The sequence below is a fragment of the Pseudonocardia sp. OZ21 genome (genome assembly GCF_059359135.1).
The window spans coordinates 112,546-168,889 of sequence record NZ_JCADBN010000012.1; the positions used below are offsets into that span (position 1 = coordinate 112,546).

A 56,344-nucleotide genomic window follows, 5' to 3' on the forward strand; every position below is an offset into this window, starting at 1 on the left:
CGCTGCTTCCGGCCTGTCGGTTCTGGTCTTCGACAACCGCGGCTGGGGTGACTCCGAAGCGGCGCCGGGGAAGCCGCGTCACGAGGTCGACCCGTGGGAACAGGTTCGCGACTACCAGCACGCCATCACCTGCGCACAGAACCGATCCGACGTCGATCCGGACCGGATCGGGGTGTGGGGCACGAGCTTCTCGGCCGCGCACGCCTTCGTGGTCGCCGCCATCGACCGCCGGGTCTCGGCGGTCAGCGGGCAAGCGCCGTTCATCAGCGGGCGCGCGACCTACGCGAACCTCGCCCGGGTCGACAACCACGTCGTCGGCCCGGCCGTGTTCACCGCCGACCGGCGGGCCCGGGCCATGGGCGAGCCGGCGACCACCGTGCCGGTCATCGGCAACGATCCCGGCGAGCTGGTCGGGCTACCGACGCAGGACTCCTACGAGTGGTTCACCCACGCCCGGGCGGAGCTCGACCCCAGCTGGCCGAACGAGGTGACGCTGCGCAGCCTGGACAACTTCTACGGCTACGAGCCGGCGAGGTACCTGCCGGACATCACGCCGACACCACTACTGATGATCGTCGGCCGCGACGACGGGCTGACCGGCGGAAACCTGGCGGCGTCGGCCTACCGGACGGCGGCCGAGCCGAAGAGGATCGTGTTCCTGCCCGGCGGGCACTTCGCCGCGTACACCGGTGACGGTTTCGTCGTGGCGTCCCAGGCGGCACGCGACTGGTTCCTGGAGCACCTCTCGCGCACGACCGGCGCGATGTGACCCGCGTGCCCTGTCAGCAGGGCTTCACCGACGTGACCGCATTGTCGAGGTTCACCGGGAACTGCTGGATCTGGGTGTGCGGGGGGAACTCGATCCGCTGCCCCTTGAAGTTCGCGTCGGTGAACAAGCACATCTTGGTGTTCGAGTTGTTGACGGCCGAGGAGATCTTGTCGTTGAGGTTGAGCGGGGTGAGATCGGGAATCGTCGAGTTGGTCAGGTCGGCGAACCCGCCCTCGAAGTCGGAGGCGTCGAAGATGTCGAACTCGCCGGCAACGCCTGCCGCCACCACCACGTTCGAAGCGTACTGGGTGGTTGCGGCGGTGGACATGGCTGCCGTCGGCTCCGCGGCGGACGCCGTGCCGGTCCCGAAGGTCAGCGCGGCGACCGCCGCCGCCCCGGCGACCGCGGCGACCAGGACCCGGCGAATCGAGCTTCGGGACATTTCGGGCCTCCTGTCGTGAGCCGCCGCCTGCTGCACCGGCCGACATATCCAGACACGGCCGAGCGGATGCAGGTGTTCAGCCCGGCCGCATGGCATACCTCATAACAGGCGGCCTGAACCATCGGGCGCTGCCGTGCGTTGTTTTTGCGCGACATGGCCACATAACGCGATCAGAACCCGCCACCGAGCCGCGATATGTGTCCAGATCGCGTCAGGAGATCGTCGCAGCGGCCACCGCCACCTGCCCGAGGCTGATCCCGCCGTCGTTGCACGGCACCCGGGAGTGCACGAGCACCCGCAGCCCGGCCTCGGTCAGCCGCCGGGACACCCCCTCCAGGAGCCTGATGTTCTGGAACACCCCGCCGGACAGGGCCACCGCGTCGAGACCGGTGTCCGCGGCGGCGCGCACGGCCGCCGCGACCAGCCCGTCGTGCAGGCCGGTGTGGAAGCGGGCGGCGATCACCGGGGCCGGGGTGCCTGCCCGCAGGTCCGCCACCACGGCGCGCACGAGGTCGCCCGCCCGGATCAGCTCGCCCTCGAGCCGCACGGGATAGCCGTCGCACTCCCCCACCGCCGACGCGGCCTGCTCCAGTTCGACGGCCGCCTGGCCCTCGTAGTTCACCCGGTCCCGGATCCCCACGAGAGCCGCGACGGCGTCGAACAGGCGACCGGCGCTCGTGGTGACCGGGACGTCCACATCGGAGCGCAGCAGCCGCTCCACCTGCGTCCACTGCGGAGCATTGCGGGCCGCGACGGCGAGACCCGCCGGGTCGGTACCGGTGGCGTGCAGCCAGGCCGCGGCCATCCGCCACGGCTGCCGGATCGCCGTGGCGCCGCCGGGCAGCGGTACCGGCTCCAGGTGCGCGAGCCGCCGGAACCCGGTGAGGGAGACCTCGAACACCTCGCCGCCCCACAGCACCCCGTCCGGGCCGTAGCCGAGGCCGTCGCACGCGACGCCGATCGCCGGCCCCGCCTCGCCGTTCTCCGCCAGGCACGCGGCCAGGTGGGCGTGGTGGTGCTGCACCCCGACCAGCCGCAGATCCGGCTCCGCCTCGGCCCTGGCGAGCGCGTACTTGGTGGACAGGTACTCCGGGTGCAGGTCGTGGGCGAGCACGGTGGGCGTCACGTCCAGCAGCCGTCCGAGGTGCTCGATGCCGTCGAGGTACGCCCTCAAGGTCTCAGCGTTCTCCAGGTCTCCGACGTGGTGCGACGGGAACGCCTCCCCGCCCCGCAGCACGCAGAACGTGTTCTTGAGCTCCGCGCCGCAACCGAGCACCGGCTCCCCCGCGACGACGCCGATCCGCAGGGGCTCCGGGGTGTAGCCGCGCGAACGGCGGATCGGGTAGGTGCGCCCGGCCACCACCCGCAGCACCGAGTCGTCGGCGCGGGTGCGGATCGGCCGGTCGTGGGTGAGGAAGGCGTCGGCGATGCCGGCGAGCCGGGCGACGGCGTCGTCATCGAGGTGGGCGATCGGCTCGTCGGAGACGTTTCCGCTGGTCAGCACGATCGGAGCGGCGAGCTCGTCGAGCAGCAGGTGATGCACGGGTGTGTAGGACAACAGCACGCCGATGTGGTCGTTGCCGGGGGCGACCGCGGTGGCCAGCGGCGCGCCGGGGCGCCTGCGCAGCAGCACGATGGGCGCGCGCCGGGAGGTCAGCTGCGCCGCCTCGGCCGCGCCGACCTCGCCGAGCGTCCCGGCAACGTCCAGGTCGGGGGCCAGCACCGCGAACGGCTTGTCCTCCCGGTGCTTGCGCGCCCGGAGCGCGGCGACGGCACGCTCGTGCCCGGCGGGCGCCGCCAGGTGGTAGCCGCCGAGCCCCTTCACGGCCAGCACCCCGCCCTCGGCGAGCAGCCGCGCCGCGGCGGTGATCGGTTCACCGGGGAGCTCGCGGCCTGCGGCGTCGACCAGCCGCAGGGTGGGCCCGCAGCCGGGGCAGCACACGGGCTGCGCGTGGAACCGCCGGTCGGCCGGGTCGTGGTACTCCGCGGCGCAGGCTGCGCACATCGGGAAACCGGCCATCGTGGTGGCGGCGCGGTCGTAGGGCACCCCGGTGACGATCGTGAACCGGGGCCCGCAGTTCGTGCAGGTGATGAACGGATGGCGGTAGCGGCGGTCGGCCGGGTCGCGAAGCTCGGCGACGCACGCGGCGCAGGTCGCGGTGTCGGGCGAGATGAGGGTGGCCCGGCGGCCGCCGGCGGAGCTGGCGGCGATGGCGAATGCGGTGTCCCCTCGCACCGGCATGTCCGTGGTGGCGACGTCGGTGACCAGCGCCAGCGCCGGCGGCCGGTCCCGCAGGGCGGCGAGCAGCGCGTCCAGGGCAGGTGCGGCGCCCTCCGCCTCGATGACCACACCGGACTCGTCGTTGCCCACGAACCCGGCCAGCCCGAGCTGCCCGGCGAGGCCGTGCACGAACGGCCGGAACCCCACTCCCTGCACGATCCCGCTGACCCGGATCCGGGCCCGCACCCGCTCCGCGGCCCGCGGCTCGACCTGCACGGGCGGTTCGGTCACGGACGGCCCAGCGCGCGCTGCACCAGCTCCCACAGCACGTGATAGGTGGTGGTCTGCGCCTCCTGGATGCGGTGCACCGACGCCGACGGCATCACGAAGAGGTGGTCGATCTCCCCGCGGGCGGCCGCCTCGGCCATCGAGCCACCCGAGTACCCGGCGAGCCCCACGGTGAGCAGGCCCCGCTCGTGCGCGACGGCCAGGCCGCGCAGCACGTTGGCCGAACCTCCGCTCGTGGACAGCGCCAGCGCGATGTCGTCCGGGCGGCCCGCCGCGGCCACCGGCCGGGCGAAGACGTTCTCGAAACCCACGTCGTTGGCGAGAGCCGTGAGCGTGGCGACGTCGGCCGCGAGCGCGAGGGCGGGCAGCGGCCGCCACGCCGGGCCGGGGTCGACACAGAGCGCGGCCACCGCTGCCGCGTCCGTGCTCGACCCTCCGTTGCCGAAGGCCAGCAGCCTGCCGCCACGCTCGAAGCGCTCCGCCATCGCGGTGGCGCAGGCCGCCATCCGGGCGTCGTCGGCGGCCACCACCTCCCGGCGCAGCCGCCCGATCTCGTCGACCTTCTCCGCCGTGGACCGCGCGACGTCGGCCAGCAGGGCGTCCAGGTCAGCGGCCCCGGCGTGCAGGAAGGGGTAGAGCGACTCGATGCTCATGACCATCGGCCTCCGTGCCGGGTCGGTTCCGCGGGCTCCACCCTGGCGATGGCCTCGCCGGCGTGCACGAGGACGGTGTCACCCACGACCGCGTCCACGAGCGCGACGCTGACCTCCTCCTCGGTGCCCGGACCCGCACCGGTGTCCACCATGGCGAGCCCGTCGCCGAGCAGGGCGGTGACCGTGACCGCCACGGCCGTGTCCGAGCAGGTGATGCACACCTCGCCGGGTTGCGGGTCGGGCGGCAGGCCGCCGGGGTCCGTGGCAGCCGGGTTCATGCCAGTACCTCCGGAGCGTCCAGGAAGACGTGCACGAGCTCCCACAACACGTGGTAGGCGGTGACCTGGCCCTCGCGCACGATGCGGGTGTCGTCGGAGCGCACCGCGATGACGTGGTCGAGACCCAGCGACGCGACGGGGCCGGCTGCGGCCCCGCCCAGCAGCGCGACGGTCAGGAGGCCACGGTCCCGCGCCGCGGCCAGGCCGTCGGCGAGAGCGGCGTCGCCGCCGTCGGGCGCGATGCCCAGCGCGATGTCCTCGGCCTCTCCGAACAGCCCGAGCTCGGCCCGGAAGCCGGTGGATCCCCCGGGCAGCGACAGCGCTGGCAGCGCACGTTTGCCGATGATCACCGGATGCACGAACTCCACCACCACGTGCGCGGCGTCGGCCGCGGAGCAGCCGGTGCCGAACGCGAGCAGGCGGCCCGCGCGGTGGAACCGCTGCGCCATGGCGTGGCAGGCGGCGGCGAGAGCGGGCGCGTCAGTGGCCAGCAGGCCGATCGGCCCGTCGCGCCGCGTGAACACCGTTCGTGTATCCGCAGCTGTCAGCTCGACGGTCAATTCGGCTCCCCTCGGGGCATCCCCGCTTGGCGGCGGCGACCACCCGGGCGTAGCGATCGAGGAAGACGTGCAGGGACTCGTGCGTCTGCTCGAGGCTGTCGGCGAGCGAGTCGAGGCAGGTCGCCCCGTCCGGGGTGACGTAGTAGGTGCGCCGGGCCGGGCCGACGTCGGACGTGTGCCACTCCGAGCGGACCAGTCCTTGCCGCTCCAGGCTGCGCAGCGCGCGGTAGACCCCACCGGCGTCACCGTCCCCGTCGTGCATGGGACGAAGACGCGCGGCGAGCTCATAGCCGTGGTCGGGCCGCTCCCGCAGGAGCAGCAGCAGGCAAGGCTGCAGGAAGTTGCGCGGTTCGAGCTCGGCCATGGTGGGCGTTGCCCTCCGGGTCGGCGGTGGTGGGCGCCTGACCTGGCTGATGTTCCCACTGTGTGACGCGAACCACAAGACAGGTCGGTCTCACGGGTGGACGACATCGGCACCCCGACCGGGTGTCGCGGCTATCACACCGGTCGATAACCGGCTAAGAACGGGAGAATCTGCCTGAATCGTGAACGCTCAGGTAAACGGGCGCCTCTCGTTGACCGTTCCTGCCGACCCGACTACGCTTTCCTCGCCCACGTGAGACAGACCTGTCTCCTGCTGCCGCGCCGCCTATTCCCTTGCCGTCGACGGGTGCCGGGCCGGATGTGCGTGATCATGCATTCGCCGGCAGCCGGTACCGCGTCCGTGGATCACGTCGATCCCGGCGTCCGCGTGTCCAGGACTCTCGAGGAGGAGATCCACAATGGCCTACGACCCGCGCACGGCCACCGGAGTTCCCACCGAGCCGGTGGGATCGCTTCCCCGGCCCGCGAAACTGCAGGAGGCCTACGCGAAGTACGACGCAGGCGAGATCAACAAAGACGACCTCGAGAAGCTGCAGGACGCCTCGGTGAAGGACTCGATCGAACGGTTCGAGGCCACCGGCTCGCCGATCATCTCCGACGGTGAGCAGCGCTGGTCGTCGTTCGCGACCTACCCGATCGCCGACACCTTGGCCGGCACCGGGCTGGCACCGGGACTCGGCCCCGGCGGGCAGTTCTTCGCGATCTTCGCCGATGGCCACGGACGCCAACTGCCGAAGCTCGAGCACGGACCGTTCCGCTACAACCAGCACGCCGCCGACACGCTGCGCAAGTCGATCCCGTACGCGAGCAGGCCGATGAAGCAGGCCGTGATCGCGCCGTCGATGCTGGCGCTGCTCTACCCGTTGACGGACCCGGTGGAGGGCTACAGCCGCGAGGAGTTCGAGGCGGCGCTGATCGACGAGTGCGAGAAGGACATCCGGGAGGCCTTCGCCGCAGGGGCCGAACGGGTGTCGGTGGACTTCACCGAGGGCAGGCTGGCCACCCGCGAGGATCCCCGCAACCCGTGGACGGGAGCGGGCCTCCTGCCGCACTTCATCGAGCTCAACAACCGGGTGATGGCCCGGTTCTCCGCCGAGGAGCGCCGCAACATCGGCATCCACACCTGCCCCGGCGGCGACCGCGACTCGGTGCACTCCGCCGACGTGCCCTACAACAACCTCCTCGGCACGATGTTCGACATCAACGCCGGGTACTTCCTGATCCAGCTCGCGTCGGAGCGGGAGAAGGACCCGGTGTACGAGACCATCGGCAAGAACCTGCGCGACGACGCCGACGGCGTCGCGCAGATGGCCTACATCGGCGTCACCAACCCCCAGAACCCGCGGGTGGAGAGCCCTCAGGAGATCGCCGACCAGCTCATCCGGGCGGCCAACTTCATCCCGAAGGATCAGCTCGGCTCCACCGACGACTGCGGGTTCTCACCCTTCTCCATCGACGAGAAGCCCAACCACGGCTCGCCCGACTACGCCAGGGACGTGGCCTTCCAGAAGATCACCTCCCGCGTGGAGGGCGCCCGCCTGGCCGCCGAGAAGCTGGGCCTCTGAGGTTCAGGAAAGCCACTTTGCCGCCCTCTGCGGGCAGGAAAGTGGCTTTCCTGAACCTCGGACGGGGGCGCGGCGCGGGTCAGTCCGGGACGCCGTTGGCGCGCAGCAGCAGTACGCCGAGCTCACGGGCGGCCGACGCCGCGCCGGCGTCGCCCTCGTGGGCCGCCATGATGGAGCCCTTCATCAGCACGTGCCACTGCCGGGCCACCTGCTCCGGGTCGGCCACGCCCGCGGCCTCGGCGAGCTCCCGGAGGTAGGCCCGGATGCGCGCGAGGTGGGCCACGCTCGCCTGGAACACCGGGCTGCCCTTGTCGTTGACCGCCATCATCGTGGTGAGGAAGGCGCAACCCTCGAAATCAGGGCGCCCGAACCATTCCGAGAACAGGTCGAAGATGGCCAGCAGCTGGTCCTGCGGGCGTTCGCCACGCAATCTGCTCTCGTGCTGGAGCCATTCCTCCGTCCACAGCCGCTCACGGCGGCGGAGGAAATCGAGGATCAGGTCGTCCTTCGACGGGAAGTTGCGGTACAACGTCATCTTCGCGGTGCCGGCGCGAGCGATCACGGCATCGACTCCGACGTCCCGCACGCCGTTGCGACTGAACAGCTCGTAGGCGGCGCGGCGTATCCGCTCGCCGCCACTCTCCGGCAAGCGTCGGGAACCGTCACTACCCGTTGTCGTCACCCGCATCCGTTCCGCCGAGGTTCGCCGAAACGATACCTCCCCGATCGGGCGGCAAACGGGTCGCGGCGTGGCGTTCCGGTGACGTGGCGCGGCAAGGACGGCACGCATGTCAGCGGTGACCGGACCGGCTGATCCGCACGACCGCGAAAGCCTGCACCGCCACGGCGGCGAGCAGCACGGCGATGGCAGGGGGGTAGCCGCCTGCCCCGTCAGGGCGGGGCGGGGGGCAGGCTCGGATCCGGCTCCACCGGATTGAGCTCCGGCGGCTGCGGCTGCCGCGGCGACGCATCTGCGGTCCGCAACGGAAACCACAGCACGAAGGTCGCGCCGGCACCGGGAACGCTGTGCACCGCGATGCTGCCGCCGTGGCTCTCCACCACCTGACGGACGATGGCCAGCCCGAGGCCGGTTCCGCGGTCGCGGCGCCCGTTCCCGTCGGGGCCTCGCCAGAAGCGGTCGAACACCCTCTCCTGGTGTTCGGCGGTGATACCCGGGCCGCGGTCGCGAACCGCCAGCCACGCCCAGCCGGCGCGCTGCCCCGTGGCGATCAGGATCTCCCGGCCCGGCGGCGAGGCGCGCAGTGCGTTGGACAACAGGTTGTCCGCGGCGCGACGCAGCGACTCGGCGTCGCCGATCAGCACCAGCTCTGGCTCGAAGCGGCGTACCAGCTCGTGGCCGTCGCTGTCGGCGAGCAGTGCGAACCCGTCCGCGGCCTCGCCGGCGACGAGTGTGAGGTCCACGTCGGTCTCGCTGAAGGCGGGCGCGGTCCGGCGCGCGGCGGCGAGCAGGTCCTCGATGAGGCTGCGCATCCGCTGGGTCGCCCGGGCGGCCACGGTGCTCGCGCGGCGCCGCTCGTCGGCGTCGACGTCGGCGCGCGACAGCACCGCGTCGAGGTTGACCTGGATGACGGCCAGCGGGTTGCGCAGCTCGTGGGACGCGTCGTCGATCATCTGCCGCTGGGCGGAGAAGGCCCGGTCGAGCCGGTCGAGCATGTCGTCGACGGTGTCGGCGAGGTCGCGCAGCTCGTCGCGCGGACCGTCGAGCGCGATGCGGCGCGACAGGTCCGTGGCCGTGATCTCCCGCGCCGCGGCCGTGACCTGCTGCACCGGACGCAGCACCCGGCCGGCCAGCCACCAGCCCACGCCGAAGCTCGCGACCAGCATCACGCCGAGCACCAGGGCCAGTGCGCCCCGCAGGGTCTCCAACGTCTCGAAGTTGACCGCCTCCTGGACGCTGGCGAGGTCCGCCGCCTGGAACTCCTCGCCCTCGCGCAGCTCGAGCCGGCCACCGACCTCCTTCACCTTCTGCACGGTGATCGGGTTCAGCGGCGCGGCGTCGACGCTGCGGTGCATCACCACGTAGACCGCCCCGAGGACCAGCACGACCAGCCCGAACAGCACCAGCGAATAGGTGGCGGCCAGCCGGAAGCGGATCGTGCGGGTCCACGGGGGACGCAGGCGCTGCGCCCACTGCCGCGCGGCCGTGGTCACGCCGGCTCCCGCAGCCGGTACCCGCGCCCGATCACGGTCTCGATCACCGGCCGCTCGCCCTCCCGGGTGAGCTTGCGACGCAGTGTCCCGACCGTCACCCGCACGGTCTGGGTGAACGGGTCGGCGTTCTCGTCCCACACGTGGTCGAGCAGTTCCTCGGCCGACACGACGTGACCCGGCCGGTTCATGAGGTAGCGCAGCACGGCGAACTCCTTGCGGGTCAGTGCGAGCTCATGGCTCCCCCGGCTGGCGATGTTGCGGCCGTCGTCGAGGGACAGCTCGCCGACGGTCAGCACGGACGTGCCGCCGCTGTTGTCGCGGCGCAGCAGCGCCCGCACCCTGGCCAGGAGCTCGGCCAACGCGAAGGGCTTCACGAGATAGTCGTCGGCGCCCTCGTCGAGGCCCCGGACGCGATCGGCCAGCTCGCCCCGGGCCGTGAGCATGAGGATCCGCAGCTCGGCCCCGCTGGGGCCGCCGATGCTGCCGTCCCGGACGTCACGGCACAGCGTGAAGCCGTCGACGTCGGGCAGGTTCAGGTCGAGCACCAGCAGGTCGTAGGTGTGCACGGCGAGCTTGGCGGCCGCGTCGCCGCCGGTCAGCGCGATGTCGACCGCGTAGCCCGCCCGCCCGAGTCCGACGCGCAGCGCACTCGCGAGGTCGTCGTCGTCCTCGACCACCAGCAGCCGCATGGCCCGACCGTAGCGAGGATGCCGCGCTCATCCCACGTGTTCTTTCGGTCCGTTTTCACTTCGGTTTCCGAGGGTTTTCGGGTTCAACTGTTGTGCTGGGCTAACCGATGACGGTTTCTGCCCCGCCCGCCGCTCCCCCACAGGTCCGGCCGCCGTCAGCCCACGGCGGCCGGACCGACTCCTCCGTGAGACGGACAGCAGCGTCGTTCGCTCGTGCGGGAACAACGCCCACGTCCGTCTCATGGCGCTCGCCGCGCGGTAACGGTCAGCCTCAGCACCTCCCCGTCGGCGGTGCGCACCTCCTCCCCACCTCGATCCGGACGCCAAGGTCGCGGCCGTGGGCGGCGAGTGCGACCGAGATCTCGTTGTGGTCGGTCACGAACACGACATCCACGCCGAGCTCGACGGCCCGCCGCGCCAGCTGTTCCACCCGCAGCACCGCGTCGCCGGACGCGACGGTGTGCACATGGCAGTCCACACGCACCCGGCCCACTCAGCCCGCCGCCGGGACGGGGATGCCCAGCTCGGTGAGGAGGTCCTGGGAGTAGGCGACCCGGCCGGTCAGGGGACCACTGCCGTTCGACGGCGGGCGGCACAGCGCGAGCGCGGCCGCCGCCATCACTGCCGGCGGTTCGGCGTCCGGGGCATCCTCGGTGGTGAGGTGGTGGAACACGGTGCCCGGGGTCGGCACCACCCGGTTCGGCGACAGCGCGTTCACGGCGATCCCGTCGGCGTGCAGCTCGGCCGCGAGCCCGGTGGAGAACCGCTCGAGCGCGGCCTTGCACATCCCGTAGACCGTGCCGCCGCGAGACACCCGGCCGGTCGGCGGGAGCTGCGGGTGGATGGCGGCGCGCGAGGAGATGTTGAGGATGGCGCCGCTGCCCCGCTCCCGCATGCCCGGCAGCACCAGCTGCGCCAGATGCATCGGCGCCTTCACCTGGACCTCCACCATCAGGTCGACGCGCTTCGCGGGGAAGTCCGCGACGGGACCGAACCAGGTGACCGCGGCATTGTTGACCAGGACGTCGATCGGCCCGTGCTCGGTCACGACGCGCCGCACGAGTGCGACCCGGTCCTCGGCGCGGGACACGTCGGCCGGTACGGCCTGCGCGCTGCCGCCCGCCGCCTCGATGCCGGCCACGGTGTCGGCGAGCGACCCGGCGAGGGCCGAGCCGCCCGGTTCTGCCGTGCGCGCAGAGGCGATCACCGTGGCGCCCTCCGCCGCGAACCGGCGGGCGATCTCGGCGCCGATACCCCGGCTGGCCCCGGTGACGAGTGCGATCCTGCCGTCGAGCATGCCCATTCCACTCACTCCTTGGTCATCGACCCCATGCTGGTCATCGACACGGTGCTGGCGAGGGTCCTGCTGGTGCGGTGCACATACCGTCCGACGGTCGACGCCACGAGGCACAGCACCGACATCACCGCCATCAGCCCGAAGGCCCACCGGTAGCCGGTGACCAGGTCCTCCAGCGCGTCCGGCGAGACCTGCGACAGCGACCCGTCGAAGAGCTGCGGGCGCAGGGCGACCGGCAACGGCGCGGCCACCAGCGTGAGCGCCACGGCCGTGCTGATCACCACCCCCGAGCTCTGCGCCATCAGCCGCACCGCGTTGGTGATCCCGAGCCGGTCGGGCGGCAGGTCCTGCAGCATCGCCGTGCTGTTCGCGGGGATGAATGCGCCCGATCCGATCCCGAGCACCACGACGGCGCCGATCAACACGGGATACGGGGTGTCGACGGAGATGGTGAACAGCAACAGGGTGACGCCCACCAGCGAGATCGCGCACGCGGCCACGGCCACCGTGCGCGGGGCGATGTGGCGCAGCAGCGCCCCCGCCAGCGGGGCGGCGATGATCGACGCAATGGCAACCGGCAGCACCTTCAGCCCCGCTTCGGCCGGGGTGTCGCCGGAGACGGCCTGGAAGTACAGGCCCATCAAGAGCACGACGGCGAAGCGCGACACCGTCGCGAGGAACCCCGCGAGCGTGCCGATGCCGACCACCGGGTCGCGGAACGTCCGCAGGTCCACCACGGGTTCGGCGACCCTGCGCTCGACGAGCAGGAACGCCGGCACCGCGAGCACGAAGACCCCGAGGCCACCGAGGACGAGCGGGTCGTCCCAGCCGGACGTCCCGACCTGGGACAGCGCGAGCAGCAGCCCGCCGAGCCCGAACAGGACGAGCAGGTTGCCCACCGGGTCGATCCGCAACCGCTGGTGGCGGCGCGGGACGCGCTCCATCACCCGCAGCCCCCAGAGCAGACACACGACACCGACCGGCACGTTCGACCAGAACGTCCACTGCCAGCCGACCTCTGTGGCCAGCAGCCCGCCGAGTGTCGGCCCGAGCAGCTGGGCCAGCGAGAAGGACGCCATGTAGATGCCGAGCCCCTGGCCCAGCAGCCGGCGCGGGAACGCCGCGGTGACCAGCGCGGCGCTGTTCGTGATGAGCATGGCGCTGCCGATCGCCTGGGCCACCCGGCAGGCGATCAGCAGGCCGACGGTCGGGGCGAACCCGGCGAGCAGGCTCGCGGTGGTGAACAGGGCGACACCCGTCATGTACATCGGACGCCTGCCGAAGAGGTCGGCCAGCCGCCCGAAGAACACCATCAAGGAGACGTTCGTGAGCTGGTAGGCCAGCAGGATCCAGGTGGCCTCGAACACGGTGGCGTCGAAGCTCCCGACGATCGCCGGGAGCGCGATCGTGAGCGAGCTGTTGTTGAGGCCGCTCATCAGCGACGCGAGGCAGACCACCGACAGCACGCGCCAGGCGTACCGGGTGCGCTCCCGCTCCTCGGCGGTCTCCTCCGTATCGCCGGGGGTGTCGACGCTGATCCCCCTGGAACCGTTCACAGGCCGATCGACACCGCCAGCCGTTCCCGGTGGAACGCCGGGTCGCCGAGGAACAGCTTCGTGGCCGCGGCGCGCTTGAAGTAGAGGTGGGCGTCGTGCTCCCACGTGAACCCGATGCCGCCGTGGATCTGGATGTTCTCAGCCGCCGCGGCGAAGAACGCGTCGGAGCAGTAGGCCTTGGCGAGGCTCGCCACCGCCGGGACCTCATCGGAGTCCCGCGCCACGGCCCACGTGGCGTAGTAGGCGGCCGCCCGCGCCGACTCCACCTGCAGGAGCACGTCGGCCGCCTTGTGCTTCAGTGCTTGGAAGCTGCCGATCGGGCGGTCGAACTGCGTGCGGACCTTCGCGTACTCCACGGCAATCTCCAGCGCGCGCTGGGCGCCGCCGACCTGCTCCAGGGCGAGCGCGACGGCGGCCCGGTCCAGCGTGCGGAGCAGCGTGGAGCCCGCGGCCCCGTCCGCACCGACCAGCCGCGCGGGCACGCCGTCGAACTCCAGCCGGACCAGCCGCGAGGTCTGGTCGAGGGTGGGCAGCACCGTCCGGACGAGGCCGGCCGCCGAACCGTCGACGGCGAAGAGCGACGGACCGGCGGAGGTCCGTGCCGACGCCAGGACCAGGCCGGCCAGGTGTCCGTCCGGCACCTGGCCGACGGTGCCGCGGAGCACCCAGCCGCCCGAGGCCGGTTCGGCTACGAGCGCAGGTGCCTCGGGGTCCCACCGACCGCCCTCGCCAGCGGCGGCGAGGGTGGCGATCGTCGACCCGTCGGCGATCCCGGGCAGCAGCTCCTCGGCCGCGGCCGGGTCGGCCGAGTCCAGGACGGCGTGCGCCGCGAGCACGACCGTGCTGGCGAACGGCCCGGGCAGCAGCGCCCGGCCCAGCTCCTCCTGCACGACGGCGAGCTCCACGAACCCGTAGCCGCTGCCGCCGAACTTCTCGGGGATGGCCAGGCCCTGCAGGCCGAGCTGCTCGGCCATCTGCCGCCAGACCGCGGGGTCGTACCCGGCCGGATCCTCCATCACCGCGCGGACCGCCGACATCGGCGACTTGTCGGCGAGGAAGCGCCGCACGGACGCGCGTAGCTGCTCCTGCTCGGAGCTGAACACCAGGTCCATCGCCGCTACCGCCCATTCCCCGTAACGGCGGGCTTGAACGTGCGCTCGACGAGGTCGGCCAGCCGGTCGGGCTCCCACGGACCGTCCGAGACGATGTGCCGGACGGGAGCCGGCTTGTTGTACAGGTGCACCTCGTAGCCGCGCGCGCCGACGATCTGCCCGGTGAGCCAGTCGGACGCCTCGCTCGCGATGTACGCGACGATCGGGGCGATGTTGTCGGGCGAACGCTCGTCGTCGTCGCGAGGAGCGCCGGACTTCCGCTCGCCGGGGATCGACGCGGTCATCCGGGTGGCGGCGCCCGGCGAGATCGCGTTGGCGGTGACCCCGTAGCGGCCCAGCGCGTTGGCGCAGGAGTAGGTCAGCCCGACGATGCCCATCTTCGCGGCGGCGTAGTTCGGCTGTCCCGGCGCTCCGTGCAGCCCGGACACCGACGTGAAGTTGATCAGCCGGTAGTGGCCGTCGGGGTTGCGCTGGTCGCGCCAGTACGCGGCCGCGGGTTTCGTGGTGTTGTAGTGGCCCTTGAGATGGACGCGGATGACGTCGTCCCACTCCTTCTCGCTGAGGTTGAAGATCATCCGGTCGCGCAGGATGCCGGCCACGTTCACCAGCGCGTCGAGCTTCCCGAACTCCTCGATCGCCGTACGGACGAGCCCTTCGGCCTGGTCCGGGTCGGAGACGTCACCGCCGTCGGCGATCGCGGAGCCACCGGCCTCCGTGATCTCCCGGACGACCTCGGCGGCGGGGCCCTTGTCGGCACCGGAGCCGTCCAGCTCCACTCCGAGGTCGTTCACCACCACCGACGCGCCGTGCGCGGCCAGCAACCGGGCGATCCCGGCGCCGATGCCACGTCCCGCTCCGGTGACGACCGCGACCCGTCCGTCCAGTGTCGTCATGCCCTCGCCCCCTTCGGCTCAGCCGGGCGCGGCTCCCTCGGGAGCCCGAGTGCGCGTTCGGCGATGATGTTGCGCTGGATCTCGCTCGTGCCGGAGTAGATCGTTCCGGCCCGGCTCGCGAGGAAGACCTGCTGCCAGCGGGAGAGCCGGTAGCCCTCGCCGTCGGGGCGCACGAGCGCGGCGGGCCCCAGCAGCTCCATCGCGATCTCCCCGACGCGGCGCTCGTACTCGCTCCAGAAGAGCTTCGAGATCGACGCCTCCGGGCCCGGCTCGCGCCCCTCGGCCAGCTGGGCGAGCAGCCGCAGGCCCTGGTAGCGCATGATCTCGACGTGGGTGTGGGCCCAGGCGAGCTGCTGGCGCACCAGCGGGTCCTTGTCCCGGCCCACCTCGCGGGCCAGCTCGACCAGCGCGGCGAGCTGCTGCTGGTACTTCAGATGGCCGATCGTGGCGCCGCCGCCCCGCTCGTGGCCGAGCGTCGTCATGGCGACGCGCCAGCCGTTGTTCAGGCCGCCGATCACGTTGAACAACGGCGCCCTGGCGCCGTCGAAGAACTCCTCACCGAACTCGGCGTTGCCGGTCAGCTGGCGCAGCGGGCGGGCGTCGATGTTGTTGTCCCGCATCGGGAGCAGCACGTAGGAGATGCCCCGGTGCTTGGGCGCCGCGGCATCGGTGCGACACAGGACGAAGATCATGTTCGCCCGGGCGAAGCCCGAGGTCCACACCTTCTGCCCGCTGATCACGATCTCGTCGACGTCCACCACACCGCGCGTCTGGATCGCACCCAGGTCGGAGCCGTGGTCGGGCTCGGAGAAGCCCTGGCAGTACACGTCCTCGGCACTGATGATCCGCGGCAGGAAGTGCTCCTGCTGCTCGGGGGTGCCGTGCACCATCACCGAGGGGCCGACCATCCCCTCGCCGAACCCCCGCCGGATCCGCGGCACGCCGGCACGGGCGCACTCCTCGCTGAAGATCGCGTTCTCCACGGCGCCCCAGCCGCGGCCGCCGAACCGCTCCGGCCACTGCGGGCAGATCCTGCGCTCGGCCAGCAGCCTGCGCTCCCACTCCGCGTGCTGCGGGCTCTCCTGCGCCCGCGCGTGGCCGGAGTGGTCGCCAGCCGTCATCGGCGGGGTGTTCCAGTCGATCAGGTCGGCCAGGCCGTCGGGCGCGTTGCCGGCGATCCAGTCCCGGGTCTCCTGCCGGAACCGGGCCGCATCCGGCCCCAGGTCGAGTTCCACGTCGTCCCCTCCTCTCACCGGTTGCCGGTCACCACGAGCACGTCGAGGGCCTCGACCCGCGATCCGTCCACCCACAGCGGGTTGATCTCCACCGCCTGCAGCTCCGGCCCGAGTGAACGGGCACAGTCGGCGAGCCGGGTCACCACCTCCGCGACCCGCGACAGGTCGGCGGGCGCCGCCCCGCGCGCCCCGGCCAGCACCGGGGCCCCGCGCAGCTCACCGAGCATGCGGACCACCTCGGCCTGGTCCACGGGCAGCACCCGCAGGCTGACGTCGTGCAGAACCTCGATGAACACCCCGCCCAGACCGACGGCGAGGACCGGCCCGAAGGACGGGTCAACCGTGACGCCGACGAAGAGCTCCGTACCGCCGGTGCGCATCGGGCTCACCAGCACGCCCTCGACGTCATCCGTGACGGTGCGCCCGGCCGCGACCACCCGGGCGAAGGCGGCCCGGACGGCGTCGGCATCACCGAGACCCAGCGCCACGCCGCCGATGTCCGACTTGTGCGCGATGGCGGCGGAGCACACCTTGAGCGCCACCGGGTAGCCCAGGAGCTCGGCGGCAGCGACGGCGGCGTCCGCGTCGGCCACGAGCTCGGCGGGCACCGCCGGCACTCCGGCGCCACGTAGCAGCTCGCGGGCCCGAGCCTCGGACCACGTCCCGTCGGGCAGGCCGTCGGGCGCGGACGGCGGAGGCGGCGGGGCGGGCACCGGGCGGGCTGCGCGGTCCTGCCGTACCTCGTTCCACCGGATCGCGTGCCCCACGGCGGTGAGCCCGAACTCGATCCCCCCGACAACGTGCAGGCCGTGGCGGTCGAGCAGGGAGCTGCCGAACTCGGAGAGGTCGCTGCAGGTGGCCGAGAAGTTCACCACCGGGATCGGTGAGCGCTCGATCGTCGCGGCGATGTCGGCGATCCGGCGCTCGGGGATCGACGGGTCGGGAGGCATGGCCGCGGGCAGGCTGACCAGGTTGAGCACGAAGTCGAGGCCGGGGTCGGAGGTCACGGCGGTGAGTGCGGCGTCGCCGAGGTTGGCCTCGGCCGAGGTGCGGTCGGCCAGGATGATCCCGGTGACGTCCAGCGGGTTGCGCGCGGCGGCGAACGAGGGCAGCACCTCGCGCAGCCGTGCGGTGGTGGGCGCGCTGAACTCGGCGATCTCCACACCCTCGTCGGCGGAGCGGTCGGCGATGATGTCGCAGGCCCCTCCCGACGCGGTGACCACGCCCATCCGGCGCCCGGCCGGCACCTGGCCCGAGCCGAGCAGCCCCGCGGTGATCAGCAGCTCCTCCAGGCTGTCCACCCGGATCACGCCGAACTGACGGAACGCCGCCGCGACCACGGCATCGTCACCGGCCACGGCGCCCGTGTGGGCCAGCGCCGCGAGCTGCCCCGCCGGGCTGCGCCCGACCTTGAGCGCGACGATCGGCTTACCGACCTGAAGTGCCCGCAGGGCCAGCGCCGCGAACCGCTGCGGGTCGCGGATCGTCTCGAGGAACAGGCCGATCACCCGGGTGTCCTCGTCGGCGATGAGGTGCTCCAGCACATCGGCCGCGGTGATCACCGCTTCGTTGCCCATCGAGGTGAGCAGACTGATCCCGATCCCGTGTGCCCTGGCGAACGCGAGGACGTTGCTGGTCAGCGCACCGCTCTGCAGGACGACGCCCACGTTGCCCCTGCACAGCGGCGGCGCGATGTGCAGGCCGAAGGGCGCCACGGCCGCCACCGCGTTCACGAAACCCAGGCAGTTGGGACCGAGCAGGGTGAGGTCGAGCTCCACGGCGCGCTCGACGAGCCGCCGTTCGCGCTCGCGACCCTCCTCGCCACCGCCGTCGCCGTAGCCCGAGGCCAGCACCACGAGGTTGTGGATCCCGGCAGCGGCGGCATCCTCCAGCACGCCCTCGACGGCGCGGGTCGGCGCGAGCACGAACGCGAGGTCGACGGGCTCGTCCAGGGCACGCAGGCTGGGCACGGTGGGGCGCCCGAACACCTCGGCGCGGACGGGGTGGACGAGCTGCAACGACCCGGCGAAACCGGCCGTCTGCAGGCTGTCCATGATGAACCGCGCCCAGCCGGATCCGTCCGACGCCCCGACGAGGGCGATGCTGCGGGGAGCGAAGAAGGACCGGAGGCGCTCGGGCGCTGCCAGCATCCTGCGTGCCCGGTCGTGCTGCTCGCTTCCGTGCCCTTCGTCGAGCACCGCGACGTGATCGGCCTGTGCCATACCGGTTCCCCCGCCCGTCTCACAGTGGACGCCAGTCGTGAACCTTCATCCTAGAATCGGATTCTCCTATGAGAGCCCACCGTTCGGCGGCTGTCAACGGTCTTGACAAGGGCCGGTCCCGACGCTGAGGCTTGTCCTAGAATCGTGTTCCAACTTCGCCCGCGGGAGGCGTGATGGCACTGGACCACAGCCTCGTCGGGGTCGCTTCGGAGCCGGCCGACCGGTCATGGGACGCCACGGACGCGCTCCTCTACGCGCTGGGCGTCGGGGCCGGCGCCGCCGACCCGACCACCGAGCTCCGGTTCACCACGGAGAACACCGCCGGGATCGAGCAGCAGGTGCTCCCGACCTTCGGCGTGCTCGCGGCCGCGGCCCGCACCGGTCGCCGGCTCGGCGACTTCGACCCGGCGAAGCTGGTGCACGCCGAGCAGTCGTTCGAGCTGCACGCACCGCTGCCCGTCGCCGCGACGGTCCAGGTCACCTCGCAGGTCACCGGGATCCAGGACAAGGGCAGCGGCGCGCTCGTCACCACCGAGAACACCGCGGTGCTCGACGGGCGGCCGCTGGTTACCACGCGCAGCGGCCTGTTCATCCGCGGCGAGGGCGGCTTCGGCCGGGAGCCGGGGCAGAGCGACCCGTGGACCCTTCCTGACCGCGGGCCCGACGAGCAGGTGCGGTACCGCACGCGGCCCGACCAGGCGTTGCTGTACCGGCTCTCCGGTGACCGCAACCCCCTGCACTCCGACCCCGCGTTCGCCGCACGCGGCGGCTTCGACCGGCCGATCCTGCACGGGCTCTGCACGTACGGCTTCACCGGCCGGGCGCTGCTGCACGCCGTGTGCGGTGCCGACCCGAAGCGGTTCGGTGGCATGTCGGCGCGTTTCAGCAGGCCGGTGCTGCCCGGGCAGGAGCTCGTCGTCTCGATCTGGACGGGGGACGGCGGCCCGGACGACGCGCTGTTCCGCACGAGCACCACCGACGGCACCGTCGTGATCGACCGCGGCCGGTTCCGGCTGCGCTGACGGGACCCTGGTCGACAGACGGCCGAAGGAGACGGACATGGCACCGCGACGAGCGGCGATCGCCGGAGTTCACGAGCACCCGCTGCGCCGGGCCCCCGGCCGCAGCAAGCTGCAGCTCAAGGCCGAGTCCGCCGCGAGGGCGCTGGAGGATGCCGGGCTGACGCTCGCGGACGTCGACGCGCTCTATGACGCCGGCGAGACCGGCCCGATGTCGGGCATCACGGTGGCCGAGCACCTGGGCATCGAGCCGAAGGTGATCGACACGACGTCGGTCGGCGGCAGCTCCTACGAGTTCCACGCCGCCCACGCGGCCCGGGACATCGCCGACGGCCGCGCGAACGTGGCGCTGCTGACCTACGGCTCCACGGCCAAGAGCGAGTCCAGGGCGATCGGTACCGGGGCCCGCGCCACGCCGGACCCGGTGCCCGGCACGAACATGGAGATCCCGTACGGGCTCCCGCTCATCGGGAACTACGCCCTGGTGGCGCAGCGGCACATGCACGAGTACGGCACCACACCCGAGCAGCTGGCCGAGATCGCCGTGACCACCAGGGCACACGCCCTGCGCAACCCGGAGGCCGTCACCGGGCTGCGGGACATCGGGATCAAGAGCGTGGGCGAGCTCACCGTCGCCGACGTGCTGGGCTCGCGGCTGGTGGCCGACCCGTTGCACCTGCTGGAGTGCTGCATCGTCTCCGACGGCGGAGGCGCCGTCGTGATCGTGGGCGAGGACGTCGCGGCCGGGATCCGCAAGCCGCCCGTCTGGATCCTCGGCAGCGGTGAGGCGGTGGGCTACCCGGGCAACGCGCGCGACCTCACCACGAGCGCGGGGGCGCTCTCCGGCCCGCCTGCCTTCGCCCGGGCGGGCGTCCGGCCGGACGAGGTCGACATCGCGATGATCTACGACTCGTTCACCATCACCGTGCTGACACTGCTCGAGGACCTCGGGTTCGCCAAGAAGGGCGAGGGTGGGTCCTACGTCGAGGGCGGCAGGCTGCGGTGGGACCGGCCCGGCGCACCGGCGCTCAACACGGACGGCGGCGGGCTCTCGTCCAACCACCCGGGGATGCGCGGGATCTTCCTGCTGATCGAGGCCACCCGGCAGCTGCGCGGCGAGTCGACCTCCCAGGTGGACGGCGCCCGGCTGGCCGTCGCCCACGGCAACGGGGGGCAGCTCGGCACGCGCCACTCCGCCGCCACCGTCGTCCTCGGAAGGGACTGATCATCGTGGTCGCCACCGCCGACACCGCACCCGCACGCCCGCTGCCGGTGCTCGACGAACCCGACACGGGGCCGTTCTGGCAGGCGTGCGCCGAGCACCGGCTCACCTACCAGCGCCGCAGCGACACGGGCGAGGTCGTGTTCTACCCCCGCAGTCACGACGACCCGCACCTGGAGACCCTGGACTCGGCCGGCCTCGGCACCGTCTACACGTTCACCGTGGTACGCCAGCACGGCCATCCGTTCTTCCGTGCCCACACGCCCTACACGGTGGCCTACGTCGATCTCGACGAAGGCCTCCGCATCCTCGCCGAGATCGATGCCGCACCCGGTACGGTGCACGTGGGGCAGCGGGTGGAACTCCACTGGGAGGACCACGACCACACCTCCGTACCGATCTTCCGGCCCGCCGGGTAGGCGGGTCGAATCTGCGTGCGCCGCGCATGCTGGCACCATCGGTCTCCCGCGACAGCAACCCGGACGGTCGGGGAAGCCTGAGGAGGCGCCGTGACAACGCGGAACGTCGGCCGTGGTCGCAGCGCCGGTCGGCAGTGGGGCAGCACCGAGCAGACGCGCATCCAGCTCCTGGACGCCGCGCGGTTCGTGTTCGCACAGCGCGGTTTCGCCGAGGCGAGTGTCTCCGACGTCGTCGAGAGGGCGGGGTCGAGCGTCGGCAGCCTGTACCACCACTTCGGAGGCAAGAGCGAGCTGTTCACCGCGCTCTGGGAGCGGTACCGGGACGAACAGCACGCCGTCGCCGCCAGCGCCGTCGCGGCCGCGAAGGACGGCGGCGTCACCGACCCGTTCGAGCTCTTCGAGGCGGGGGCGCGGGCCTACCTGAACGCCACCTGGCCCAACCGGGACCTGGTGAAGCTCATCCACGACGGCGACACCCCGCCCGGCTTCCAGCGGCTGCTGCGGCAGAGCGGTAAGGAGTGGGTGAAGTCGAACTTCCGCCTGCTGCGGGCCGACAACCGGCCGGTCAACCGGGTGCTCGTCGCCCTGCTCACGAGCTTCACCGGTGAGGCGCGCCGGGAGATCGCCTCGGCCCGCTCGGCCAAGGAGGCCAAGCAGATGGTCGAGGCGATGATGGACGTACTCGCCCGGATGCGCACGGTCATCGAGGCCGACCTGTTCGCCGAGACGCCCGTCTGACCGTGGCGGCATCGGCGACCGGCGCTCAGTCCCCGATGCCGCCGAGCCGCACGTGGCCCTTGAGCAGGTTGCGGGCGATGGTGCGGCGCTGGATCTCGTCGGTGCCCTCGAAGATCCGCAGCAGCCGCAGCTCGCGGTACCACCGCTCGATCGGCAGTTCCTTCGTGTAGCCCATGCCGCCGTGGATCTGCAGCACCCGGTCGACCACGTTGTTCGCCGTCGTGGCGCCGTGCAGCTTGGCGATCGACGAGGCGTGGCGGGGGTCGAGCCCGCGGCTCACGCGCCACGCCGCGTACAGCGTGAGCCACTTGGTGGCCTCGATCTCGACCTGCGAGTCGGCGATCTGCCACTGGATCGCCTGGTAGTCGGCGATCTTGTGGCCCATCGACTCCCGGATGTTGGCATAGTCGACCGCCATCGTGAGCAGTCGCTCCGCGGCACCCACCGCGCGCGCCGGGATCATGAAACGGCCCTGCCCGATCCAGCGCATGGCCAGGTCGAAGCCCCTGCCGACCTCGCCGAGCACGTTGGCCGCCGGCACCCGCACGTCCTGGAAGCTGAGCGCGGCCGGGCCCCACTGCCCCATCGTCGGGATCGGGGAGGACTTCCAGCCCATGTCCCGGTCTACGAGGAAGCAGGTGATTCCGCCGTCGGCTCCCTTCTCCCGGTCGGTCACCGCGAACACCATGCAGAAGTCGGCCTCGTTGCCGCCGGTGATGAACGTCTTCTCGCCGTTGATCACCCAGTCCGCACCGCTGCGGGTGGCCCGGGTACGGATGTTGCGGGCGTCCGAGCCCGCCCCCGGCTCGGTGATCGCGAAGCAGGAGCGCCGCTCCCCCGCGATCGTCGGGAGCAGATAGGCCTTCTTCTGCGCCTCGTCGGCGCCGTACAGGATGTTGTCCGCGGAGCCCCCGAAGCTGAACGGCACGAAGGTGCGGCCCACCTCCATCGCGAGGATCGCGCTCATCACCGCCCCGAGCGCGATGCCGCCGTACTCCTCGGGGGTGTTGATCCCCCAGAAGCCGGCCCGCCTCGCCTTCTCCCGCAGCTCGTGCAGCACCCCCGGCTCCAGCCCCGGCAGGCCGGCGCGCTCGTTGCGCAGCACCTCGTCCTCGAGCGGCATCACCTCACGCTCCACGAAGGTTCGGATCGTGTCGCGGATCTGCCGCTCCTCGTCGCCCAGCGAGAAGTCGATCATCTCACCCTCCGAGGATCATTCTGGAATTGAGTTCTAGACCAGAGAGTCGTCGAGCGCTGCCGGACCTGTCAAGCCCCCGATCCAGACGGAACGGACCTTGACACAAACATGGGCACGCATCACGCTCTGATGAAGTTCTAGAGCCTGGTTCTAACCACGATCCGATGGCCGACGAGCGCACCGAGCCCCAACGAGGAGGCTGTGTGGACTCCGACGTGAACCCCGAACCCCTGTTACAGATCGAGGAGCTCGGAGTCGAGTTCCCGACCGCATCCGGCACCGTCGAGGCGGTCAGCGGCGTCAGCTTCGCCGTGGCCGCCAACCAGACGGTCGCCGTGGTCGGCGAGTCCGGGTCGGGCAAGAGCGTCACCGCGCTGGCCGTGCTGCGGCTGCTCGACGGCGGCCGGATCAGCAGGGGGCGCGTGCTGTGGGACGGCCGCGACCTCGCCGAGCTGGACGCGCGGGGAATGCGCAGGATCCGCGGCGACGAGATCGCCATGATCTTCCAGGACCCGATGACCTCGCTGGACCCGCTGTACTCGGTGGGCCACCAGGTCGTGGAGGCCATCCGCCTGCACCGACGGATCTCGAAGCGGGCCGCCCGGGAGCGCGCGATCGAGCTGCTCGACCAGGTGGGCATCCCCGACGCGCGCAGCCGCATCGACGCCTACCCGCACCAGCTGTCCGGCGGACAGCGTCAGCGGGTCATGATCGCGATGGCGCTCGCCTGCTCGCCGCGCCTCCTCATCGCCGACGAGCCCACCACCGCACTGGACGTCACCATCGAGGCGCAGGTCCTCGAGGTGCTGCGCACGGTGCAGCGGGAGTACAGCACCGCACTGCTGCTGGTCACCCACGACATGGGCGTCGTGGCCGAGACGGCGGACTGGGTGGTGGTCTTCTACGCCGGCCAGGTGGTCGAGCAGGGCCCCACCGCGCAGGTGCTCGGCGATCCGCGCCACCCGTACAGCGCGGCGCTGCTCGCCGCCGTCCCCACACCCACCACCGACAAGTCGCTCCCGCTCGCCGCCATCCCCGGCGCCGTCCCGAGCCTGCACGAGACACCGACCGGCTGCCGGTTCCACCCGCGCTGCCCCCACGCATGGGACGAGTGCGCGAGCACCGTGCCCGAGCTGTACGAGCTGGGCGGGGGCCGGACGAGCCGGTGCCTGCTCCAGCGCGACGCCAGGGTCGCGGGCCCGGCGGTGGCCGTCGGACGCGAGAGCGCCTGATGGCATCCACGGCCGAACGAGCGCCGGTACCCGTGCCCGCCACCGACCGGGACGTGCTCACGGTGCGCGACCTCGTGAAGCACTTCCCGATCACCCGCGGGCTGCTCCGCCGCACCGTGGGGCACGTCCGCGCGGTCGACGGCGTGTCGTTCACGGTGGGGCCGGGCGAGACCGTCGGCCTCGTCGGGGAGTCCGGGTCCGGGAAGTCGACGGTGGCCCGGCTGGTGCTGCGGCTGCTCGACCCGACGAGCGGGAGCATCCGGTTCGAGGGCCGCGAGCTCACCGGGATGGGCGCCCGCGAGCTGCGGCCGCTGCGGCGGCGCATGCAGATCGTCTTCCAGGACCCGGTGAGCTCCTTCGACCCGCGGATGACCGTGTTCTCGGTGATCAGCGAGCCACTCGAGGCACAGGGCATGACCGACGGCCGCGCGAACCGGCGCCGGGCGAGCGAGCTGCTCGAGCTCGTCGGGCTCTCGCCCAGCGACCTGGACAAGTACCCCCACCAGTTCTCGGGTGGGCAGGCGCAGCGCATCGGCATCGCACGGGCGCTGGCCACCGACCCCCGGCTGCTCGTCTGCGACGAGGCCGTGAGCGCGCTCGACGTGTCGGTGCAGGCCCAGGTGCTCAACCTGCTGCGCTCGCTACAGCGCGAGCTCGGCCTGTCCTACCTGTTCATCGCCCACGACCTCAACGTCGTCCGTTACGTCTCGGACCGGATCTGCGTGATGTACCTGGGCGAGATCGTGGAGCAGGGGCCTGCCGACGAGCTGCTGACCGACCCGCGCCACCCCTACACCCGCTCACTCGCGGCCGCCATCGCCAGCGCCGACCCCACGGTGGCCCGCACGCGTGGGCGGCAGGTGGTGCGCGGGGAGATACCGAGCCCGAGCGCTCCCCCGCCGGGGTGCCGCTTCCACACCCGCTGCCCGTCGGCGTTCGACACCTGCCGCACCACCGCACCGGAACCGGTCGCAGCGGGACCCGGACGCCTTGCGACGTGCCACCTCCTCGGTGGGGAGGCCGCCCGTGCTTGAGTACGTGCTCCGGCGTGCCCTCTACGGCGTGCTCGTGGTCGCGCTCGTCACCGTCTTCGTCTTCCTGACGCTGCGGCTCATTCCCGGCGACGCGGTGCGGCTGCAGCTGGCCGACGCCCCGGGTGTCAGCGAGGAACAGGTGGCGGCGCTGGCCGCGCAGCTCGGCCTGGACCAGCCACTGCTGACGCAGCTGGGCACGTTCGTCACCGACGCGGCCCGCGGCGACTTCGGCACATCGTTCCAGAGCCAGGAACCGGTCACCGCCCTGATCGCGGAGCGGCTGCCGATCACCCTGCAGCTGGGCGTGATGGCGATACTGGTGAGCGTCCTCGCCGGCATCCCGCTGGGACTGCTCTCGGCCGTGCGGCAGAACAGCTGGCTCGACCAGGGCCTGCGGGTCGTCTCGGTGGCGGGGATCTCGATCCCGAACTTCTGGCTCGGCCTGCTGCTGGTGACCTACCTGGCGCTGTGGTTCGGCTGGTCACCCCCGCTGGTCTACCGGACGCCGGCCGAGGACCTCGGGAGCAACCTCGTCCACATGGCGCTGCCCGCGATCGCGCTCGGGGTGGCGGGCATGGCGGCGATCGCGCGGATGCTGCGCTCGTCGTTGCTGGAGGTGCTGCGCTCCCCCTTCGTCCGCACGGTCCGGGCCAAGGGCGCGTCCGAGGCCCGGGTGTTCACCCACGCCGTGCGCAACTCGCTGGTGCCGGTGTTCACGCTGGTAGGCCTGCAGGTGGGAGCGATTCTCGGCGGCACCGTGATCCTGGAGTCGATCTTCGGGATCCCCGGCATGGGCATGCTGATCTTCGAGTCGGTGCAGCTGCGGGACTACCCCGTCGTGCTGGGGTGCGTCGTGGTCTACGGCGCCGTGTTCGTGCTGGTGAACCTCGTGGTCGACCTGCTGTACGGCGTGATCGACCCCCGCATCCGCTACGCGTAGGAACGGGAGGCGAGTCGGATGACCGAGATCGTGGCGGGCCGGGTGCCGGTGGCGCGCCGAACCGCGCGGCGGGGCCTGGGCCACCTGGTCCGCACGCAGCCGCTGGGCGCGGTCGCGATGGTGCTCATCGCGCTGTTCGTGCTCGCCGCGATGCTGGCTCCGGTGCTCGCGCCCTTCGACCCGGTGGCGCAGCAGCGGGAGTTCTTCCAGCAGCCCCCGAGCGCGCAGTTCCTCATGGGCACCGACGACCTCGGCCGCGACATCTTCAGCCGGGTGCTCTACGGGGCTCGCACCTCACTGCTGGTCTCGGTGGCCACGCTCGCCGCGGGCGGCACCCTCGGTATCGCGATCGGGGTGGCGTCGGGCTACTTCGGCGGCAGCCCGCTCGACACGGCACTGCAGCGCGTGATGGACACCCTCATGGCGATCCCCGGAATCGTGCTGCTGCTCTTCATCGCCGCCCTGCTCGGCCCGAGCGTGCGCAACACGGTGATCGCGTTGAGCCTGCTCGTGATCCCCTCGTTCAACCGCGTGGCCCGCGGCGAGATGCTGCGCATCCGCGAGGAGCTCTACATCGAGTCGGCGCGGGCCAGCGGGTGCAGCACCTGGCGGATCCTGCGTCGGCACGGGCTGCCCAACCTGCTCGCCCCGCTGCTGGTGGTGACGAGCCTGCTGTTCGCCATCGTGATCATCGCCGAGTCCGCGCTGAGCTTCCTGGGAATCGGAACACCACCACCGACGCCGTCCTGGGGCGCGATGCTCAGCGAGGGTTCGCGGTACATGGAGATCGCCCCGTGGATGGTCGTCTTCCCCGGCGGGATCCTGACCGTCGCCGTCCTCGCCTTCAACCTCCTCGGCGACGCCTTGCGTGACTTCTTCGACCCGAAGCAGATCCGTTGACCAGCAGGGAGCGCACCATGCGACGCGTCCGGCGCAGGACCCGACTGCAGCTGATCGTCACGCTCGTCGCCGTGGCCCTGCTCGGCACCGGCTGCTTCTCCGCCCCCGGGGGCCGCGCCCCGGCGGCCGGATCGGCCGAGCAGGACGCCGGGCCGCCGCAGCAGGGCGGCATCTTCCGCTACGCGCTGCCCTCGGACGCCCGCTCGCTCGACCCGCACGCCCAGTCGTCCTACAACACCCACATCGCCATCGGCTCCACCTACAGCAAGCTCGTCGACTTCGACACCGGACCGGACATCCCCTACGGCTCGCCGCAGCTGGAGGGGGACCTCGCCGAGAGCTGGGAACCCACGGACGACGGCCGCACGTGGACGTTCCACCTGCGCCACGGCGTGCGTTTCCACGACAAGCCTCCGGTGAACGGCCGCGAGTTCACCGCGGACGACGTGCTCTGCACGATGCAGCGGATCCGACAGCTGCCGGGCCACCAGGTCAACCTCATCAGCATGGTGCAGGACATCAGCGCGCCCGACCCCTACACCGTCGTCTTCCGGCTGGACGGGCCGTATGCGGAGTTCGACACCAACATGGCCAACCACTTCATGTGGATCCTGCCGTGCGAGGCCACCCGCGGGGAGTTCGACGTCTCCACCACGGCGATCGGCACCGGACCGTTCGTGCTGGAACGGTGGGTGCGCGACCGGGAGCGCGTGCTGACGGCGAACCCGCACTACTACCGGGAGGGCACGCCGCACATGGCCGGCGTGCACGTCTCGATCGTGCCGGACCAGGCGTCAGCCATCGCCGCGCTGCGCACCGGCCAGATCGACTTCCTCAGCGCTCTGTCATCGGACAAGGCCCAGATCGACCGGCTGCTGCAGCAGGACCCCGGGCTCGTGCTCCGCGAGGAGAAGGGCCTGTCCCAGGTGCGGATCTTCATGAACCAGGAGACCGAGCCGTTCGACGACCCGCGGGTGCGGCGGGCGGTCGCGCTCGCGATCGACCGGGAGGGGATGCTCTCGGCGATCCGATCCGGTGGCGACCTCACCGGGCCGGTCACCCCCACGTTGTTCGGCGGGCTGCCCTCGGCCGAGAGCGCGCAGCTGCAGCCCCACGACCCGCAGCGGGCCCGGCAGCTGCTCGCCGAGGCCGGGTTCCCCACCGGGTTCAGCACGCGCATGATCCTCACCGACGGCTACGGCGAGACCGTCGTCCGCGAGGCGCAGTGGGCCCAGCAGGATCTCGCGGAGGTCGGCATCCAGGTCGAGCTCGACGTCCAGGACTACGCCACGTACTTCACGGAGAGCTTCGCCGGGAAGAACTACGCGATGGGCTTCGGCCTGCAGACACCGATGCTCGCCGCCGACGAGTACCTCAGCAGCGAGTGGCTCTCCACCGGTGCGCGCAACTGGTACGGGATCACCGACCCCGGGCTCGACCGGATGATCACCGAGCAGCGCGGGATCCTCGATCCCGCCGCCCGCCTGCAGGCGCTGCTCGACATCCAGCGGTACATCGTCGAGAACGTGTCGAACCCGGTGCCGCTCTACGTCTACGACGGTCAGTCGATCCTCGCGCCCTACGTCCACGACGTGTTCCCGCACCCGGACTACGGAACCCGGCACCAGGCCGACATGTGGCTCGGCCCGGATGCACCGGGGCGACACTGAAGCGGTGGACCCTCAGGCCACCGTCACCGTCATCGCCCCGATCCCGCTGATCGACATCTCCAACTGCTCGCCTGCGGCGATGGGGCCGACCCCGGGCGGGGCCCCGGTGAAGAGCACGTCGCCGGGCAGCAGGGTCATCACCGAGGAGGCGTAGGCGACGATGGCCGGCACCGGGGTGAGCATGTCCCGGGTGTTCACCGACTGGCGGACGGCGCCGCCGGACGTGAGCCGGATGTCGAGGTCCGAGCCGTCACCGAGCTCGTCGGTGGTGACGAGGTACGGGCCGAGCGGGCTGAACCCGTCGTAGCTCTTGCGGCGGGAGCGGTCCGCCGCGCTGCGGACCGTGATGTCCAGGCCCGCGGTGAACCCGAGGACCGCGTCCATCGCCTTCTCGACCGGGATGTCCTTGCCACCGCGGCCGATCACCACGACCAGCTCGGACTCGTGGTGCACCTCGTGTCCCGCGGCCACGACGTCGCGGGGCAGCACGATCCGCCCGCCCGGCCCGACGATCGACGACGGCGCCTTCAGGAAGACGTCGAAGTCCATCATCCAGGCCTCGACGCGGCCGAGCGTGCGCTCCTGCACGACGTGCATCTCGGCGACGTGCTCGCCGTAGTTGCTCGCTGCGGCGATCACCTTCGACGGGCCCAGCACGGGCGCGTGCAGCACCACGTCGGAGACGGGCCGGGCCGGGCCCTCCTCCGCCGCGGCGCGCAACGCGCCGGAGAGCTCGTCGAAGTCGCGGGCGAGGCCCCGCCACCAGCCCGCCGTCACCGGGTCGGGGTCGTGCGCGGGCAGTGCGGCGGTGACGTCGACGATCACGTCACCGTCCGGGGAGGAACGGACGACACCGAGCCGGTGGTCGTCGAACAGCGCGAGCTTCACGAACGCTCCAGGAGTCAGCGGGGCGAGAAGAGATCGGTCACCGGTTGGGGAGCAGACAGCGTCTGCTCGCGGTACAGGCCCAGAGCCCGCAGCACCGGCGCGTCGGAGACGACGAACACCTCGGCGTGCTCGTCGGCCCCTTCGGCGGCGAAGTGCTCGGTATCGACGAAGTGCTCGGCAGCCGACCACGACGGCACCACGAACATGTCGCCGGGCCCCCAGTCGAAGCGCCGCCCGTCGATCACGCTGGAACCGTGGCCGCTGAACACGACGTGCACCGAGTTGCCGGTGCGGCGCACCGGAAGGCTGTGGGCGCGGGCCCGCACCCGGTAGGCCGCGCACGACATCGTGGGCATGACGCTCGCCCCGGACTCCGGGTCGGTGTACTCCACCGACAGCAGCGCATCGTCCGACGCCGCGGTCAGGCGGTCGAGCTCGGCGACGGTGTCGGCCCAGCGGTAGATCATGAGCTTCGAGTGCCGCGGGCTCAGCACGTCGGACACGGCGCCGTCGGTGTAGCGGACACCGCCCGCGTGCACGCGTTCCGACACGTTGTGCTCGGCGGGCTCCGGCTGGCTCTCCCCCGGCCCGGGGTACGACTCGAAGAAGATGCTGTCGAGGGCCTGCACCATCGGCAGGTCCAGCCCGTCGAACCAGAACATCTCCCCGTCGCCCGCGTTGACGTGGTCGTGCCAGTTCATCGACGGCGTGAGCACCAGGTCGCCGGGGTGCATGTCGCAGGCGTCGCCGTCGACGGTGGTGAAGACGCCCTCACCCTCCAGCACGAACCGGATCGCCCCGGGCGAGTGGCGGTGGGCGGGCGCGACCTCCCGCGGGCCGAGGCACTGCATCGCGCCCCAGAGCGTCCCGGCGGCGTAGGGCAGGCCGGCGAGCCCGGGGTTCTGCAGGCTGAGCACCCGCCGCTCGCCGCCGCGCTCCACGGGCACGAGCTGGATGGCGCGCTGGGCCAGCGGCTTCATCGTCGCCGCCGACCACAGCCAGGGCACCGCCCTCGGCCGGGGGGTCGGGGTGAGCAGCTGTTCGGTGATGGTCCACAACGGGGCGAGGTCGACCGCGGAGAGGTCGCGGTAGAACTCCTCGAGCGCCGCGTCCGTCTCGACCGGGTTGACGGTCATCTGGCTTCCTCCAGTTCCAGCTCTGCAGGTGGTGTGCCCACCCCGAAGCGCTGAACGCTCTCCAGGAGGGACACCCGCCGAATGTAGGCCCGTGCCCGCTCTGGGTCGGCGGCAATTGCCCGCATGTCGTCCTGGTGGCTGCGCCGTACTGCTTCGTCGGTCTCACGCAGGCGGTCGGTATTGCGCTGGGTGTCGGCCTGTACGTACTCCACCGCCACCGTGCGACGGACTCGGTCGTAGGCGGCCAGCTCGGCCTCGGTGTCGACACGGCCGTCCGCCCGGCCGTTCCCGGCGATCCGGCCGAGCCTGCGCGCGGCGTCCATCGCGTCGTGGATCCCCGAGTTCAGCCCGACCCCGCCGACGGGCGAGTTGATGTGGGCCGCATCGCCCGCCAGCAGCACGGGCCCCACGCGGAACGCCGCGGCCACCCGCTGGTGGACGTTGTAGAGCTGGTGGTCGATCACCGGGTAGCCGGGCTCGTAGGGCGCCACCCGTTGCAGCTGGCTCTGCAGGCGCTCCGGAGCGCTCGCCTCCGCCGCGGAGAGATCCTCCGGCACCGGCCACACCACGCGCCACGACTCCGGCGTCCGCAGGATGAACAGCCACTCCTGCGGGTCGGCGACGTAGTTGACGTGGCCCAGGTCGGGCAGCAGCTCCTGCAGGTCGACCGACGTGCTCGTGATCGCGAACCGTTCGGGGTAGGTGAAGCCGTCGAAACCGACGCCCAGCTCACCGCGGACCGTGCTGCGTGGCCCGTCCGCGCCGATCACGTACGAGGCGAGGAGCTCACCCTCCCCGGCCGGGGTGGACAGGTGCAGCCGCGCCCCCTCCGCCGTGATGTCCAGGCCGGTCAGGCGGGTGCCGAAGAGCAGCCGGACGCGCTCGTCGCGCTGGAGCCGCTCGGCGAGCATCCGGACGAGGTGTTGCTGGTTGAGCTGCAGCCGGTAGGGGAACCGGGTCTCGTCGGCCAGCAGGCGGAAGTCGAACTGGGCGATCAGCCCGTCGCGGCGGTCCCGGAACTGGTAGGTGGGAACGACCAGCCCCTCGGCGTGCATCCGGTCGGTGATGCCGATCGTCTCGAGGAGCTCCAGGGTGGCGGCGTGGAACGTGCTGGCCCGCCAGTCCGGACGCGGCTCCGGCGAGAGCTCCACCAGTACGACGGGCAGGCCCTCGGCGGCGAGCGTGGCAGCGGCGGTCATGCCCACCGGACCACCGCCGACGACGACGACCGGGCGCTCGGGGGTCACCGGCGCGGCAGTGGCGGGATCCCAGATCATGGCGCTGAGGCTAGACATCCATTCCGTTCTGAGAGAAGACGGTTGGCTATTGTTCCTGCATGTCGAACATCAGGCCGGCCGACCACGGGACGCCGACCACCTCCGTGGACAACGCCCTGTGGCTGCTCGAGCTGATCGGAGAGCGCCAGGCGTTGCGGGTGGCCGAGGCGGCCGACCTGCTCGGCGTTGCCCGTTCCACCGCGCACCGGCTGCTCACCGCCCTGCGCCGGCGCGGGTTCGTCATGCAGGACCGGCCCAACGGTGCCTACCGGCCCGGGCCTGCGCTGGTGGAGATCGGCCTGGCCGCGGTCAGCCGCATCGACATCCGCCGCGTCGCCCGCCCCGTGCTGGAGGACGTGCGCGAACAGACCCAAGAGACGGTGAGCCTGGCCGTGCTCGAGGGCACGTCGATCCGGTTCGTCGACTGCGTGGAGAGCCCGCGGTCGGTCCGGGTGGGCAACCGCACCGGTGTGGTCCGGCCCGCGCACGCCTCGGCCGTCGGCAAGGCGATCCTCGCCGGGCTGTCTGCCGCCGAGCTGGACCGCCGCTACCCCCACGAGGAACTGCCGCCCGCCACCACCGGGGCGGCGCTCACCAGCCGCACGGTCCTGCGGGCCGAGCTGGCGCGGATCCGCGGCCAGGGCTACGCCCTGAACTGGGAGGAGAGCGCCGACGGGGTGTGCGCGGTGGCCGTGGCGCTGCGCGACACCGTCGGGCAGCCGCTGGCCGGACTCGGCGTCGCGGCCCCGAGCAGCCGGATGGGCACCGCCGAGTCGATCCGGGCGTTCGCCCCGGCCGTCCTGCGGGGGGCCGAACTGGTGCACGAACGGCTCCGGTCACCGCACTGACCCCAGCCAGGGCTAGCCCACCACCGCCTGGTCGAGGTCGACCGGGGCGTCCACGAGCTTGTAGTCCACCATCAGCCCCATCACCAGCTCCAGCGACTCCCGGTCGGTCGTCCCCCGCCACTGGTTGATCCGCACCTTCTCCGCCAGCGCCGGATCGGTCTGGCTGATCCGGGGCAGCGCGGTGCGGAACGACTGCGGGTCGGCGGCGATGGAGTCGGCGGTGGCCTTCACGGCCTGCTGGAACTTCGTCACCAGCTCGGGGTCGGAGCCCACCAGCTTCTCGCTCATGAGGTAGGTGCCGATCTGCAGGCCCGGCCGCAGGTCGGTGTACGGCCGGCCGATGATCTTCAGGCCCTGCCCCTCCGCCACCGTGATGAACGGCTCGATGAGCATGCCTGCTGCCACGTCCCCGCGCTGGATCGCCGGTGCCATGTCCGGGAACGGGATCTCGACGAACTGCACGCTGTCGTAGTTCAGCCCGGCCTGCTGCAGCTGGTGCCCGAGCACGATGTCGTTGATGTTGCGCAGGCTGTTGACCGCTATCTTCTGCCCCGCGAGCTGGCCGATCCCCGTCACGGTGCTGCTGGGCGCCACCATGAGTGCCGAGAAGTCCTGCGCCGGGTCGTCCGAGGTGCTGGTGCCCGCGGCCACCATCCGGATCGGCAGCCCCTGGCTGATCGCGATGATCCCGGACACGACGTTCGAGCCCGCGGCGTCGAGGTCACCGCTCACCAGCTGCGGGATCACGGTGGCCCCGCCGCTGGACGAGGAGATCTCGAGGTCGATCCCCGCGTCGGCGAAGTGGCCCTGCTCGTCGCCGTAGGTGAGGAAGTTGAGCGGCGCCCCCGCGGTCTCCGCGATGCGCAGCGTCGTCAGTCCGTCCGCGCCCGCCTGCGGGGCCGAGCCGGAACCGCCGCCGCAGGCGGTGGTGAGCAGAGCCGCGACGGCGACGCCGACGCCGAGGCGTGACCAGGTCTTCATCGGTGCCTTTCGGGGAGATCGGGGTGGGATCAGCCGGGGAGGACGGCCGGGTCGGGGGCGCGCAGGCTCGACAGGACGTGTGAGCGCAGCTCCCCGAACCGGGGCAGCTGCTTGGTGGCCAGCTGGTCGCGCTCCGCCGGCAGGTCGATCTCGACGACCTCGTGCACGTGGGCGGGCCTGCGCAGCACCAGCACCCGCTGCGCGAGGTACACGGCCTCATCGATGTCGTGGGTGACGAACAGAACCGTGATCTCGAAGCGGCGCCAGATGTCGAGCAGCAGGTCCTCCAGGTCGGCGCGGGTCTGCGCATCGACGGAGGCGAACGGCTCGTCCATCAGCAGGATGCGCGGCTGGTAGGCCAGCGCCCTGGCGATCGCGACGCGCTGCTGCATCCCGCCCGAGAGCTGCCACGGGTAGCTGTCACCGCGGTCGGCGAGACCGACCGCGGCCAGCGCCTCGGCGGTGGCCGAGGCGACCTCGGCCTTCGACAGGCCCTTGTAGGGCAGCGGGAAGCCCACGTTCCCGCCGACGGTCATCCACGGCAGCAGGGAGCGACTGTAGTCCTGGAAGACGAACGCCATGTCCTTCGGCGGCCCGTCGACCGCCACGCCGTCGAGCGTCACGGTGCCGGACGTCGGGGCGACCAGGCCGGACAGGCAGCGCAGCATCGTCGTCTTGCCGCACCCCGACGACCCGACGATGCAGACGAACTCGCGCTCGCCCACGGTGAATGTCAGGTCGGCCATCGCCGGCGCACCCGCCGGGTCGTAGGTCTTGGTCAGGTCACGGACGTCGAGCACCGGCTGCCTCCGTCGGGTTCGGGGTGGTGCGGCGGGGGCGGCGGGCCGGGGTGCGCGCCGCCCGCCCGGTGGTGGCCCTCCCGGAAATGGCAAGGTGCCAGTGCAGGACGCGTCTCTCGACCGCGACGAACAGCGCGTTGGCGCTGAACCCCAGCAGGCCGAGCAGCACGGTGCCTGCCCACATCTCCGGAATGTCGAACCCGCGCTGCGCGAGCTGGACGACGTAGCCGACGCCGTTGTCGGCCCCGATCAGCTCGCTGACCACCATGAGGATGATCGCGATGCCCAGCGCGGTGCGGGCGCCCGCGAAGATTCGCGGCAGCGCGGCGGGCAGCACCAGCCGGGTGAGCCGCGCGTGCGCAGGCACCCGGTACGAGCGGGCCATGTCCAGTGCGGTGCGATCGACCCCGCGCACCCCGTCGACGGTGTTGAGCAGCACCGGCCACACCGCACCGAGCGCGATCAGGAAGACCTTGGCGCCGTCGCCCGCGCCGAACACCAGCAGCGAGACCGGGATCAGCGCGGGCGGCGGGAGCGCCCTGAGGAACTGCAGCACCGGGTCCAGCGCCGTCGACAGCGTCCGGGAGAACCCGAGCAGCGTGCCGAGGGCGACACCGATGAGGACGGCGAGCGCGAAGCCCGCGAGCATCCTGACGAGGCTGGGGAGCAGGTCGGTGGGGATGCGGGTGAAGAGCCACTCGTCGGCGAAGGTGCCGCCGATCTCCGACAGCGGCGGGAAGAAGAAGTCGTCGGCCGTGCGTGCCCAGCCGTCGTAGGCCACGAGCAGCAGGACGGGGAGGACGAGCGCGAGCGCCCAGTCCGTGATGCGGTTGCGGATCACCGGCCACCTCCGGGACGGAAGGACGGGTGCCAGTGCAGGAGGCGCCGCTCGGCCATCTGGAGGGCACCGTTGAGGACCCACCCGAGCAGGCCCGCGGCGAGGATCCAGGCGTACATGAGGGCCTCGGCGCCACCCGCGGACTGGGCGTCGGTGATCCGGACGCCGATGCCGGGCACGCCGACGACGATCTCGCTCGTGACGGCGAGGATGAGCCCGATCGCGGACGCGATCCGCAGGCCGGTGGCGATGTAGGGCAGCGCGCTGGGCAGCGTGACCCGCAGCAGCACCGCGCGCGGTGCGAGCCCGTAGGACCGGGCGGTGTCGCGCGCGGTCGGGTCGACGTCGTGGACGCCGTAGACCGTCTGCAGCAGCACCGGCCAGAAGGTGCCGAAGGCGATCAGGAAGACCTTCATGTCGAGGTTCGACCCGAAGATCAGCACGGCGGCGGGGATGAGCGCGACGGGCGGGATGGGCCGGAGGAACTCGAGCATGAAGCGCGTCAGTCGGTGCGCGAGCTCCAGCGAACCGATCAGCACGCCCAGCGGGACGGCGACGACGGTGGCGGCGAGGATGCCGAGCACCCAGCCCTGCAGCGTCTGGCCGAGCGGGACGAACAGCTCACCGGTGGTGACCAGCGCGGCGAAGTCGGGGAAGATCTCCGACGGCGGTGGGAACCAGGCCTGCGGCAGCAGTCCGACCCGGACCACGATCTCGAGGAGGAGGACCACGGCGACCACGCCGGCGAGGCCCAGACCCACGCGACGCAGACCCATGCGACCCGGACCCGCGGTGCGCAGCCGGGAACCCTCGCGGGCGACGCCACGCCGTGCCGTGGGCGGGGGCGCCGCCGGCTCTCCCGACGCAGCGGTGCCGGTCGTCGACAGCTGCACCTGGCGTCCTCCCTCGGGCGGCAGAACACGAGGCCGCATTGCCGTGTGGCCGGAGCCACCCATCCGGGGCGAAAGGTATATGCGGAACCCGCGGAGGGCTATATCCCGGCCCTGAAGTTCCTTTATGCCGAATTTGCCGGATCTGGGCTAGCGTCTCGCCCATGATCGAGCCCGGGGCGGACCGCGAGAAGATCATCCTCACCGGCGCGCCGGAGACGATGCTCGCCACCCTCTACGGCAGGGCCCTCGACAGCCGCTCCCCGCACCCGATCCTGCACGACCGTGCGGCGGACGACGCGGTGCGGCGCATCGACTACGACTTCGCCAGGACCGGGATGACCGCCACCACCGGGGCCGGCGTCGCCCTGCGGGCCCGCCGGCTCGACCGGTGGACCGCCGAGTTCCTGGCCGCCCACCCGGACGCCACGGTGCTGCACCTGGCCTGCGGGCTCGACACCCGGGTTCAGCGACTCGACCCGCCGCCGTCGGTCCGCTGGGTCGACGTCGACCACCCGGAGGTGATCGCCGTGCGCGACCGCCTGCTGCCGGCGCCCGCGGGCGACTACCGGACGGTCGGCGCGTCCGTGACCGATGACGGGTGGCTCGACGACGTGCCCGCCGACCGCCCCACCGTCGCGGTCTTCGAGGGTCTGACCATGTACTTGCGCGAGGAGGACGGCAGGCGCCTCGTCGAGCGCATCACCGGGCGGTTCCCCACCGGGCAGTTGCTCTTCGACTGCTACGGGTCGCTGGGCATCCGCCTGCAGCGGTTCGTGCCTGCGGTGCGCAACTCGGGCGCCACGCTGCACTGGGCGATCGACGACCCGCGGAAGCTCGAGAGCTGGCACGACGGGCTGGAGTGTCTCGACGCGCTGCGCAGCGTCGACATGCCGGGTGTGGAGGAGCTTCCGCGCTCCGGCCGGGCGAGCATGTGGGTGCTCGCCCGGCTCCCGGGCTTCCGCGACGTCGGCCGGATCCTGCGCTACCGCTTCTAGCGACTCGCGGGCCGGAAACGGGCGACTCGCGGGGGTTTCGCGTCAGCTCTCCTCGCCGTCCCCCGCGGTCACGAGCGCGCGCCTGCGCTTCGTGGCCACCGGCAGCACGAGCGGGATGAGCAGCGCCAGCGCCACCACCACCCACAGGAACACCGTGATCGGCGACGACACGAGGATCGACGGGTCGCCCTCCGACAGCGTGAGTGCCCGGCGTAGCTGCTGCTCGGCGATCGGGCCGAGGATGAGCCCGACCACCGCGGGCGCCACCGGCACTCCCGCCTGGCGCATCAGCAGGCCGAGCAGGCCCAGCCCGCACAGCACCAGCAGGTCGACGGTGGTGCCGCCCGCGGCGAAGGCGCCGAGGGTGGCGAACACCAGCACGCCGGCGTAGATCCCGTACGCCGGGATCTGCAGCAGCCTCGCCCACACCCGGGCCAGCGGCAGGTTGAGCACCAGCAACATGACGTTACCGACATACAGGCTCGCGATCAGGGTCCAGACCAGCGGCCCTGACTCCGTGAACAGCTGCGGGCCCGGCTGCAGCCCGTAGGACTGGAACGCGGTGAGGATCACCGCGGCCGTGGCCGACGTGGGCAGCCCGATCGTCAGCAGCGGCACGAGCACGCCGGCCGCGGCGGCGTTGTTCGCCGACTCCGGCCCGGCGACGCCCTCGATGGCACCGTGGCCGAACTCCTCGGGGTGCTTGGTCAGCTTCTTCTCGACGCTGTAGCTGAGGAACGTCGGCACCTCGGCGCCGCCCGCGGGCAGGCTCCCGATGGGGAACCCGAGTGCCGTGCCGCGCAGCCACGCGGGCCAGGACCGGCGGAAGTCCGACCGGGACAACATCAGGCGCTCCCGCAACGGCTGCACGGTGGAGTGCCCGGTGCCGGTGAGCAGGTGCCCGAAGGCCTCGCTGAGCGCGAAGAGCGCGACCACGACGATGACGACGTCGATGCCGTCCAGCAGCGCGTCGACGCCGAAGGTCAGCCGGGGCTGGCCGGTTTGCGAGTCGATCCCGATCAGCCCGATCGTGACGCCGACGAGCAGGCTGGCCACGCCCTTGAGCAGGTTAGGCCCGAGCAGCGCGCTCACCGTCACGAACGCCACGGCCATCAGCGCCACGTACTCCGGTGGCCCGAATCCCGTCGCGAAATCGGCCACGACCGGCGCCAGGAACGTCAGCGCCACCGTGCCGATGGTGCCGGCGACGAAGCTGCCGAGCGCCGCGGTGGACAGGGCGGCCGCCGCCCGCCCGGCCCGCGCCATCTTGTTGCCCTCCAGCGCGGAGATCATCGACGCGCTCTCGCCGGGGGTGTTGAGCAGGATCGACGTGGTCGAGCCGCCGTACATGCCGCCGTAGTAGATGCCGGCGAACAGGATGAGCGCGCTGGAGGGCTCCAGCCGGAACGTGATGGGCAGCAGCAGCGCGACCGTCAGTGCCGGACCGATGCCGGGAAGCACCCCGACCGCGGTCCCGATCGTCACCCCGATCAGCGCCCACATCAGGTGCTCCGGCGTCAGCGCGCCGGCGAAACCCTCGAGGAGGAGCCCGAGCTGGTCCACCTCAGAACCCCCACGGGCCGGCGGGCAGGGCGAGCCCGATCAGCCGGTCGAACACCAGGAAGACGGTGGCGGCCAGCGCCCACCCGTACGCCACGACCTGCCATCCGCGTGGGGCACCCAGCAGCAGGGCCGCCGCCACGAACAACGCCGTCGCCGTCACGACGTAGCCCAGCAGCGGGAGCAGCAGGGCGAACGCCACCAGTGCCGCGACCAGCGCGAGCACGCGCAGCCCCGCCCGGGACTGCCACGGCGGTCCGCTCACGGCGACCCGGAGCTTGAGGCGGGAGTCGACCAGCAGGCCCGCCCCGACGGCGCCGAGGAGCACCCCGACCGGCAGCGGCACCGCCGCCGGGCCCACCACCGCCGTGGTGTCCGGCAGCCGCACCGCGTCCACGATCACGAGCACGGCCGCCACCAGCATGATCGCGCCGAAGGCCGCGGACGCGAGCACGGTGCCCCGGTCCACGCTCCCCGGTGCGGGGGCCGTCGGGTCGGGAGCCGGCTCTGCGGTCTCCCGGCTGGTCGTCGCGTCGCTCATCCCAGTCCGATCTCGTCGAGCACCCGTGACACCCGGTCCTGTTCGGTCCGGACGAACTCCTCGAACTCCGGGCCCGCGAGCGTCGCGTCCCCCCAGCCCCGGCGGTCGAGCGCGTCCCGCCAGGCGTCGGTGCGGGTCATGTCCACCAGCAGTCCCTCCAGCGCCTGCTCCTGCTCCGGGCTGATGCCGGCCGGCGCGACGACGCCGCGCCAGTTCTGCAGCTCCACGTCCACGCCGCTCTCGCGCAGCGTCGGCACGTCGGGCAACCCGGGCAGCCGGTCCGGGCTCGACACCGCGAGGGCGCGCACCGTGCCCGCCTCGATCTGTGACTGCAGCTCGGAGACCCCGGAGACGCCGATCGTCGAGCGTCCGGACAGCAGGGTCGTGAGGGCTTCCCCACCACCGGAGTGCGCCACGTAGCTGACCTTCGCCGGGTCGGCCCCGACGGCCTTCGCCAGCAGGCCGGCCAGGATCTGCTCGGCGCCCCCCGCCGACCCGCCCGAGATCGACACGGCCGCGATGTCGGTGCGCATCGCACTCACCAGGCCGGCCACGTCCGTGAGCGGGGAGCTCGCCGCGACCACCACCACCTGGTAGTCGGTGGTCAGCCGCACCAGCGGCATGGTGTCGGCGAGCGAGTGCGGGGAGCCGTTGGCCTCCACCGCGCCGACCATGATCAGCCCGGTGGTCATCAGCTCGGTCGGGTCACCGGTGCGCCGCACGAACTGGCTCAGCCCGATCGTGCCGCCCGCCCCGGCCACGTTGTAGACCTCGGTGCGGCCGACGAGCTCGCGCAACGCGCCCTGCATCTCGCGCGAGGTCTGGTCCCAGCCACCACCGGGTGCGGCCGGAGCCATGATCCGCAGCTGCCGCTCGCCGATCACGTCCCGCAGCGCGGAGCCACCGGAGCCCGCGGTGTCCACCGGAGCCGTGGCCACCACCGCGCCCGTCACGATGACGGCCACCGCGAGCGGCGCGAAGCGGTACCAGCGGCGGAGCGGACCGGCGCGGCCCGCACCCGGTTCACCCTGGTCGTCGGCCGCGGCCGTCGAGCGTCGTCGCTCCATCCACCGTCCCTCACTCACGCCTGGCACCGGCGCCCGAATGTCCGGCACCGGATCGAGTGCCGCATTCGTCACGCATGGTCGACAGTTGCATACAGTGATGGCGACCCGGGGACAAGTGGTGGTGGGCGAACACGGGGGTGGGACAGCGGTGCCGGTGACTGACGAGTCCGTCGACGTCGTCGTGGTGGGCGGGGGGAACGCCGGATTCAGCGCGGCACACGCCGCCGCCGAGCGGGGCAGGCGGGTGCTGCTGCTGGAGAAGGGCGACCCCGCCACGGCAGGCGGCAACAGCTACTACACGGCGGGCGCGGTGCGGATCGCGCACAACGGGCTCCCCGATGTCGCCGACCTGCTCGACGACGACGACCGGCACGCGGTCACGGTGCTCCCGCCCTACCCGCCCGAGGCGTTCGCCGCCGACATGACCACGGTCACCGGCGGCCGCAACGACCCCGCCCTCACCGCGGTGCTGATCACCGAGAGCCAGGACACCCTGCGGTGGCTGCACGGCAAAGGGCTGCGCTTCCGGCTGATGTACGAGCGCCAGGCCTACCCCGACGCGCAGGGCCGTCAGGTCTTCTGGGGTGGGCTGGCGCTCGGGAGCACGGGCGGCGGCAAGGGCCTCGTCGAGCAGCACACGCAGGCGGCGGAGAAGACCGGCGTCGAGATCCGGTACGGCGTGCGCGCCGGTGAGCTGGTGCGCGACGCCGGGGCGGTCCGCGGCGTCACGTGGACCGACACTACGGGCGGGAGCGGCACGGTGCGTGCCGAGTCGGTAGTCCTGGCCGCAGGCGGGTTCGAGGCCGACCCCCGGCTGCGCCGGCAACACCTCGGCGAGGGCTGGGAACGGGCCAAGGTGCGCGGCACCCCCCTCAACACGGGCGACATGCTCACCGCCGCGATCGCCGCGGGCGCCGCCACCCACGGCGACTGGACCACCTGCCACAGCGTGGCGTGGGACGCGTGGTTCCCCGGCAACGAGAGCAACCGGGAGCTGACCAACCAGCTGACCCGGGGCGGCTACCCGCTCGGCATCGTGGTGAACAAGAACGGGGAGCGCTTCCTCGACGAGGGCGCCGACTTCCGCAACTACACCTACGCCGAGTACGGCGCCCGGATCCTCACCCAGCCCGGCGGCCTGGCCTTCCAGCTGTTCGACGCCACCACGCGGTCACAGCTGCGGACCGAGGAGTACGACATGCCCGGGGTGTCGGTGGTCGTCGGGCAGACGGTCGAGGACCTGGCCGCCGGGATCGACGTGGACCCGGCCGCACTGCGCCGCACGGTGGACGGGTTCAACGCCGGGATCGACCGCAGCGTCCCGCTCGACCTCGCCGTCAAGGACGGGAGGGCGGCCCGGGTCGAGCCGCCCAAGTCCCACTGGGCGAGCCCCCTGGAGACGGCGCCGTACTACGCGTTCCCGGTGACCTGCGGCATCACGTTCACCTTCGGTGGCCTGCACGCCGACACCTCCGGCCGCGTTCTGGCCGAGGGCGGCGAACCGCTGCCCGGCCTGTTCGTCTGCGGCGAGATGCTGGGCGGTCTGTTCAGCGGCAACTATCCCGGCGGTACCGGCCTCACCTCGGGAGCGGTGTTCGGCAGGCGGGCCGGGACGCTGGCCTGAGCGCGAGTCGCCCGCGGAATCCGGGCGACTCGCGCACCCGAAACGGGCGACTCGCGGGGTGGGGTCAGTGTTCCCCGGTCAGCAGCGCCGCCGCCCGTTCGGCGATCGCGAGGGTCGTGGCGTTCGTGTTCGCCGAGACGATCGACGGCATCACCGAGGCATCGGCGACCCGGAGGCCTTCGATGCCGTGGACCCGCAGTTCCGGGTCGACCACCGCGGCGTCGTCGACGCCGATGCGGCAGGTCCCCACCGGATGGAAGAACGTCGTCAGACTCCGCCGGACGAAGTCACCGCACGCCTCGTCGTCGCGCACGTCGGGGCCGGGGAACAGCTCCTGGTCGCGCCACGGCGAGAACGCCTTCGCCTCCCCCACCTCCCGCGCCCGCCGCAGGCCGACGACCAGGCGCTCGACGTCCCGCTCGTCGGCGAGGTAGTTCGGGTCGATGAGGGGAGCGCCCTCGGGGTCCGCGCTGTTCAACCGCACCGACCCGCGGCTGAACGGCGTCATCAGCCCGAACCTCACTCCGAACCCGTCCCCCGTGCCGAGTGCCCCCAGCGGACCGGACGGCGTGTCCACGAACAGCAGGTCCAGGTCGACCGGGCCGGCGGGATCACTGCGGACCCGGACGTGGGGCTTGCGGACGAAGCACGTCGCACGGACGGGGCTCGTCGCGCCGTAGCCCACGGTGGACATCGGATGGTCGTGCAGGTTCTCCCCCACCGCCGCCAGGTCGGCGACCACGTCGATGCCGGCCCCCCGCAGCTGGGCCGCCGGTCCGATCCCGGAGAGCAGGAGCAGCTGCGGCGAGCCGATCGCGCCCGCCGCCAGCACGACCTCGCGCTCCGCGGCTGCGGTGCGGAGCTCACCGTCCACCGTGTACTCGACGCCGCGGCAACGTCCGCCGTCGAGGACGAGCCGCCGCGCCTGCGCGCCCGTGACCACGTCGAGGTTGGACCGGCCGAGCACCGGGGTCAGGTAGGCGTCGGCGGCGCTGTGCCGGGCCCCGCCCACGACGTTGTACTCGTTCCAGCCGACCCCGTCGTCGATGCCGTTGTTGAGGTCGCCCGCGGCCGCGTGGCCCACCTCGAGCGCAGCCTCGAACGCGGCCTCCCAGAGGACGTGGTCCGTCTCGCCCTGCGTCACGGTCATCGGGCCGTCCATCCCCCGGTAGCGCGGGTCACGGCCGTCCACTGCGCGCTCGGTGCGCTTCAGGAACGGCAGCATCGACGCGTAGTCCCAGCCGGTGGCGCCGTCGGCCGCCCAGGCGTCGTAGCTGTCGCGATGGCCCCGGGAGTGCATCATCGCGTTGATCGCGCTCGACCCGCCCAGAACCTTCCCGCGCGGCCACGGGAAGACCGCGTCCCGGGCCCCCGGCTGCGGCGCGGTCTCGTACGCCCAGTCGACCTCCGTCCCGAACAGGAGCGGCCATCCCAACGGATCGGCCATGGCCGCCGGCCTGCCGGCTCCGCCCGCCTCGAGGAGCAGCACCCGCACCCCGGGATCCTGGGACAACCGCGACGCGAGCACGCACCCGGCCGTCCCACCCCCGACGACGATGTACTCGTATGCCACACGATCCCCTCATCCCAGCGATGCGGTGTTCGGCCCGACTAGGAATTCACAGTGCCACCGGACCGGTCGTGGAAATAGCGATCGGTGGCTCTGGTCCCCCCGGGATCTCCGCACCGCGTCATGGCGTGTCTCATTTCGGAGTCCGCTCCGCGCGAACGACGTTGTGTGGCCGCCGCCCCGCCGGGCAGGGTGTCCGAATGCCCCGTGACTTCCGGTTCTCCTTCAACGTCTTCGGCATCCCGTCCCGTCGGGATCTGCAGGAGACGTGCCGGCGTGGGGAGAGCGCCGGGTTCGACACGGTCTTCGCCGCTGATCACCTCGGGGCACCGGCGCCGTTCCCGGTGCTGCTGGCCGCGGCCGACGCCACCGAGCGCCTGCGGGTGGGCACTCTCGTGCTCAACGCCCAGTTCTGGAACCCGGCGTTGCTGGCCCGCGAGGTGGCCAGCACGGACATCCTCACCGACGGCCGGCTGGAGATCGGGCTCGGCGCGGGGCACATGAAGTGGGAGTTCGACGCCGCAGGCATCCCCTGGACGTCCTTCGGCTCACGCGCCCGGGCCCTGGAGGAGACGATCTCCGAGCTGGGGCGGTTGTTCTCCAGCGAGCAGGCCGCGCTCCCGGGCGGCACCGCGCCGCAGCCGGTGCAGCGCAGCGGCTTCGGCGGCTCCGGGCCGCCGCTGATCGTCGGCGGCACGGGAGACCGGGTGCTGACGATCGCCGCCCGGCACGCCGACATCGTCGGCGTCGCCGGTGCCTACCAGGTGGCAGGCCGCCCGCCGGGGACGTTCCGGCTGGCCACCGCCGCGGAGACCGACGCCCGGATGCGGTTCGTGCGGGAGCAGGCCGGGGAGCGCAGCGGGAACATCGAGCGGCACCTGCTGGTGCAGATGGTGGTGCCCACCACGGACCGGCGGGCCACAGCCGAGGACATCATCAGCAGGTTCGGCACCGAGATGACCGCCGACGAGGCGTTGGAGATGCCGTACCTCCTGATCGGCACCGTCGAGCAGATGGCCGAACAGCTGGTGGCGGGCCGGGAGCGCTGGGGGTTCTCCTACGTCACCGTGCACGAACCGTACCGGGAGGCTTTCGAGCCGGTGGTGGAACGGCTCAGGTCGTAGACGACACCATTCACATTTCAGGAAATCCGCCGTTCTCGACATTCTCCGCGTTTTCCTCTGTCATCCGATAGCGCCACCGGACCCGGCGTGACTATTCTGATTCCAATGACGGCCGGAAAAGTCAGCTTCGCCGCCGCGTTGGACCTGCGCCCCTCCGATTCGGACATCGAGACGTTCCGGGCCCTCGGTGCCTGGCGGAAGGAGAGCGCGCTCGACGACCTCGCCCGGTGGCGGGACGAGAAGCCGGACGCCATGGCTGTCGTCGCCCACGAGGCCGGATCCGGCATGGTGCGGGTGACCTACCGCGAGTACGCGGAGTGGGTGGACCGGTTCACCGGCGCCCTCTACGAGCTGGGCGTGCGGCCCGGCCAGGTGGTGGCGGTGCAGCTGCCGAACCGGTGGCAGGTGCCCGCGTTGCTGCTGGCGTGTGCGCGGATCGGCGCGGTCCTCGCGCCGATGATGACCACGATCCGCGCTCGCGAGCTGGAACGGGTGCTGCACCGCACGGGCGCGCAGGTCTGCATCACCATCGACCGCTGGGCCGGTTTCGACCACGCATCGGCGCTCGCGGAGGCGGCCGGTCGCCTGCCCGCTCTGCGGCACCGGGTCGTGCTGGGCGACGCCGTCGCCGAGGACGAGGTCGACTTCACCCGGCACTTCCAGCTGACCCCGTGGGAGGTGACGCACGCACACTCCCTGCAGGCGCTCACCCCCGACCCGGACCGCGTGGGACTGGTGCTGTTCACCTCCGGTACCAGCGGTGAGCCGAAGGCGGCGCTGCGCACCTACAACAGCGTCCACTCGTTGATCGCCACCACGGCCGTCACCCAGGGCGGCGGCCCCTCCGACGTTTTCGCGACGTCGTCCCCGCTGACCCATCTGGGCGGGGTGGTCGGCGCCATCCTCCGTCCGTTGTTCCTCGGTGGAACGGCCGCGTTCATGGACGACTGGGAGCCCGCCGGTGGACTGGCACTGCTGGCAGACACGGGCACCACCTCGATGTGGGGTGCGCCCGCCGTGTGGGCCGCCCTCGTCGATGAGCTGCGCAGGCACCCCCGTCCGCTTCCCCCGCTGCGCAATGCCGGCGCCATGGGCACGGTGATCCTCGCCCCCCTGATCGCGGATGTCGCCGAGGTGTTCGGCTTGCCCCTGCAGTCCTTCTGGGGATCGACCGAGGCCGTCGGCACGACCACGAACCCCGACGATCCACCGGACTGGGCCGCATACAGCGTGGGCCGGCCGGGGCCGGGCATGGAGGTCGACCTCCGCTCCGACGGCCCGGTCAGCGACGAGCGGCCGGGGCGGGTGTACCTGCGAGGCAGCGGGTCGTGCCTGGCGACCGTCGGCCGCGACAGCGGGGAGGTGACGGTCCTCGCCGATCACGACGACGGCTGGTACGACACCGGCGATCTGGGCGTCCCCGACGGGCGCGGCGGCCTCCGCCTGCTGGGCCGGGCGGCAGACCGGATCGGCGGGTCGTTCATGATCCCCGTCGCGGACGTCGAGGCGGCGTTGCTCGGCCACCCGGCGATCGACGAGGTGGCCCTCGTCGGCTATCCCGACGGTGACGGCGGCGAGCTCGCCTGCGCGCTGATCGTCTCCCGGACCACCCCACCGTCGCTTCCCGAGGTCCGCGCCTTCCTCGACGAGCAGGCGATGACACAGTGGTACCAGCCCAGCAGGGTCGAACCACTACCCGCGCTGCCCCGCAACGAGACGGGCAAGGTCCTCAAGGAGCTGCTGCGCCGCTGGCTGCGCGGCGAGGCCGAGCTGCCGGCGTAGGGATCGCCGCCGGCCACGCCCGCTGATCGGTTGATGACCATTGCCGGGTTGCTCGCTACGGTCTGCCCGTGCCCGATCATGTTCCCGACCCACGGTCCCTGCGCGTGTCCGACGCGGAGCGCGAGCACGTCGTCGAACTGCTGCAGCGCGCCACGGGTGCCGGCCTGCTCGATCTCGACGAGTTCACCCGGCGGGTCGATGCGGCGCTCGCCGCCCGCACCCGGGGAGAGCTGAACGTGGTGCTGCTCGACCTGCCGGGGATGGCGCACCCGGAACAACCCGCCGGCACCGGCACGCGGCACCGTTCCCCGGTGCGACCGCAGCCGACGTCCGACGCGGTGATCACCTCGGGTTCCACCGAGCTGCGCAGCGTCCTCGGTTCCCTCACCCGGCGCGGCGAGTGGGACGTGCCTGCCCGCCTGGTGGTCCGGACGAAGGTCGGGTCGACCGAGCTCGACTTCACGAAGGCACGGATCCCGCACGACGTCGTCGAGATCGAGCTGGACGTGGTGGCCGGCTCGGTCGAGATGCGGATGCCGCACGGTGCCCGCGTCGAGCACCACGAGGTGCAGTCGGTGCTCAGCAGCTTCGAGGACAAGAGGCGCGGCGGCTCCGACGGCACCCCCGGTCCGACCTTCCGGCTCACCGGGTCCGTGCGCGCCGGGTCGGTGGAGATCCGCTCGCCGAAGCGGCGCTGGTGGCACGGCGACGAGTAGGACCTCGGTCGCCGCGGAGCGTCAGTAGCGGACGTCGCTCTGCAGCAGTGGTGGGTACACGGTGGACGTCACACCGTCCACGGTGGCGCCCGCGAACTGCAGCATCGCCCGCTGCTCACCGGGCATCGGTGCCGGGTAGTCCAACGTCGGGGCCGAGACCTCGTCCAGCCCGCGACGGTGTTCGGGTGTGAGGGTCACCTCCAGTGCGGCGAGGTTGTTCTCGAGGTGCTCGACGCGCCGGGCGCCGAGGATCGGTACGACGGTGCCCGGGCGGGCGCGTAGCCAGGCCAGTGACACCGCCGCTGACGTGGTCCCGAGCTCGTCGGCCACCGCGGCGACCGCATCGATGACCGCGAACTCGTCCTCGGTGGGCCCACCGACGAAGGCCGTGCGGGCGGAGTCGCTGACCTGCGTGCCACGGCGGTACTTGCCCGAGAGGAAGCCGTTCTTCAGCGGGCTCCACGGGACCAGCGCCATGCCCTGGTCGAGCGCGAGCGGGGCGAGCTCGCCCTCGACGGTGCGGGCCAGCAGCGAGTACTCCACCTGGAGCGCGATCAGCGGGGTCCAGTCCTTCAGCAGCGCCGTGGTCTGGGCCTGGGCGGTGAACCATGCCGGGGTGTTGGAGAACCCGATGTAGCGGATCTTCCCCGCCCAGACCAGCTCGTCGAGGGTGCGCAGCGTTTCCTCGAGCGGCGTGTGACGGTCCCAGTGGTGCAGCCAGTACAGGTCGAGGTGGTCGGTCTGCAGGCGACGCAGGGTCTCGTCGAGCTGGGCGATGATCGACCCGCGCCCCGCTCCCCCACCGTTGGGGTCACCGGGGAAGAGGTTGCCGAAGAACTTCGACGCCAGCACCACGTGCTCCCGGCGGCCGGGGTGGGCGGCGAAGAAGTCGCCGAGGATCTTCTCCGCGTGGCCGTTGGTGTAGAAGTTCGCCGTGTCGACGAAGTTCCCGCCGAGGTCCAGGTAGGTCGCGAGGATCTTCTCCGACTCCTCGACGCTGGTACCGGCGCCCCCGGGATCCTCTCCGAAGGTCATCGCGCCGAGGGCGAACGGGCTGACCCGCAGCCCGGAACGGCCGAGGGTGACGTAGTGGTCGAGAGGCATGAGCACGGCTCCAGCGGGTGTCGGAATGGTGGAACCATGCAAGCGCGAGCGACGGGACCCGCGGTAGACCGATACGCGCCAGGTCTTGCACGATCCTCTCGACTCCGATCCGATCGGCTTGCCAGGCGCCGTGGCGGGTGCTTCCGTGGACCGTGCGCACCACCACCGACCTCCTGGACGAGATCCGCAGCCTCATCGCGGCTCACGCCCGACCCGACCTGCAGACCTCGATCGCAGGGCTGCTGCTGTCCACGGTGGAGACCGGGGAGCCGGACCACTCGCTGACCGATCCGCTGCTGGTCGTCATGGCTCAGGGCGGCAAGCGCCTCCTGCTCGGCGACCAGGTGTTCGAGTACCGGGCGGGGCAGTGCCTCATGGTCACCACCGACCTGCCCGTCACCGGCCACTTCCTCGGCGCCACCCCGCAGACCCCGGCGTTGGCCGTGGGCCTGGTGCTGGCGCCTGCCGTGATCGCACCGCTGCTGCTGGAGGCGCCGGCCGGGCCGTGGTCGCGCGCCACGGCCGGGCTGCCGGCGATCGCGACCGGCGAGGCAGGCGTCGACCTGCTCGACGCCGTGGCCCGGATGCTGCGGCTGCTCGACCGCCCGGCCGACGCTCACGTGCTCGCCCCGCTGATCGAGCGGGAGATCCTCTGGCGGCTGCTCACCGGCCCGCACGGCGGCATGATCCGCCAGATCGGCCTGGCCGACAGCAGCTTGTCCCACGTCAGCCGGGCGGTCAGGTGGATCCGTGACTACTACGCCGAGCCGATGCGGATCGAGGACCTCGCGCGGATGACCGGGATGAGCACGCCGGCGTTCCACCGGCACTTCCGCGCCGTCACGACCATGAGCCCGCTGCAGTTCCAGAAACGCATCCGCCTGCAGGAAGCGCGATCGCTGCTGGTGGCCAGGCCCGATGACGTCGCCGGGGTCGGGCATCTCGTCGGCTACGACAGCCCGTCCCAGTTCAACCGGGAGTACCGCCGCATGTTCGGTGCCCCACCCGGGCAGGACGCCTCCCGGCTACGCGCGGCCGCCGACCCCGGCGGCGTCCGGCACCTGCCCTGACCGCTCCCGCGATCGGAGGACGAGCACCCCGGCTGCGGGTGCGGCGCACATCCCACTTGCGCCGCACCCACAGCACGGGCGCACCGACCGACTCGACCGTCCCCCGGTGCCGAGCCGGCCGGCAGTCACCGGGGAGCGCGCTCGGTCAGTTCGGCGAGGATGGGGGCTGCGGTCGTCGCGGCGTGGATGCCGATCACGCTGACGATCGCGAGCACCTCCATGATCTCCCCGGCCGTCGCTCCGAGCCGGACCGCGTTCTGCATGTGCAGCTTCAGTCCGGGCACGTAGAGGTGGGTGGCGGAGGCGTCGAACGCGATGTAGATGAGTTCCTTGATCTTCGGCGGCAGGGTCCCGGTCTTCCAGGGCACCGAGGAGAACTCGACGTAGGCCTCGAACAGGTCGGGGTCGAGCTCCAGCAGGCCGTCCCAGAAGGTGTGCCAGTAGCCCCGGTTGGCCGTGAATTCGGCCTTGAGCCGCTCGCGGCGCTCGTCGAGCGGGGCGGGGCCGTCGCGCAGCCCCTCCTCCTCGAGCACCTCCAGCAGCAGCGGCACGCCGATGTTGCTGGCGTGGATGCCGAGCGTGCTGGTGAGCTCGATGACCTCCATGACCTCCTGCGGGGTGGCGCCGTGCTCCAGCGCGGCGGCCACGTGCTGGCGGATCCCGGGCACGTAGAGGTGCGTCGCCGCGGCGTCGGCGGCGATGTAGACGAACTCCTTGACCTTGGGCTCGAGGTGGGACTCCCCGGTCCAGGGCACGGCGGAGAAGTGCAGGTAGGCCCGGACGAACGGCGGGTCGAGCTCCAGCATCCGCTCCCACGCGTCACCCCAGGTGCCGCGCACCTTGATGAACTCGTCCTTGATCTCCTGCTGCTCTGCGGTCAGCGTCATGGGTTGCTCCTCGGATCGGGATCCGTCGCCTCGCCGGCCCGCAGCCAGCGCACGATCTCGGTGTGGTCGGCATCAGGGGGAAGAGCGGTGGCCGCCTCGCCCCACAGCTCGACGGTGCGGCTGATGAGCGCGGACGGCGCGCCCGTCGCCTCGGCCAGGCCCAGCGCGATGCGGATGTCCTTGACCATGAGCGCGAGCGCGAACCCGGAGTCGTAGGTCTCGGGCACCACGAAGTTGGGCCACTTGTTCTCGGTGGAGCCGCTGCGCCCGCTCGAGGAGTTCACCGCGTCGAGCATCACCGAGGGGTCGAGGCCGAACCGTTCCCCGGCCAGCAACGCCTCCGAGCTCGCGAGCAGGTGGGCCGCGGACATCAGGTTGTTGAGCGCCTTCAGGGCGTGGCCCGCGCCGACGGGGCCGACGTGGCGCACCCGGCCGAGGAGCGCCAGTAGCGGCTCCACACCGGCGACCGCGTCGTCCGGGCCGCCGACCATGATCGTCAAGGTGCCCTTGGTGGCGCCAGAGACCCCACCGGACACCGGGGCGTCGATCATGATGGCGCCCCGGGCGGCCACCTGCTCGGCGAGCGCCGTGGTGCGCAGCGGCTCCGAGGAGCCCATGTCGACCAGCACCGTGTCGGGGGTGAGGGCGTCGAGCAGCCCGTCGGCCAGCACCGCCTCGACGATGTCCGAGTTCGGCAGCATCAGCACCACGACCGACGGACCGTCCACCACGACCTCGCCCGGCCTGTCGACGACCGTGACGACGTCGGCGAGCGCCGCCCGGGGACCGGGCGCCGCGTCGTGGGCGCGCACCGCCAGGCCGGCGGCGACGAGCCGGCGCACCATGGGGTCGCCCATCCGGCCCAGACCCACGAACCCGACGGGCCCCGCCGGCAGCTCAGACACGACCGGTCCCGTTGTGCTCCGCCGAGAGCTCGCCGAGCACGCGCTCGGCCACCCGGAAGGACTCCAGAGCGGCAGGCGCACCGCAGTAGGCCGCGGCCTGCAGGAGCGCCTCCTGGATCTCCACCTCGGTGCACCCGTTGGTGACGGCACCCCGGACGTGCACGCCCAGCTCGTGGTTGCGGTTCAAGGCCGTGAGCATCACGAGGTTCAGCAGGCTGCGGGTCCGCCGGTCCAGGCCGGGCCGGCTCCAGATCTCACCCCACGCCGTGCTGGTGACGTACTCCTGCACGGGACGGGCGAAGTCGCTCACCCCGGCGAGCGACCGGTCGACGTGGGCGTCGCCCAGCACCTCCCGCCGGATCGCCAGACCCTGCTCGTATCGCCCGTCGGTGGTCGCATCGCTGGTCATTGCTGCCCTCCTGGCGCCATCAGGGCGCGGTACTCGTTCTCGTCCACCTCGTCCAGCCACACGGTCGGGCCGAGCGACACGGCCAGGTGCGTCATCACGGTGTCCGCCGTGCCGCCGTGCCAGTGCCGCTCGCCCGGCGGCACCCAGACCACGTCTCCGGCCCGGATCACCTCCGGCCGCTCGCCGTGCGTGCAGACCCATCCCCGGCCTGCCGTCACCACGAGGATCTGGCCGCCGGTGTGGTGGTGCCAGTAGGTGCGCGCGCCGGGGGTGAAGGTCACCGAGTTGATGGTGTTGCCCTCGGCGGTGGTCGGCAGCACCGGGTCACCCCAGACGGTGCCGGTGAAGGTCTCCGTGCGGGACTGGGTGGGGGTGGAGTCGGGGGCGCGGCCCCGGACGATCTGCATCGGTCATTCCTCCGTCTTGTCGTGGACGCGGGTCCCCCCGGCGACGTCACCGATCGCGTCCACCACCCGGTTGCTGATCTGGTCGCCGTAGCCGAGGCTCTCGGCCAGCCCGAAGCTCGCCAACGGCCCCGCCGCGTTGAGGCTGGGCACCCCGAGCTTGCCGACGAGGTCGACGTAGAGCGCCACATCCTTGGTCATCAGGCGGCCGGTCAGCCCGCCTTCGAGGTAGTCGCCCTGCACGATCCGCGGGAACCGGTTGAGCGTCGCGAAGTTGACCCCGCTGCTGCTGTTGATCACCTCGAGCAGCTGGGTGAGGTCCAGCCCGGCGCGCCGGCCGGCGACCATCACCTCGGCCGATGCCGCGAGGCTGACCGCGTTGAGGAAGTTGTTGAGCAGCTTCGCGGTGTGCCCGGACCCCGGAGCGCCCATGTGGTGCACGTGCGCGGCGATCGGCTCGAACACCCACCCGATCTCCGCCAGCGCATCGGCATCGCCGCCCGCCATGATCGTCAAGGTGCCCTTCTCCGCGCCGGCAGCTCCCCCGGAGATGCCGGCGTCGAGATAGCGGACCTCCACCGCCGCCGCCTCGGCGTGCAACGCGACCGTCGAGGACGGCGCCGCCGTCGACAGGTCGACGATCGTGGTCCCCGCCGCGGCGCCGGCGAGCAGCCCGTTCGGGCCGCGGACGACCGGCTCGACGATGTGGCTGTCGGGCAGCGACATCAGGATCACCTCGGACGCCCTGGCCACCTGGGCCGGATCACCGAGCGCCTTCGCGCCCACCGCCTCGACCCGTCCGGGCTCCGCGTCGAACCCCACCACCGGGATCCCGGCGTCGACCAGGCGGCGCGCCATCCGGCCACCCATGTTGCCCAGCCCGACCATGCCCACCGTGGGCCTGCGCTGTGACGCTGGTTCGCTCACAAGCTCGCTCATGACACCACTTCCTCTGCTTGCGACGTCTTCGTCCTGGTCCCCCCGGCGACCCGTACGACGAGCTCGGCGAGATCACCCGGCATGCCGGGCAGCCGGCCCGGGAACCGGTCCGGCACCGCGGCGTCGTGACCCGCCACGAGCAGCCGGCCCGGGTCGTCGGACATCTCGCGCAGCAGGTCGAAGCCGCGGTACATGTCGACCAGGTCCGCCACCACGAAGAACGGGCGGTCGCGCTCGAGCTCCTCGTAGAAGTGCAGCGCGTCGGCGGCCAGGATCACCGCGCCCGGTCCGCCGTCCTCGTCGTCGACGGCGACCTGGGCCACGAGCTGGCCCGGGGTGTGCCCTCCGACGACGACCAGCTCGATCCCGGGCGCGAGGTCGAGGGTCTTCTCGACCAGCCGCAGCCTGCCCTGCTCCCCCGCAGCGGCGAGCCGGCTGAGCTCGATGGCCTCCGTCGAGTGCGCGAACTGGGGGCGGGTGGCGTACGGGCCCGTCCAGAACTCGTACTCCCGGCGGGCGATGACGATCTCCGCGGCCGGGAAGCGCTCCAGGTTCCCGATGTGGTCGTAGTGCGCGTGCGTCACGACGAGCTGGGTGACCGTGCCCGGGTCGATGCCGAGTGCCATGAGCGCGTCACCCGGGTCGGCGAGCTGGGTTCGACCCCGGCGCCGGCCCGCCTCGGCGCTGAACCCGGAGTCGACCACGATCGTGCGCTCCCCGTCGCGGACCACCCAGAAGAAGTAGTCCATCGGCAGGTCCTCGTCGGGCTCGCCGTAGACGTGGAAGTTCAGATAGTTCTCGGCCTTGCGCGCGAGCCTGGTCCCGTAGCGGACCGCCAGCACCTCGTACCCACTCATCAGAATCTCCTGCGCTCGTTCATCAAGCCGATCCTGCGGCGACGGCCGCGTCGGCGTCCAACCCGCGACCCACGGTCTCGGGGAGCCACCGGGCCAGCGCGAGGGTGCCGAGAACGGCGACGACGACCATGTACAACGCGGGCAGGGTGCTGCTGCCGGTGCCCGCGGCGATGGCGGCCGCGATCAAGGGGCCCGGCCCGCCGATGAGGGCGAGCCCGAGGTTGAACCCGATCGCGCTGGACGTGGAGCGGGTCTGGGCCGGGAACAGCTCCACGAGCATGCACACGGTCGTGACGCTGACCATGGACTGGAACACCGAGAACAGCACCATGCCGCCGACCACTCCCGCGGCGGTGCCGGTGCCCATCAGCGCGAACGCCGGCACGCTCACGATCGCCAGCCCGGCGCCGCCTGCGAGGTTCACCCGGCGCCTGCCCACCCGGTCGCTCAGCGTCCCCGCCAGCGGACAGAGGACCGCGTAGACCAGGAGACCGATGGCGACGAGCACCAGCGCGCGGGACTCCGGCAGCTTGACGGTGGCGGTCAGGAAGCTGATCACGTAGGTGGCGAGGTAGTAGAAGCCGAGGCCCTGCACGCTGGAGAACGCGAACGTGAGCGCGATAGCCCGCACGTCGCGTCCCGCGCGCCGCACCGGGGCGTCGGTGACCGCTCCCGCCTGCACCAGCCGCTGGAACACCGGCGTCTCGTCGATCCGCAACCGGATCCAGGTGCCGATCAGCGTGAGCGGCACCGCGACGAGGAACGGGATCCGCCATCCCCACGACAGCATCTGCTCCGGGGTGAGGGTCAGTTCGAGCGCGAGCACCAGCATGCCGCCGAAAGCGGTGGCGAGGGCGGCGGTCGCGGACACCACGCTCGCGAAGCGACCCCTGCGGTTCGCCGGCGTGTGCTCGACGAGGAACGCCGCCGACCCGGTCCACTCCGCGCCCGCGGAGAAGCCCTGCAGGCAGCGCAGCAGCACCAGCAGGATCGGCGCGAGGACACCCGCCCCCGCGTAGGTGGGCAGCACCCCGATCAGGGTGGTGGACAGGCCCATCAGGCCGATCGACAGCGTGAGCAGCGCCCGGCGCCCGCGGCGGTCGCCCATGGCTCCGAGAACGAGACCGCCCAGCGGCCGCATGAAGAACGCCACGCCGAAGACGGCCAGCGAGGCCAGCAGCGAGGCGGCCGGGCTCACGCCGGGAAAGAAGAGGCGCCCGAGGGTGGCGGCGAGGAACCCGTAGATGGCGAAGTCGAACCACTCCGTGAAGTTGCCGACGGCCGTGGCCAGGGCGACGACGCGACGTGCCTTCCCGAGATCCGCCTCCGGGTCCTGGACACCCTGCGCCATTGCACTCTCCTCAGTGAGCAGTCGGTCATCCTACTTGATTGCCATACTGTCATACAATCTGATGGCGCGCACGGCGCCGGGTGACGCAGCAGAGCGTCGGTTGTTAGGCGCGGCCCACCGTGGGAGCGGTGCGTGCGTCGAGCGCCGTGGTGTCCCACGCGCCGGCACCACCGGAGGGACGCACGCTGTTGACGATCGACGCGCCGCCATCGATCGAGACCGCCTCGCCGGTCATGTAGGCGGCGTCGTCGCTGAGGAGGAAGGCCACGACGGACGCGATCTCCTCCGGCCTGCCCGCCCGGCGCAGCGGGGTGGTCGAGGCGCGCTGCACCATGTCGGCGCTGCCACCGGGACCCTCGCCCGAACCGAAGAGCGCGGTGGGCACGATGCCGGGCGCCACGCCGTTGACCCGGACACCCAGCGGGCCCCCGTACACCGCGGCGTTGCGCATCAGACCCAGCACGCCGTGCTTCGAGGCGTGGTACGGAAGCAGGTCGGAACTCCCGCGCAGGCTCGCGATGGACGCCGTGATGACGATCGCACCGCCGCTGCCCTGCAGGAAGTACTGGCGGAACGCGGCACGGAGCCCGAGGAACGTCCCCCGCATGTTCACCGCGATCACCCGGTCGAACTCCTCGACGCCGAGATCGGGCAGGGCCGTCGGGGTGCCGGGGATCCCAGCGTTGAGGTGGTGCAGGTCGACCCGTCCGAACCGGTCCACCGCGGCGTCCATGTACCGCTCGACGTCCTCCTCGCGCGAGACGTCGGCCGCCACGCCGATGGCCTCGCCCTCGAGCCGCGCGGCCGTCGCCGATGCGGCGTCGCCGTCGAGGTCGACCAGCACGACGGAGGCACCCTCGCGCGAGAGCCGCGCCGCCGTGGCGCCCCCGATCCCGCCGGCGGCACCGGTGACGACCGCGACTCGACCTGCGAGAGATCCGACCGGCATACCCAACTCCTCAGTTCGCAGCGCTTGCCCGACTGTATGACAATCGGACGAGCGCTGCCAACCGAGATCGTCCGACCGGCCGTGCCGGGTGGACCGGATGTCGGCGGACCGCGGGCGGGCG

General features: G+C 72.0%; 55 protein-coding genes (1 of these 55 cut by a window edge). 18 read left to right on the forward strand and 37 right to left on the reverse strand.

Translation table 11 applies throughout. The features are described from left to right. Positions 1-769 carry the 3' portion of an alpha/beta hydrolase gene (locus tag AC5L35_RS25705; RefSeq protein WP_495062258.1) on the forward strand. It extends 155 nt beyond the left edge of the window, so 769 of the gene's 924 nt are visible here — the last part of the coding sequence; its start codon lies beyond the left edge, outside the window; it ends in the stop codon at positions 767-769. 13 nt (positions 770-782) lie between these two features. Here the strand turns inward: AC5L35_RS25705 and AC5L35_RS25710 are convergent, their stop codons facing one another. From AC5L35_RS25710 to AC5L35_RS25735, 6 genes are all read right to left on the reverse strand, one after another. Next, positions 783-1,211, reverse strand: coding sequence for a peptidase inhibitor family I36 protein (locus AC5L35_RS25710; protein ID WP_495062259.1), 429 nt, complete (start codon positions 1,209-1,211; stop codon positions 783-785). Between the two features lie 211 nt (positions 1,212-1,422). Further along, positions 1,423-3,723, reverse strand: a complete 2,301-nt coding sequence (gene hypF, locus AC5L35_RS25715; protein ID WP_495062260.1) for a carbamoyltransferase HypF — start codon at positions 3,721-3,723, stop codon at positions 1,423-1,425. Next, on the reverse strand, positions 3,720-4,379 hold the full coding sequence (locus tag AC5L35_RS25720) for a D-sedoheptulose-7-phosphate isomerase (protein ID WP_495062261.1): 660 nt from the start codon (positions 4,377-4,379) through the stop codon (positions 3,720-3,722). The genes hypF and AC5L35_RS25720 overlap by 4 nt, the downstream gene beginning before the upstream one ends. After that, on the reverse strand, positions 4,370-4,651 hold the full coding sequence (locus AC5L35_RS25725) for a HypC/HybG/HupF family hydrogenase formation chaperone (protein WP_495062262.1): 282 nt from the start codon (positions 4,649-4,651) through the stop codon (positions 4,370-4,372). Before AC5L35_RS25725 ends, AC5L35_RS25720 begins: the two co-directional genes overlap by 10 nt. Continuing rightward, positions 4,648-5,175 (reverse strand): SIS domain-containing protein, encoded by a 528-nt coding sequence (locus AC5L35_RS25730; RefSeq protein WP_495062263.1) that lies wholly within the window; start codon positions 5,173-5,175, stop codon positions 4,648-4,650. The genes AC5L35_RS25725 and AC5L35_RS25730 overlap by 4 nt, the downstream gene beginning before the upstream one ends. Beyond that, a complete protein-coding gene (locus tag AC5L35_RS25735; protein ID WP_495062264.1) occupies positions 5,132-5,575 on the reverse strand; it encodes a helix-turn-helix transcriptional regulator in 444 nt (147 codons plus the stop codon). The genes AC5L35_RS25730 and AC5L35_RS25735 overlap by 44 nt, the downstream gene beginning before the upstream one ends. 418 nt (positions 5,576-5,993) lie before the next feature. On the opposite strand from AC5L35_RS25735, the gene AC5L35_RS25740 reads away from it, so the two are divergent. Next, positions 5,994-7,160 carry a uroporphyrinogen decarboxylase/cobalamine-independent methonine synthase family protein gene (locus AC5L35_RS25740; protein ID WP_495062265.1) on the forward strand — a complete coding sequence of 389 codons (1,167 nt, stop codon included), beginning with the start codon at positions 5,994-5,996 and terminating at the stop codon, positions 7,158-7,160. A 79-nt stretch (positions 7,161-7,239) separates the two neighbouring features. On the opposite strand, the gene AC5L35_RS25745 is transcribed toward AC5L35_RS25740, so the two are convergent. From AC5L35_RS25745 to AC5L35_RS25790, 10 genes are all read right to left on the reverse strand, one after another. Continuing rightward, positions 7,240-7,809 (reverse strand): TetR/AcrR family transcriptional regulator, encoded by a 570-nt coding sequence (locus AC5L35_RS25745; protein WP_495062266.1) that lies wholly within the window; start codon positions 7,807-7,809, stop codon positions 7,240-7,242. 242 nt (positions 7,810-8,051) lie between these two features. Then, a complete protein-coding gene (locus tag AC5L35_RS25750) occupies positions 8,052-9,332 on the reverse strand; it encodes a sensor histidine kinase (protein ID WP_495062267.1) in 1,281 nt (426 codons plus the stop codon). Then, positions 9,329-10,021: a response regulator transcription factor gene (locus AC5L35_RS25755; RefSeq protein ID WP_495062268.1), complete on the reverse strand. Its 693-nt coding sequence runs from the start codon at positions 10,019-10,021 to the stop codon at positions 9,329-9,331. The genes AC5L35_RS25750 and AC5L35_RS25755 overlap by 4 nt, the downstream gene beginning before the upstream one ends. 271 nt (positions 10,022-10,292) lie before the next feature. Continuing rightward, positions 10,293-10,487: a PHP domain-containing protein gene (locus AC5L35_RS25760; protein ID WP_495062269.1), complete on the reverse strand. Its 195-nt coding sequence runs from the start codon at positions 10,485-10,487 to the stop codon at positions 10,293-10,295. Positions 10,488-10,514: 27 nt separating this feature from the next. Then, entirely contained in the window at positions 10,515-11,324 is an 810-nt protein-coding gene (locus AC5L35_RS25765) for an SDR family NAD(P)-dependent oxidoreductase (RefSeq protein WP_495062270.1), read from the reverse strand. A gap of 5 nt (positions 11,325-11,329) precedes the next feature. Next, complete coding sequence (locus AC5L35_RS25770) at positions 11,330-12,874, reverse strand: MFS transporter (RefSeq protein WP_495062271.1); 1,545 nt, start codon at positions 12,872-12,874, stop codon at positions 11,330-11,332. Next, positions 12,871-13,986 (reverse strand): acyl-CoA dehydrogenase family protein, encoded by a 1,116-nt coding sequence (locus AC5L35_RS25775; RefSeq protein WP_495062272.1) that lies wholly within the window; start codon positions 13,984-13,986, stop codon positions 12,871-12,873. Before AC5L35_RS25775 ends, AC5L35_RS25770 begins: the two co-directional genes overlap by 4 nt. Positions 13,987-13,991: 5 nt before the next feature. Next, complete coding sequence (locus AC5L35_RS25780; RefSeq protein WP_495062273.1) at positions 13,992-14,879, reverse strand: SDR family NAD(P)-dependent oxidoreductase; 888 nt, start codon at positions 14,877-14,879, stop codon at positions 13,992-13,994. Beyond that, positions 14,876-16,114: an acyl-CoA dehydrogenase family protein gene (locus tag AC5L35_RS25785; RefSeq protein ID WP_495062274.1), complete on the reverse strand. Its 1,239-nt coding sequence runs from the start codon at positions 16,112-16,114 to the stop codon at positions 14,876-14,878. Before AC5L35_RS25785 ends, AC5L35_RS25780 begins: the two co-directional genes overlap by 4 nt. 14 nt (positions 16,115-16,128) lie before the next feature. Further along, complete coding sequence (locus AC5L35_RS25790) at positions 16,129-18,336, reverse strand: acetate--CoA ligase family protein (RefSeq protein WP_495062275.1); 2,208 nt, start codon at positions 18,334-18,336, stop codon at positions 16,129-16,131. A gap of 173 nt (positions 18,337-18,509) precedes the next feature. Between AC5L35_RS25790 and AC5L35_RS25795 the strand changes: the two genes are divergently transcribed. The 4 genes from AC5L35_RS25795 to AC5L35_RS25810 all read left to right on the forward strand — a co-directional run bounded on the left by AC5L35_RS25795 (position 18,510) and on the right by AC5L35_RS25810 (position 21,734). Further along, a complete protein-coding gene (locus AC5L35_RS25795) occupies positions 18,510-19,358 on the forward strand; it encodes a MaoC/PaaZ C-terminal domain-containing protein (RefSeq protein WP_495062276.1) in 849 nt (282 codons plus the stop codon). Between the two features lie 37 nt (positions 19,359-19,395). Beyond that, complete coding sequence (locus AC5L35_RS25800) at positions 19,396-20,580, forward strand: thiolase C-terminal domain-containing protein (RefSeq protein ID WP_495062277.1); 1,185 nt, start codon at positions 19,396-19,398, stop codon at positions 20,578-20,580. Positions 20,581-20,585: 5 nt separating this feature from the next. Continuing rightward, on the forward strand, positions 20,586-20,996 hold the full coding sequence (locus tag AC5L35_RS25805; protein WP_495062278.1) for a Zn-ribbon domain-containing OB-fold protein: 411 nt from the start codon (positions 20,586-20,588) through the stop codon (positions 20,994-20,996). A 90-nt stretch (positions 20,997-21,086) separates the two neighbouring features. Then, entirely contained in the window at positions 21,087-21,734 is a 648-nt protein-coding gene (locus AC5L35_RS25810) for a TetR/AcrR family transcriptional regulator (RefSeq protein WP_495062279.1), read from the forward strand. Between the two features lie 25 nt (positions 21,735-21,759). On the opposite strand, the gene AC5L35_RS25815 is transcribed toward AC5L35_RS25810, so the two are convergent. After that, positions 21,760-22,929, reverse strand: a complete 1,170-nt coding sequence (locus AC5L35_RS25815) for an acyl-CoA dehydrogenase family protein (protein ID WP_495062397.1) — start codon at positions 22,927-22,929, stop codon at positions 21,760-21,762. Between the two features lie 206 nt (positions 22,930-23,135). Here AC5L35_RS25815 and AC5L35_RS25820 point away from each other — a divergent pair, with 206 nt between their 5' ends. The 5 genes from AC5L35_RS25820 to AC5L35_RS25840 are packed head-to-tail and all read left to right on the forward strand — an operon-like array spanning position 23,136 to position 28,708. Further along, a complete protein-coding gene (locus tag AC5L35_RS25820) occupies positions 23,136-24,164 on the forward strand; it encodes an ABC transporter ATP-binding protein (protein WP_495062280.1) in 1,029 nt (342 codons plus the stop codon). Next, positions 24,164-25,198, forward strand: coding sequence for an ABC transporter ATP-binding protein (locus AC5L35_RS25825; protein WP_495062281.1), 1,035 nt, complete (start codon positions 24,164-24,166; stop codon positions 25,196-25,198). The genes AC5L35_RS25820 and AC5L35_RS25825 overlap by 1 nt, the downstream gene beginning before the upstream one ends. Further along, positions 25,191-26,138 carry an ABC transporter permease gene (locus tag AC5L35_RS25830; protein ID WP_495062282.1) on the forward strand — a complete coding sequence of 316 codons (948 nt, stop codon included), beginning with the start codon at positions 25,191-25,193 and terminating at the stop codon, positions 26,136-26,138. The genes AC5L35_RS25825 and AC5L35_RS25830 overlap by 8 nt, the downstream gene beginning before the upstream one ends. A gap of 18 nt (positions 26,139-26,156) precedes the next feature. Beyond that, on the forward strand, positions 26,157-27,038 hold the full coding sequence (locus AC5L35_RS25835; RefSeq protein WP_495062283.1) for an ABC transporter permease: 882 nt from the start codon (positions 26,157-26,159) through the stop codon (positions 27,036-27,038). Between the two features lie 17 nt (positions 27,039-27,055). After that, a complete protein-coding gene (locus AC5L35_RS25840) occupies positions 27,056-28,708 on the forward strand; it encodes an ABC transporter substrate-binding protein (protein ID WP_495062284.1) in 1,653 nt (550 codons plus the stop codon). Positions 28,709-28,720: 12 nt separating this feature from the next. Here the strand turns inward: AC5L35_RS25840 and AC5L35_RS25845 are convergent, their stop codons facing one another. From AC5L35_RS25845 to AC5L35_RS25855, 3 genes are read right to left on the reverse strand one after another with little or no spacing between them, the layout of a single operon-like run. Beyond that, entirely contained in the window at positions 28,721-29,596 is an 876-nt protein-coding gene (locus AC5L35_RS25845; protein ID WP_495062285.1) for a fumarylacetoacetate hydrolase family protein, read from the reverse strand. A 14-nt stretch (positions 29,597-29,610) separates the two neighbouring features. Next, a complete protein-coding gene (locus AC5L35_RS25850) occupies positions 29,611-30,732 on the reverse strand; it encodes a cupin domain-containing protein (RefSeq protein ID WP_495062286.1) in 1,122 nt (373 codons plus the stop codon). Further along, positions 30,729-32,009 (reverse strand): FAD-dependent oxidoreductase, encoded by a 1,281-nt coding sequence (locus tag AC5L35_RS25855; protein WP_495062287.1) that lies wholly within the window; start codon positions 32,007-32,009, stop codon positions 30,729-30,731. Before AC5L35_RS25855 ends, AC5L35_RS25850 begins: the two co-directional genes overlap by 4 nt. Before the next feature lie 59 nt (positions 32,010-32,068). Here AC5L35_RS25855 and AC5L35_RS25860 point away from each other — a divergent pair, with 59 nt between their 5' ends. After that, positions 32,069-32,857 carry an IclR family transcriptional regulator gene (locus AC5L35_RS25860; RefSeq protein ID WP_495062288.1) on the forward strand — a complete coding sequence of 263 codons (789 nt, stop codon included), beginning with the start codon at positions 32,069-32,071 and terminating at the stop codon, positions 32,855-32,857. Between the two features lie 12 nt (positions 32,858-32,869). On the opposite strand, the gene AC5L35_RS25865 is transcribed toward AC5L35_RS25860, so the two are convergent. The 4 genes from AC5L35_RS25865 to AC5L35_RS25880 are packed head-to-tail and all read right to left on the reverse strand — an operon-like array spanning position 32,870 to position 36,369. Next, complete coding sequence (locus AC5L35_RS25865) at positions 32,870-33,838, reverse strand: ABC transporter substrate-binding protein (protein WP_495062289.1); 969 nt, start codon at positions 33,836-33,838, stop codon at positions 32,870-32,872. Between the two features lie 29 nt (positions 33,839-33,867). Then, on the reverse strand, positions 33,868-34,638 hold the full coding sequence (locus tag AC5L35_RS25870) for an ABC transporter ATP-binding protein (RefSeq protein ID WP_495062290.1): 771 nt from the start codon (positions 34,636-34,638) through the stop codon (positions 33,868-33,870). Further along, positions 34,622-35,479, reverse strand: a complete 858-nt coding sequence (locus AC5L35_RS25875; RefSeq protein ID WP_495062291.1) for an ABC transporter permease — start codon at positions 35,477-35,479, stop codon at positions 34,622-34,624. The genes AC5L35_RS25870 and AC5L35_RS25875 overlap by 17 nt, the downstream gene beginning before the upstream one ends. Continuing rightward, complete coding sequence (locus AC5L35_RS25880) at positions 35,476-36,369, reverse strand: ABC transporter permease (RefSeq protein WP_495062292.1); 894 nt, start codon at positions 36,367-36,369, stop codon at positions 35,476-35,478. Before AC5L35_RS25880 ends, AC5L35_RS25875 begins: the two co-directional genes overlap by 4 nt. A 161-nt stretch (positions 36,370-36,530) precedes the next feature. Here AC5L35_RS25880 and AC5L35_RS25885 point away from each other — a divergent pair, with 161 nt between their 5' ends. Continuing rightward, positions 36,531-37,364, forward strand: coding sequence for a class I SAM-dependent methyltransferase (locus tag AC5L35_RS25885; RefSeq protein WP_495062293.1), 834 nt, complete (start codon positions 36,531-36,533; stop codon positions 37,362-37,364). A 42-nt stretch (positions 37,365-37,406) separates the two neighbouring features. Here AC5L35_RS25885 and AC5L35_RS25890 read toward each other — a convergent pair whose 3' ends face one another. From AC5L35_RS25890 to AC5L35_RS25900, 3 genes are read right to left on the reverse strand one after another with little or no spacing between them, the layout of a single operon-like run. Beyond that, the gene (locus AC5L35_RS25890; protein WP_495062294.1) at positions 37,407-38,927 is read right to left on the reverse strand and encodes a tripartite tricarboxylate transporter permease; all 1,521 of its coding nucleotides are present in this window, start codon (positions 38,925-38,927) and stop codon (positions 37,407-37,409) included. Position 38,928: 1 nt separating this feature from the next. Then, the gene (locus tag AC5L35_RS25895; RefSeq protein WP_495062295.1) at positions 38,929-39,465 is read right to left on the reverse strand and encodes a tripartite tricarboxylate transporter TctB family protein; all 537 of its coding nucleotides are present in this window, start codon (positions 39,463-39,465) and stop codon (positions 38,929-38,931) included. Continuing rightward, complete coding sequence (locus AC5L35_RS25900) at positions 39,462-40,550, reverse strand: Bug family tripartite tricarboxylate transporter substrate binding protein (protein WP_495062296.1); 1,089 nt, start codon at positions 40,548-40,550, stop codon at positions 39,462-39,464. Before AC5L35_RS25900 ends, AC5L35_RS25895 begins: the two co-directional genes overlap by 4 nt. A 136-nt stretch (positions 40,551-40,686) precedes the next feature. Here AC5L35_RS25900 and tcuA point away from each other — a divergent pair, with 136 nt between their 5' ends. Then, positions 40,687-42,156: an FAD-dependent tricarballylate dehydrogenase TcuA gene (gene tcuA, locus AC5L35_RS25905; protein ID WP_495062297.1), complete on the forward strand. Its 1,470-nt coding sequence runs from the start codon at positions 40,687-40,689 to the stop codon at positions 42,154-42,156. Positions 42,157-42,220: 64 nt separating this feature from the next. Here tcuA and AC5L35_RS25910 read toward each other — a convergent pair whose 3' ends face one another. Further along, positions 42,221-43,729, reverse strand: coding sequence for a GMC family oxidoreductase (locus tag AC5L35_RS25910; RefSeq protein WP_495062298.1), 1,509 nt, complete (start codon positions 43,727-43,729; stop codon positions 42,221-42,223). Between the two features lie 197 nt (positions 43,730-43,926). Here AC5L35_RS25910 and AC5L35_RS25915 point away from each other — a divergent pair, with 197 nt between their 5' ends. The 3 genes from AC5L35_RS25915 (at position 43,927) to AC5L35_RS25925 (ending at position 47,348) form a co-directional block, all read left to right on the forward strand. Continuing rightward, positions 43,927-44,850: an LLM class F420-dependent oxidoreductase gene (locus AC5L35_RS25915; protein WP_495062299.1), complete on the forward strand. Its 924-nt coding sequence runs from the start codon at positions 43,927-43,929 to the stop codon at positions 44,848-44,850. 105 nt (positions 44,851-44,955) lie between these two features. Then, positions 44,956-46,632 carry an AMP-binding protein gene (locus AC5L35_RS25920; protein ID WP_495062300.1) on the forward strand — a complete coding sequence of 559 codons (1,677 nt, stop codon included), beginning with the start codon at positions 44,956-44,958 and terminating at the stop codon, positions 46,630-46,632. 68 nt (positions 46,633-46,700) lie between these two features. Beyond that, positions 46,701-47,348: a DUF1707 SHOCT-like domain-containing protein gene (locus AC5L35_RS25925; protein ID WP_495062301.1), complete on the forward strand. Its 648-nt coding sequence runs from the start codon at positions 46,701-46,703 to the stop codon at positions 47,346-47,348. A gap of 21 nt (positions 47,349-47,369) precedes the next feature. Here AC5L35_RS25925 and AC5L35_RS25930 read toward each other — a convergent pair whose 3' ends face one another. Next, the gene (locus AC5L35_RS25930; protein ID WP_495062302.1) at positions 47,370-48,452 is read right to left on the reverse strand and encodes an aldo/keto reductase; all 1,083 of its coding nucleotides are present in this window, start codon (positions 48,450-48,452) and stop codon (positions 47,370-47,372) included. Positions 48,453-48,604: 152 nt separating this feature from the next. Between AC5L35_RS25930 and AC5L35_RS25935 the strand changes: the two genes are divergently transcribed. Beyond that, complete coding sequence (locus AC5L35_RS25935) at positions 48,605-49,522, forward strand: AraC family transcriptional regulator (RefSeq protein WP_495062303.1); 918 nt, start codon at positions 48,605-48,607, stop codon at positions 49,520-49,522. A gap of 125 nt (positions 49,523-49,647) precedes the next feature. Here the strand turns inward: AC5L35_RS25935 and AC5L35_RS25940 are convergent, their stop codons facing one another. From AC5L35_RS25940 to AC5L35_RS25975, 8 genes are all read right to left on the reverse strand, one after another. Beyond that, positions 49,648-50,409: a carboxymuconolactone decarboxylase family protein gene (locus AC5L35_RS25940; protein ID WP_495062304.1), complete on the reverse strand. Its 762-nt coding sequence runs from the start codon at positions 50,407-50,409 to the stop codon at positions 49,648-49,650. Further along, a complete protein-coding gene (locus AC5L35_RS25945; RefSeq protein WP_495062305.1) occupies positions 50,406-51,314 on the reverse strand; it encodes an NAD(P)-dependent oxidoreductase in 909 nt (302 codons plus the stop codon). The genes AC5L35_RS25940 and AC5L35_RS25945 overlap by 4 nt, the downstream gene beginning before the upstream one ends. Next, the gene (locus AC5L35_RS25950; protein WP_495062306.1) at positions 51,307-51,723 is read right to left on the reverse strand and encodes a carboxymuconolactone decarboxylase family protein; all 417 of its coding nucleotides are present in this window, start codon (positions 51,721-51,723) and stop codon (positions 51,307-51,309) included. Before AC5L35_RS25950 ends, AC5L35_RS25945 begins: the two co-directional genes overlap by 8 nt. Next, the gene (locus AC5L35_RS25955; RefSeq protein WP_495062307.1) at positions 51,720-52,130 is read right to left on the reverse strand and encodes a cupin domain-containing protein; all 411 of its coding nucleotides are present in this window, start codon (positions 52,128-52,130) and stop codon (positions 51,720-51,722) included. Before AC5L35_RS25955 ends, AC5L35_RS25950 begins: the two co-directional genes overlap by 4 nt. A 3-nt stretch (positions 52,131-52,133) precedes the next feature. Next, on the reverse strand, positions 52,134-53,066 hold the full coding sequence (locus tag AC5L35_RS25960) for an NAD(P)-dependent oxidoreductase (RefSeq protein WP_495062308.1): 933 nt from the start codon (positions 53,064-53,066) through the stop codon (positions 52,134-52,136). After that, on the reverse strand, positions 53,063-53,923 hold the full coding sequence (locus AC5L35_RS25965) for an N-acyl homoserine lactonase family protein (RefSeq protein WP_495062309.1): 861 nt from the start codon (positions 53,921-53,923) through the stop codon (positions 53,063-53,065). The genes AC5L35_RS25960 and AC5L35_RS25965 overlap by 4 nt, the downstream gene beginning before the upstream one ends. A 22-nt stretch (positions 53,924-53,945) precedes the next feature. Further along, a complete protein-coding gene (locus AC5L35_RS25970; RefSeq protein WP_495062310.1) occupies positions 53,946-55,274 on the reverse strand; it encodes an MFS transporter in 1,329 nt (442 codons plus the stop codon). A gap of 103 nt (positions 55,275-55,377) precedes the next feature. Continuing rightward, a complete protein-coding gene (locus AC5L35_RS25975) occupies positions 55,378-56,223 on the reverse strand; it encodes an SDR family NAD(P)-dependent oxidoreductase (RefSeq protein ID WP_495062311.1) in 846 nt (281 codons plus the stop codon). Positions 56,224-56,344 lie beyond the last annotated feature (121 nt).

Bases quoted from the DNA above. Each gene is read 5' to 3' on its own strand.
- AC5L35_RS25895 (WP_495062295.1), bottom strand. From the start codon at position 39,465: ATGAGCGACGCGACGACCAGCCGGGAGACCGCAGAGCCGGCTCCCGAC.
- AC5L35_RS25800 (WP_495062277.1), top strand. From the start codon at position 19,396: ATGGCACCGCGACGAGCGGCGATCGCCGGAGTTCACGAGCACCCGCTG.
- AC5L35_RS25735 (WP_495062264.1), bottom strand. From the start codon at position 5,575: ATGGCCGAGCTCGAACCGCGCAACTTCCTGCAGCCTTGCCTGCTGCTG.
- AC5L35_RS25740 (WP_495062265.1), top strand. From the start codon at position 5,994: ATGGCCTACGACCCGCGCACGGCCACCGGAGTTCCCACCGAGCCGGTG.
- AC5L35_RS25865 (WP_495062289.1), bottom strand. From the start codon at position 33,838: ATGAAGACCTGGTCACGCCTCGGCGTCGGCGTCGCCGTCGCGGCTCTG.
- AC5L35_RS25725 (WP_495062262.1), bottom strand. From the start codon at position 4,651: ATGAACCCGGCTGCCACGGACCCCGGCGGCCTGCCGCCCGACCCGCAA.
- AC5L35_RS25885 (WP_495062293.1), top strand. From the start codon at position 36,531: ATGATCGAGCCCGGGGCGGACCGCGAGAAGATCATCCTCACCGGCGCG.
- AC5L35_RS25720 (WP_495062261.1), bottom strand. From the start codon at position 4,379: ATGGTCATGAGCATCGAGTCGCTCTACCCCTTCCTGCACGCCGGGGCC.
- AC5L35_RS25825 (WP_495062281.1), top strand. From the start codon at position 24,164: ATGGCATCCACGGCCGAACGAGCGCCGGTACCCGTGCCCGCCACCGAC.
- AC5L35_RS25915 (WP_495062299.1), top strand. From the start codon at position 43,927: ATGCCCCGTGACTTCCGGTTCTCCTTCAACGTCTTCGGCATCCCGTCC.
- AC5L35_RS25965 (WP_495062309.1), bottom strand. From the start codon at position 53,923: ATGAGTGGGTACGAGGTGCTGGCGGTCCGCTACGGGACCAGGCTCGCG.
- AC5L35_RS25710 (WP_495062259.1), bottom strand. From the start codon at position 1,211: ATGTCCCGAAGCTCGATTCGCCGGGTCCTGGTCGCCGCGGTCGCCGGG.
- AC5L35_RS25850 (WP_495062286.1), bottom strand. From the start codon at position 30,732: ATGACCGTCAACCCGGTCGAGACGGACGCGGCGCTCGAGGAGTTCTAC.
- AC5L35_RS25795 (WP_495062276.1), top strand. From the start codon at position 18,510: ATGGCACTGGACCACAGCCTCGTCGGGGTCGCTTCGGAGCCGGCCGAC.
- AC5L35_RS25955 (WP_495062307.1), bottom strand. From the start codon at position 52,130: ATGCAGATCGTCCGGGGCCGCGCCCCCGACTCCACCCCCACCCAGTCC.
- AC5L35_RS25920 (WP_495062300.1), top strand. From the start codon at position 44,956: ATGACGGCCGGAAAAGTCAGCTTCGCCGCCGCGTTGGACCTGCGCCCC.
- AC5L35_RS25835 (WP_495062283.1), top strand. From the start codon at position 26,157: ATGACCGAGATCGTGGCGGGCCGGGTGCCGGTGGCGCGCCGAACCGCG.
- AC5L35_RS25855 (WP_495062287.1), bottom strand. From the start codon at position 32,009: ATGATCTGGGATCCCGCCACTGCCGCGCCGGTGACCCCCGAGCGCCCG.
- AC5L35_RS25840 (WP_495062284.1), top strand. From the start codon at position 27,056: ATGCGACGCGTCCGGCGCAGGACCCGACTGCAGCTGATCGTCACGCTC.
- AC5L35_RS25975 (WP_495062311.1), bottom strand. From the start codon at position 56,223: ATGCCGGTCGGATCTCTCGCAGGTCGAGTCGCGGTCGTCACCGGTGCC.
- AC5L35_RS25775 (WP_495062272.1), bottom strand. From the start codon at position 13,986: ATGGACCTGGTGTTCAGCTCCGAGCAGGAGCAGCTACGCGCGTCCGTG.
- AC5L35_RS25950 (WP_495062306.1), bottom strand. From the start codon at position 51,723: ATGACCAGCGATGCGACCACCGACGGGCGATACGAGCAGGGTCTGGCG.
- AC5L35_RS25790 (WP_495062275.1), bottom strand. From the start codon at position 18,336: ATGGCACAGGCCGATCACGTCGCGGTGCTCGACGAAGGGCACGGAAGC.
- AC5L35_RS25960 (WP_495062308.1), bottom strand. From the start codon at position 53,066: ATGAGCGAGCTTGTGAGCGAACCAGCGTCACAGCGCAGGCCCACGGTG.
- AC5L35_RS25765 (WP_495062270.1), bottom strand. From the start codon at position 11,324: ATGGGCATGCTCGACGGCAGGATCGCACTCGTCACCGGGGCCAGCCGG.
- AC5L35_RS25780 (WP_495062273.1), bottom strand. From the start codon at position 14,879: ATGACGACACTGGACGGACGGGTCGCGGTCGTCACCGGAGCGGGACGT.
- AC5L35_RS25755 (WP_495062268.1), bottom strand. From the start codon at position 10,021: ATGCGGCTGCTGGTGGTCGAGGACGACGACGACCTCGCGAGTGCGCTG.
- AC5L35_RS25970 (WP_495062310.1), bottom strand. From the start codon at position 55,274: ATGGCGCAGGGTGTCCAGGACCCGGAGGCGGATCTCGGGAAGGCACGT.
- AC5L35_RS25930 (WP_495062302.1), bottom strand. From the start codon at position 48,452: ATGCCTCTCGACCACTACGTCACCCTCGGCCGTTCCGGGCTGCGGGTC.
- AC5L35_RS25860 (WP_495062288.1), top strand. From the start codon at position 32,069: ATGTCGAACATCAGGCCGGCCGACCACGGGACGCCGACCACCTCCGTG.
- AC5L35_RS25940 (WP_495062304.1), bottom strand. From the start codon at position 50,409: ATGACGCTGACCGCAGAGCAGCAGGAGATCAAGGACGAGTTCATCAAG.